Below are 55,898 nucleotides of genomic sequence, written 5' to 3' on the forward strand. Positions count from 1 at the left end.
TGGAGTGGAGTGACAAGTGTCCTGAATTTGACGACGACGCAGCCTGGCCTTGCGAATGGATTTGCATATAGCGCATGGCCTAATGCTAGCGACGAGCGAGCGCCATCCTAGCAATAACTGGATGATTGGTGAACTCAAGGTGCAGGAAGGATTTCAAGCGCTGGCAGCCCATTGCTTTCATCGAAAATACATCACCTCTACTTCAATTTTGAGCACATCCCCCTGTAGAATTTGTAAGGACAAAACTCAACAGAGCCAATATGGCCGCAGGGACAATGATGCTGTCTGGCTACAGCCAACGCCCCAACCCGGAGGATGCAGGAAACCCTCCGCAAATGTCGAGAATCACCATCTTGGCGGTCCGGGCACAGGCGCGCGCATGAACGGTTCCGTTAGCCAGCTCAACCTGGCGCTGAGCCGATTCTTTCGAATGGCCGTTGTGGCGGGAGTCGAAAGCGCTGTACGCATCCATATCGAACGTGGCGACGACCTCAACGCCCGCGATTCCGGGGGGCAGACGCCCCTTATGCTCGCCGCTGCCCGCAATAAGCCCCACATTTGCAAACTGCTTCTCGATGCCGGGGCCGACCCGCTCCTGAGCGACGCTGACGGGAATGACGCACACTCCATCGCCATGACCGCTGGCTTGGGCGAAATTGCGTTGCTATTCGAGCCTGCGTTTGCCCCAAAATTGCAAGCCATAGCCACGGACGACTCCATTCCAATGGACGACGAGCCCGCTAATGACGATGTGATTCGCATCGCGGAACCCATCCCAGAAGGGACTCTCCCACCCCAGACATCAAAGCTGGAAACCACCGCCGACATCGCGCCTTCGCCACTGCCTGAAACCGTTAAATTGGACGCAGCCCTAAACGAGCCTGCCCCGGACTACGAAGTTGAGAGCGTATGGCCTGCCGATCCGGTGGTCCATGTCGTCGAGCCAATGGACTTCGACGAGGGTGGAGCGACACTGGACCTGTCAATGTGGGAAGCCGAAGCTGAACTTTCCACGCCCAACGGCGACCCTACCGTGTTGGCCACCGCATCGGAAGTTCAAAATACGATTTCCGCGCATGCCCCCATCGACGTCTCCGCCGACTGGGATGACTTCGAGGCCTTCTTGCCCGAGCGCGCGTCGCCTCTGCCCAAAGCGGACGATGCGGAAGCCCGCGAGCGCCTGCGGGCTCTACTGCTTCGCGCGGCCCGCGAAGGCAGCGTGCCAAGCCAAGCCATCGAAGACCTGACGATAAACGATGACCAGACGCCCAACACCGATGCCGAGGCCTTGCTGTGCATGGTCGTCAACGATCTGGGGGCGGAGGCCGACGAGCGCCATGAATATTCCACGCACCAAGATAGCTTCGCGGTGCATGTCGACCCGCGCGAATCTCCTGACGAAGAGCAAGCCATCGACGAGGCTATTGCTTTCATCGAAGAACTGGAGTCGCGCCGCAACGACCCGTTGCGCCTTTACCTGCGAGATTTCCAACACGGCGCGCTGCTGACCGCCGATGAAGAAGTCATCCTTGGCAAGCGATGGAGCAAGGCATCGAGGCCGCGCTCGACGCACTGGCCGTCTCCATCACTGGAATCGAAGCCGTCGTCGAAGCCGCCCAATTGGTGAAAGTCAAAACAAAGCCACTTCGCTGGATGTCGTCAGGGACTCGGGAAGATCTCCCTGATGTGGGTGTTGACCAAGACGATGCAATCCCCACCAAGGCCGATGGCGCTGACGACGACTCAGAAGGCGACAAAGGATCGCAGGAAGATTCCGACGAGTGCTCGCCAGAAGATGAACTTTCCGAATTCGCAGCGAATGCGGAACGCCTTTGGGCCATCGCCCGATCGCTAGAAATACAACCCACGTCAACTAACAAAGCCATGCGCGAATCACTTGGCTCTCTGGGGTTGTCTGGTTCCTACCTTTTGGACCTGTCCGAATCGAGGCGAATCGCCGAGCATGAACCTGCCCGCGCGCTCAGTCGCGCGATGCAGACGGGGATTCAAGTTCTCGACGTACGCCACTTGGTGGATACGTCAGCAAGTGGGCCGATATGTCGCGGACAAAGGCAGGACCATCCGCGTTCCAGTCCACATTCACGAAAAGCTGCAACGGATTGAGCATGCCGCGCGCGACTTTGAAATCGACAACGGAAGAGCCCCCACCATCGCCGAAATTGCTGAACTCGTGGATTTGTCCCCGCGCAAGGTTGGCGCCTGCATGCAGATCGCAGCCGAGCCTCTGCCAATTCACGAACTCGACATCGACTCCATGATCGCCACGGACGCTCGCGATGAATACACTTCGCCGGACCCGATGGACATCGTCTCAGATCGCGATCTAGCCATAGTGGTCCACAAAATTCTCGGAACGCTCAAACTAAAAGATGAGAGCATTCTCCGGATGCGATTCGGCATTGGCGTGGCCGATGCCATGACATTGGACGAAATCGGAACCCGAATGGGCGTCACGCGCGAGCGCATCAGACAAATCGAGTTCAAAGCCATTCACCACCTAAAACGCCCTGGTCGCCTCGACGCTCTGCTGACTGCGCTCAATGGCCCCAACCCGCCCGAGCGCCCCAAGGACGACGAAGACGAGGATGGTGGCGCTTCAGACGACCCCGTAGACGAGGCGCAGGTCAAAGAACTGGCCGATGCCGTCGCCGCCAAACCGCCACGGAAAAACGCGCGCAAACCGCCTCCTGTTCCGGCAATAATTCCGAGCCTTGATGATGACCCAAATATACCCGCGACGCGCCCAAATTCCGTGTCGGTCCCGGTGCAAAAGCTTCTAGATGCAGCCACCGTGCTAGGAGCCTCGGTGAAGGTTGATCAAAAGGGCGCTGACAATAGCATTTGGATCGATTTCAGCAAAGCTCCCACGACTCCCCCGCGAGCGTTGATCCGCAAATTGGTCGACTCAGGATTTAAATTTTGGCCCGGCAAGGGGTACTGGCGATGACGCAAAAAACTCGCAACGCGCCGCCGCGCGCCGCCGCCATGCTCGAATCCCTTCGCGGGCTTGGCTACTCCACCGCCGCCGCGTTGGCTGACATTGTCGACAACAGCATTTCCGCGGGCGCGACCGAGGCCCGCGTCGAGTTCGTGTGGGATGGCGCGAATAGCCGCATCTCCATTCTTGACGATGGGCGCGGCATGGACGATGGCGAGCTTGAGAGTGCCCTGCGCCTTGGCGACAAAAATCCGCTCGACGCTCGCGACGCCCGCGATCTTGGCCGTTTCGGCATGGGACTTAAAACCGCGTCCTTCTCGCAGTGCCGCAGGCTCACGGTCGCTTCCACAAAGGACGGCGTGCAAAGCTGCCTGCGGTGGGACTTGGAAGAACTGGTCGCACGCCCCGATAGCGATTGGCTCCTTTTCGAGGGACCAGCCAAGGGCTCCAAGCCCTACTTGACCGCCTTGAAAGGCAAACGCTCGGGCACTCTGGTTTTGTGGGAGTCGATGGACCGCATCGTCTCCGACGGATACACCGCAGACAACTTCAACGATCTGGTCGACAACGTCGAATCCCATCTGGCCATGGTCTTCCATCGTCTGATCCAAGGCCCGCGCCCAAAATTCAAACTGCTCTTGAATAGCCAAGCCGTCGCGCCGTGGGACCCGTTCATGACCGGGCACCCCGCCAAGCCATGGTCTTCCCCTACCACCCATCACGTGACCGATTACGGCTCCGTCGCCGTCCAGTGCCATGTCCTGCCGCACCGGGACAAGCTGACTCCCGCCGAATTCGACGAAAACAGCGGTCCGGCCGGCTGGACCGCCCAGCAAGGCTTCTACGTCTATCGCAACGAGCGGCTCCTGGTGGCTGGCGGTTGGCTTGGTCTCGGTCGACCGCTCGCCCTCCCGTCTCACTGCGGCCATGGCTCATGGCCTTGGCTGAAAACACTCGCGAGAAGGCCCGCCGCGTATTCGCCTATCGCGGAACTCCCGCGCCCGCGCAAGGCAACATCCCGATCGAACAAGCTTGGCGTACCGAACGGGTGAAGGCAGGCATGCGATACCGGATCGAAGAGACGCACCCCTCGGTCGCCGCGGTGCTTGCCAACGCCGGAGCTCTTGGCCCGTTGGTCAAGTCCATGCTGCGCGTGATTGAAGAAACGGTGCCGGTGCAGCGGATCTGGCTCGACACCGCCGAAAACAAAGAAACGCCGCGCACCGGCTTCGAAGGCGAGCCCAACGAGGCCGTCGTCGAGGTGGCCAAGTGCTCTTCGACGACCTGATTGCGCGCAAGAGGCTGACCGCCGAAGAGGCCCGCAAGTCGTTGCTGCGCACCGAACCCTTCCAAAAATATCCCGCGCTCGTCGCGAAACTGGGACTGGACTCATGATCGAATCAGAAGCCGCAGCCGCGCAGGCCGAATTGCTCGAGAACGTGGTCGCCACCGCGCAACGGCTCATCAAGACCGAAAAGGATAAGTCCAAGATCACCCCGACCTTCATCGCCGAAAAGGTGAAGCGGGCCGCCGACATGTTCGCCGCCGAAAGCACACTCCCCCGTCGACCAGCAGCAGGCCGTCTCCATCTTGATCCAGCGGTTCAGCCATTGGATGGGCAAGGCCACCACCCTCAAAGACGACGTGGGCCACCTCGATTGGCTCAATGCGTCGCGAAAGCGCGACTGGCTTTATTGGCGCCGCTACCGCGACTTTCAGGAAGACAAGCTGTCCGATGTGGTCGTCGATGGCCTCGACGAGGCCACCGAAAGCATCTTGGAACTCTTGGAAGACCCCATGCGGTCGGGCGCATGGGATCGCCGCGGTCTGGTCGTCGGCCATGTGCAGTCCGGAAAAACCAGCAACTATTCGGGACTCATCTGCAAGGCCGCCGATGCGGGCTACAAAATCATCATAGTCTTGGCAGGCATGCACAACAATTTGCGCTCGCAAACTCAAATGCGCCTTGAAGAAGGCTTCTTGGGCTACGAGACTACCGACGACCGCGGCGCGGGGAAAGCGATTGGGGTCGCCCATTTCGGCGATGACTTGAAAACAAATTCCGCCACCACCCGCGCCGACAACGGCGATTTCAGCAAGGTCGCGGCCAAGCGCTTCCACGGCATCTCGCCAGAAGAGCGTCCATGGCTCTTCGTGGTCAAGAAGCAAAAGACGGTGCTCACCGCCCTGCTCAATTGGCTTCAAACACGCGTGGCCGACGCCACCGACATCGACGACGGGCGCAAGCTCATCACCAAGCTGCCGCTTCTGATGATCGACGACGAGGCCGACAACGCCTCGGTGGACACGGGCGAGCAGCTTTTCAACGAAGACGGCACCCCCGACGAAGAACACCAACCAAAAACGATCAACAGCCTGATCCGCCAAGTCTTGCACGCGTTCACCCGCAAGGCGTACGTGGGCTACACCGCCACGCCCTTCGCCAACATCTTCATCCACCACAAAGGCGCGACCGCCAAAGAAGGCCCGGACCTGTTCCCGCGCTCCTTCATCATCAACCTAGCCGCCCCGTCGAACTACGTCGGACCTGCACGCCTCTTTGGCCGCATGACCAAGGAGGGCCGCGTTGGCGCTCTGCCGCTGACCCGCGACATCGTCGATAACTACGATCCCCAAACCGAATCAGGGTGGATGCCGCCCAAGCACAACAAAAGCCACACACCTACATACAACGGGCAGGAGACCATTCCGCCGTCGCTTCGCGATGCGGTCTACTCCTTTGCCTTGGCGTGCGCAGCCCGCGAGCTTCGCGGCCAAGGCTCGCAGCACAGTTCCATGTTTATCCACACGACCCGGTTTGTGGCGGTTCAAAATTTGGTCCGGGAACAAGTGGAAGAAACCGTGCGGCGCATGCGACAGAAGATCACCCGCGGAATCGACGCGACGGAGCTTCTCGCCAGACTGCAGCGGCTATGGGAAGACGACTTCATTCCGACCCGGGACGAAGTCGCCAAGCTCTCGCCTCCCCACGAGCAACCGTCCGAAATGCCAAGCTGGGAAGAAATTTTGGCTGCCCTGCCGCTTGTCATGGGCGACATCGAAGTGCGCTCAATCAATGGCACCGCCAAAGACGCGCTTGACTACGCCGCTCCCGGCGCGGCGTTGAAGGTCATCGCCGTAGGTGGTGACAAACTCGCTCGGGGCCTGACCTCGAAGGGCTCTGCATCAGCTATTTCATCCGCACCACGAGGATGTACGACACCTTATGCAAATGGGCCGCTGGTTCGGCTATCGCCCTGGATACCTTGATCTCTGCCGTCTTTACACCTCGCCGGATTTGGTGAGCTGGTTCGGCCACATCGCCGACGCTTCCGAAGAGCTGCGCGAAGAATTCGACTTCATGGCTGAGGCGCGTCTCACGCCTGAGCAATACGGGCTGAAAGTCAAATCGCACGAAGTCCTGACGATCACCTCGCCACTGAAAATGCGCAATTCGCAAACGCTATCACTCACGTACAGTGGCACGCGCCCTCAAACCATCCTGTTCCACCGAGACGCAAGAGTCCAGGAAGCCAATCTCGCCGCCGCCGACGCGCTCCTAGCGTCCATGGGCGCGCCTACCGTGGTCGGCCCCGAATACGCGCGCGACGGCAGCGCGGACAAGTGGATGCGTTCAAGCCTCTGGAAGGATGTCGATGCGACAAAAGTCCTTTCGTTCTTGGGCTCCTATGCAACCCACCCCAACGCGACCAGCGCGAAAGGCCCTGTCCTGGCTGACTTCATCACCAAGATGGTTGAGATTGGCCAGTTGAAGCAATGGAGCGTCGCTCTTTTGGCTGAGGGCGACGGTATCGGCGAAACGCATGCATTCTCTGGCGGAATCAGCGTCGAGAAATTCCCCATGCGCACCCCCGACTCTCCCAAAAATTCCGATCACCCCGTTGACCAAGCCAAGTTCGCAATCGGCGTGCTCATCGACCCCTCGGACGAAGGCATAGACCTAGATGACGATGCTTGGCGCAAAGCCTTGGCGCTCACCCGCGCCGCGTGGAAGCCGGATCCCGCGCGAGGCCGCGTCTCGCCCCCATCCATCCCCAGCGGCAAAGGCATCCGCATGGCCCGCGCGCAGCTTGGCGGCCCCGCCGATCGCGGCTTGTTGCTCCTGTACCCACTCTCCCCCTACGCGGGCAAGGACAAGTTTCCCGAAAAGCTGATCGTGCCCGGCTGGGACAAACCCATCATGGCATTCGCCATCGCATTCCCGTCGAGCGACAGCGCTATACGGGTCGAATACGAAGTGAACCTCCTCTACTGGATGCAAGAATATGGCCCGTCCGAGTAAAGATTTCCTTTTGGCATGGTCGTCGCTCTCCGGCGACGATGCCGAATCCGGCTGGCGTTCGATCGCATTGCCTTCGTCCGGCCCTCTGGACGTGCGCGCGGGCCGACGCTCGCCCGACAACGCCGAAGCCGTGCTGGTCGGTTTCCCTACTGCAAAGATTCCCGCCGCCGACAAGCTCCCGAGGGGCAAGGATTTTCTGTTGAGCGCGCCGACCTCGAGGGTGCGGGAAAGCTTTGGATCGCCTTGTCCCGCAAGTCCGCTGGGAGCCCGGAGCTCTTCGCCGCCATGGCATGCGATGTCATCGGGGCATTGACGACGCGGTGGCCGCGGGTGCCGACGAGGCTCAGCTCGCGCGCGTCTGCATCGGTCGCGTGGGCGCATGGCAAGAGTTCATGCGCAAGGGCACGCAAGCGCTAAGCCCCGAAGCCGAAATTGGCCTAGTCGGCGAACTCGCTCTCTTGGGCGCGATCATCGACGTGGGAGTCGCTGCAGCCCAGGCCATCGAGTCATGGGTCGGCCCGCTCGACGGGATTCAGGACTTTGAGATTGGCACCGGGGCGTTGGAAGTTAAGGCCACCCTCTCAGCGAAGGGCTTCCCCGCCAAGATCGGCTCGCTGGAGCAACTCGACGATTCGGTCCGCCAGCCTTTGTTTCTGGCGGGTGCCCGGTTTCGCCAGGTCGAATCCGGGCAGAATCTTCCAGAATTCGTCGCGGCCATGCGCGCGGCAATCCAAGGCGACGCGGAGGCCACGCGACTGCTTTCCGAGCGGCTTCTTGCGGCGGGCTACATTGACTCCCATGAAGGCCGATATCCCCGCCGATTCGCTTTAAATGACATCCGGGTGGTCAAAGTCGGCGAGGGATTCCCCGGCTGACCTCGGGCACGGCGCCCGCGGGGATCACGCGGGCCATGTATGAAATCGACTTGGACAAAGCGCCGGGCGACAACGTGGGGGTCGATGCCGCCCTCAAACAACTGGGAGCGATTTGAATATGGATTTGTCTGAATTCCTGCGCGAGACGCAGAGCGCCGTCAAAGCGCAAATGCGCGACGGAGCCCTCTACGAAGAGCTCGTGTTCTGCGGCATCGTCATGGAGCACATGTCGGACATCGGCATGACCTTCGAGCCGGTGGAATGCCACTTCGAGGGCAAAGTGGGAAACGCAAACCTGCGCCTCAGCGGGTACTCAATTTCGGAAGAAAGCGATCAACTCGACCTCTTCGTAAGCCTGTACGCCAACGCCGAAGAGCCCACGGCCATTCCCGATGCAGAAACCAAAACGGCTGTCGAGCAATGCCTGCGATTCCTGACGCTGTGCGCCGAAGGCAAGATGGCTCCCAAGCTGGACCCATCCAGCGACGTGCGCTCGCTGGCCGAGACCCTGCAAGCCATCTACGACGACCTCGAGCAAATTCGCGTCTATGTAATCACCGACAGGGTCGCCAAGTCCAAGAGCTTCAAGACGCGCGACATAGGCGGCAAGGCTGTGCGGCTGGAAGTCATGGACATCCAGCGCCTTCACCGCCACTGGTCAGAGGGCAAGCCTCGCGACGAGCTGATCGTCGATTTCAAACTGGTATGCGGCGGCCCCTTGCCCTGCGTCTATGTACCCGGCGAAAGCGATTACGACTATGCGCTAACCGCGATTCCCGCCGAGGCGCTGCGGCTGTTGGACGAACAGTTCGGAGCCCGTTTACTGGAAGCCAACGTCCGCTCGTTTTTGAGCGTCAAAGGCAAGGGCGTGAACGCTGGAATTCAAAACACCCTGCGCACCGCCCCAGAGCGGTTCATGGCCTACAACAACGGCATCGTGATCGTCGCCGACAAGATGGAACTGGACAAGGCGGGCGGCGAAGGCTCCACCGGCATCCTGTGGCTCAAAGGCCTCCAAATCGTCAACGGCGGACAGACGACAGCGTCGATCTACTTCACCAAGAAGAAGTTTCCTGAAACCGACCTTAGCCGAGTGCGCGTTCCGGCCAAGATCATCGTCATGCGGGATGACGATTCCGCCAAAGAAGAGGCCCTGGTATCGGACATCTCCCGGTATGCCAACAGCCAAAACGCAGTGCGGCAATCCGACCTCTCGGCCAACAAGCCGTTCCATGTCGAGATCGAAAAGCTCTCGCGCTCGGTGTTCTGCCCCGACGGCGTAGGCCAATGGTTCTATGAGCGAGCCGCGGGCAGCTATAACACGCTTCTGACGCGCGAGGGGACCACGCCCGCAAGGCTCAAAGCATTGAAAGAGGCTATTCCCACCTCCAGGCGCATCACCAAGACCGACCTTGCGAAGTACATCACCGCATGGGACAAGAAGCCCGACATCGTCAGTCTTGGCTCGCAAAAAAACTTCGACCGCTTCATGGCTGGGCTCACCCCTGCCGACGGCGAAGAGGCTCCCTTGCCCACCGTCGCAGAGTACAAGGCCATGATCGCCAAGGCCAAGATATACCGCGACGCGCAAAAACTCTTGCGCCCAATGTTCCAAGCCTTCCAAGCGAACGTGGTGGCCTATACGGTGTCGCTGCTTTCCGAGAAGCTCGGCCATCGCATCGACCTCGAGCGCGTATGGAACAAGCAAGCAGCCTCCCCCGAACTTTTGGCCCAAATTGCCGTGTGGGCCAAAGAGGTCAACGAAGTGCTCCATGCATCAGCGGGCGGGAAGATGGTGTCCGAGTGGGCCAAACGCCCTGAGTGCAAGGACGCGGTCATGGGCGCGAGCTACTCCGTTGCAACCACCAATATCCCCGAAGTGAAGTAGGCCCGGCGGAAAGTAGATACCGCAGCGACTTATGGCCGATATCGTCCCGCCCGCTGAACGCAGCCGAATGATGTCCGGCATCAAGGCCAAAAATTCACGGCCCGAAGTATTGGTAAGACGCTTGCTGCATTCGGCGGGCTACCGCTTCAGATTGCATCACCGGGGTTTGCCGGGTACACCAGATATCGTCATGCCTGGTCGCAGGATCGCAATATTCGTCCACGGATGCTTCTGGCACATGCACGAAGGATGCCGCCTTTCAAAGCAGCCATCCACACGTGCGGAATTTTGGTCAGCCAAGCTGCTTGCCAATACCGTTCGTGACAAGATCGCCATCGAAAAACTCAATGCTGACGGTTGGCGTGTCCTGTGTGTTTGGGAGTGCGCGACGCGCAGTTCAAACGCCATGGACACCTTGATCCCAGTATTGAAAGCTGGATGAACAGCGATGCTATGTTCGGCGAAATTAGCTGCAATCTACAAACTATTGCGTTGTCTCCAAGCACGGGGCGCAAATCACCTTGAACGAGTGGTCTACCTTTGCGATTGTGCGGTACAGATTCTTCCACACCATCGATTGCGGTGGGTTATCAATCGGCATTGAATCCCGCGCCTTTGGCCGTATTCCAAGCGCGATCCCATAAGTCGCCCCAGCGATCCATTCCGCCTTCTTCTACAGGATTCATTCCGCATTTCATGAATACGTCGTAGAGAAACATGTTCGCGTCGCAAAAGTCGTGCGAGTGACAGATGCCGGGCGAAGTTTCGGCAAGGTTTCGCCGAACGACATCCACCATTTGCTCTTCGGTGAGGTAGTTGCGCAGACGTTGTGAGAATTCAAGTGCGAGTGTTTCGATGGTGGGTGTCATGGTGCTCCAATACGCCACGCCTACCAGAACAGACGTAGCGGAAAATTACTTTTGCAACGACGTATTGAGAAACTTAAAAATCACCTTGGCGATTTTCCGCGCGAGCAACGGCGGAACCGCGTTGCCCACTTGGCCGTACTGTTGCGTCCGATTGCCTTCAAAGAAGTAGTTGTCGGGAAAGGTCTGCAACCTTGCGGCCTCCCTCACCGTCAAACTGCGGCACTGAGCAGGATCATGATGGATGTAGTAGTGCCCGTCCTTCTGGATGTGCGCGACGACCGTGGATGCTGGAGCGTTCTTAATCTGCACGCGAAAGCGATCAACGAATGGGATCGATTCTGCATCGACGTTTAAATGGTCGGGCAATAACTTGGGTGGGAAGTTGCGCAGAGTCGGCGCGTAGTTAAGCGCCTGAGCAAAACTCGACGCAAACATGTAACGGTGTAAGTCGGAAAACATGTGGCTTCTGCTTTCATGCTGTATCACCCCTCCAACACGTTCGTCCAACAACCAGTTCTTTAGTTCCTTGGGCATGTTGGGCGCGACGATGACTTTCGTGGGAATGAACTTCGCGCCAGCCGACTCGTAGCTTTTGGCTGTTTCGATGGACGCTTTGACGATCGGCAAGATCGTCTTTCGAATCGGAACATGCCAGCGAACAAAGTTGGCCGTAGTCTTTCGCAACGCTGTCAACCACTTCTTGTGCGAGTCCTCTTCTTTGGAAATACGGCTACGAATCGGGGGCATCCCTGAAAGCGCAGTCTCCACGTCGATCTTTGGAAACGCCTTTCTCAACAAGAACATGCGCGGATTGTGAGTGAGTTGGGGGGTCTTCTTCACAACGTCGGACCGAATTCCAAACAAGATCACGCGATGGCGACATTGCGGAATGCCGAAGTTTTCTGACTGGATCACGTAGTCGCGTGGCTCAAGCTCGTCGCCATCGACCACCAAAGACCGGATTTCATACGTCAAGCCCTCTTTAGGCTCGCGAAGGTCGCCCATGATCCGCTCAAAAATACTGCTGCCGCCATGTGTCGAGTTGAGCATTCCTTTGACGTTTTCCATGACGAAGACGGATGGCTCGAACTGCTGGATGATCCGCAGATACTCCGTATAGAGAAAATGCCGCTTGTCGCTCTCAAAGGCTTTTAGGTCTTTGGGACTTTTGCCTCGCAGGCGCGAACGGCCCGCCAGCGAATACGCTTGGCAAGGCGGCCCGCCAATCAGCACCCAATTTTTCTGCTGACCCAGCGCTGCCCTGATCCATCCGTCCACCACCTCGGGAGGTGTCAAGCCCAGCTCCGCGCATCGGGCCTCTTGATCGGCTTCTTCAGCGGCTTCTTTGATTTCGGGGTGCGCCAAGAATTCTTCGCGCTTCACGCTGCCGCGGATGTACTCGTAATAGATGTCGGGAGCTTTGCCCTTTGGGAACTTACGAAAAAGGGCTCGCAGATGCAATGTACGGTGGGCAACAGGGTCTTTTTCAATGGAAACCTTTACGGAAAAACGCGAGTTCCCCTCATCGTCGTTGACCGATGAAAATCCCTCGCAAAGCCCCCCCGGTCCGGCGAAGAGGTCAATCACCGGAATCGCGTTCTGCACCGTCATTTATTCTTTTCAAAGTTGCGTAGACCCATAGTCCGACAGGATTACAAGCGCGCACGCCCAGAGTGACCGATCGGGGCTACTCTGGGCGCGAATATGAGAATTCTAGCCCAACGCAGTCTGCGCTCTGGCTATTGCATCCTGCTCAAATCACATTGTGGAGGGAGTTAACATTCGAAAAATAACGACCATCAGAACAGAGTAGAGAAAGCATTGAACTATCCCGCGGTCAAGACTTTGTTGACCGCAAGTCTGGCGCTATTCAGCGCCGCGTCGATAGAGAATTCAAGACCTGCCTCGAATTCATTTTCATTCTTACAAACGGACCATTCGTATCCGCCTCGATATGGATCGCGATTGGGCGCTATGTAGATTTCGTACTCACGAAATACCTCTTCATAACTGCCTGTAATTGACTCAATCTGTGGTTGTTTCATCTCACCTACTCCGTTGTCTCCATGCCCACGACAGTCCCCGCAGCAAACAAACTTGCGCCGCCAAAGTTCGCAAATAGTCCTCTGATTGCGCCATAGGGTGTAGGGGTCGACCTACCAAGACCACTCGTTGTCACTGACTGCGCGAATGTGACGTTCAGGCGGCAACCAATACCCCCAACGATGAGACATCAATATTGGGCAGTCCGAGTCCATTTACCATCCGCTCCGGCTAATCCGATTCCCTCCCCTTCGCGCACGAAAATCCTTAAGACCAATCATTCACTTTACGGAATGGCATCTGTACGATGGATCAAGTGAATGTACATTAGCCCGCCTCATCCATCAAGAACCCAAATTTAACGCCTACACCAGTGCCATGGGCGAGGCATTTGGTGTTTTACGCAGATTGGATCAAAGTATGCTCTGTATTTGCCGCTTCTGCACCGGGCGTACATAGCGATAAAGCATCTCCAAGGACTTGTGACCGGTCTGCCCCATGATCGCACTGGTCTGCATACCTACCATGGCCGCCTCGGTCACAAACCCCGCACGTAGCGAATGACCCGACACCAGCTTCGCAGCGTCCACCCCCTTGGACTTCCCAACCGCTGACTTTACGATCAGCGCCACGGACTGCGGCGTCAAAGCCTTTCCGTTGACCACCCGGTCGTGTCGATTGACCGGACGGAACAAAGGCCCCTCCCCTATGCCCGCCAGTTCCAGCCATCGATCCAAGGCCTTTACGGGACACCGTTCCTCTGACTTGGCCAGCGGCACAAATACGGTACGGCCTTCACCTTCCTGATCAGTCTTGGAACGACGAATCAACAGTTCAATGCCGTGGGCATGCGGCGTGATGTCCTCCATGCGTAGCGCAACCAGTTCCGACCGTCGAAAGGCACCGGCGAACCCCAGCAAGAGAAGCGCCTTGTCTCGGGCCGCTTTCAACGGCTTTTGCTTGGCCACCATCACCATCAGTTCCAATAGATCATCTTTGACCAGTGCCCTCGCCCGCTTCTGTGCCACTCGAAGGTGCGCCATATGCCTTGCATGGTTCGTTTAACGAGTCGGTCTTTGACGGGACTCTCAAACCCCTTGTCGGTGTGCGCCCGGTGGATGGTAATCAGTCGATGGGCCAGCGTCGCAACCGCCAGCACTCCGCCGAACTTTGCCATGTACTCCGCAACCATCTGCGGAGTAGCGGGAACTTTGCCGCCGTTGGCCTTGAAGTGGCGAACGTCTTGCGCATAGCTGCGCTTCGTTGAGGCGGACTGCGCTGCCAGGGTGTAGCTGTTGATTGGCTTGGACGGCATTGCTTTGGGTGTCTTGGTGCGGTTGGTAGGGGTAGTCACATTTCTTCCATTGGGCAAAAATGTGGCGGCGGTTGGCTACGCTTTTGAGCGCTTTTCGGCGGCAATGGCTACACAACACGGCGAAAGCGTCGATAACGCGGCCTGGCGCGTTTTGGTGGCTTTTTGAACCGGTTTTGTCGGTCGGTGCCGGTGACAAACGGCGGCTTCGGTACCGCAATCGCTGTTTCAGTCAACTTTGTGGGGGTTGACGGGGCATTTCCAGTGGCCAGGTTGGACGGCGGCGGTCAATGCAGAAGCGGCTTCCATCTTCCATGAGTCTGTGAATGCACGCCGTACCGATAACCTCCTGTTGGGTGATCACATCATCGAGCGTGGCATCCTCGCCCATCGCCTCCCCTACCACCTGATTCGACAAGGACGCCAAGTAATGGCACTCGCGCTCCAATTCCCTGACGCCTTGAAAAGCATTGGGATAGCGTCCAATCTCCCATCGGAACGGTGTAACCACAATTGCCAAGACCAGTGCACCGACTTCCTGCGCCATGCTTGCCAGAATGGGCGTGACGCCGCTTCCAGTTCCCCCACCAAGACCGGCCACCAGAATGACCACGTCTGCACTGTCAACCAAAGATCGCAGAGTATTTTCGTGCTTCCGGGCGGCGGCACGTGCCACGTTGACGTTACCCCCTGCTCCGTACTGTCCAAGTTGTACTGGTCTAATTCGTGCAATGTCTGGGTGAAGCCAGTTGGCCTCAACGACCGCCTCAATGCTTTGCCATCCCATGCTGACGCAGGCAAAACCCGCTCGGCAATGCGTTGCTCGAATCGGTTCACTCGACCATGCGGCCAAAGCAATATTGGAACCCGCATCGCCGACACCGATAACCCTGCAAGAAATTTCTTGGGGTTCACCGGGTTTGCTGCCAGCCTCCTCAGGCACTGTCAACTTTATCGGTACGTTTTCAGTGGGTTGATACGCCACTGCGGGAAAACTGACGCCCAGGGCGGCAGCACCAAGCCAATAGAGTGTGTTTCTTCGATCCATGATCGGTCTTCCAAATTCTATTGCTTCGAAGCAGGCAAGACTGTCTGGGCTTCGCGGGTTCGTATCACCAGAAGTCCTTCATGTATTCAGACATCAAGCAAATGCTCAGGTACTGGCACGGCATGACGGCATCCACGTCCAATACGTACTGTTGGTCCACTGGTACGTCTGCGGGATTGATCAGGTAGCACACGGGCAGCTTGCCATCTTGGAATGTTTGCCGATGAAACAATGCAAAGTGGTCCGGCTTTTCGACAACAAAATCAAGGCCAGATCGGGAAGATCGTTCACCGCATTGGCTGTCCTGTATCGCGATGCAGCCCACCAGTCGTAGTGATCGAACAGCTCTGGTATCAGTTTTCCCGTTACCGACCAACGACCATTGGCGGGCCGTTTGGATTGCTTGGCCGCAACAAGGCGCACCTCATCAATAGATTTGTTCGCGACGCTCGCAATGCAGGCAATGGAGCTATTCCATTGGTTGGTCTGCGCGACGCGGTGAAAAGTCGGCTCGAAATCAAAGGGATGACTTGCAGGTGATCTTGGGGGTATGTTCATGAACAGTCCTTGACCGGTGTGAATACGAGCTATCAGAGCAACTGAGGCTGATAGTCATGAATCTCACGTCGGCACTGTGCGGCAAGGACCACACAACCAGCACCTAAATCGCTGATTTCAGCTAGTAAAAATCCAATCGATTCGATGCAATCGGCAGAAATCGTGCCATCCTCGATGACGACCGCAGAGTGAGCCAGGAGGTGGCCAATTGCACCTACGCCATGGTGCAAGACGCTGACGGTGGTTTCGGCGTCGTCCGCAATTGCGACCAATAGCTTCGCGTCGGCACCCGCAAAGTCAATATCTTGTGTGGGCGTCAACGGCAACTTGGGCAGTCGCTGTAGTAAGTCACGCAGGGGGCGCTGTGCCTGTTCTCGCGTTGACATCTAGTAATCCTGCGGAAGCAAAATGCACGAACTCGACCGCGTGACGCCATCCTCACCAACGGCTTCCGTAATGATCCACACTCGCTCTCCCTTGACCACATACGCAGAGAGCAGCCGACTTCCATTCACCAAGGCCGCGTCATTCGCCACCCGGTCGTGCCTGGTAAGGTCACCCCAGTCTCCGCACTGGTGGCGATTCAGCAAGGTGACTGACGCCACCCCATGTTTCTCCAGCAAAGCCAATGCGGCGGGCGTTGCGACGACCCTCCCGAGCGGGAACAATGGCGGGCCACTGGGTTTGATGTTTTGGTTGTCCCGTGCTGACGCGGGAACGCTGTCTGCGCTCATGGCAATTCTCCTTTGAGTGATGGAAATCCAGAAGTGGAAAAGCACGCAGCCCGCGCCTGGGATGGGCGCAAACTACGTGCTTTGTGGGATTCGGCGGTAACGCCCTACTTGCCTTTGCCGCTGGGGCTCTTTCCGTTTGGGTTCGCCCGCTGGGTGATTTCCAAAACCATGCAGGCTGCATGTTGAGATGTCGCAAATCCGTCGACCTGATGCTTGGCATCGATCCAACCGGCTGGATCAATCACGTATGAGAATGATTGGCCATCTGGGGTGGGCGCCCGAACTCTATGAAAGAGAACATGCCTTGCCGCCTCATTCTCATCGTAGTCCAGGCACAGCACGCAAACGTCCGGCAGGGCCGCGCCGCTCACGAAGTCTTGGTACGGACTGCATGCTAACGGGGACAAATTAAACAAGACCTTGCGAAACAAGACCTCATCGAAATAGAAGGGTCCGTTCGCTCTCATGCCAAGAGTAACGGCCATCTTTTTACCTCAGCCAGCGTCTTGTTTGTTAACGTCGCTGCGACGGCCAGAAGGTCATCGTGGCTACCTTCCTGCTCTACACGGACGAACGGTGATTTGAACCCGGTTGGTAGCGCTCCATTGCCGGTTTTCGTAGCTGCTGATGCCATTGCTTTGTCTCCTTGGGATAGTGAAGTAAGTAAGTGGCGCATGCAGCGGCTCAGCCTGGGTTGGTTGACCCTGATGAGGTAAGCAAAGAAGGGAATCGGTTTGCGGAATCTGAGCGGAGTGCTCAGTTCGCTATCTTGCTGGCGCTGCACTGCGCCGTCGTGTCAAATCGGCTGTTCGGCTGGCGAACGCTCGATTTGGCATTTAAATCATATATCGAACCCACCATAAGGAGCAATGGCTAAATTACTTTGCAGTATGGCGACTTTCCGTGGTTTGCTCCCGTGGCAATCTAGATTTCCAGCAGACGGCAGATCACCTATCGGCTACCCGCTCATCCCGGTGTGCAATAGACCGTGTTATCAATTACATTCAAGTTAGGCAGGGGCCAACAAGGAACGACTGACACAGTTGCCATCTACTGGGCCAACCAAAAACATGCAAACAACTGTGTCAGGATCTGCCAAAAAAGCAAAAAGCCGCACAAGGCGGCCTTCTGGCTTTGGTGATTGACTTTGGTTTTTGGTGCCGCTTAACGGAATCGAACTGTTGACCTCATCCTTACGAAGGATTTGCTCTACCAACTGAGCTAAAGCGGCATAGCGTCAAATTTTAGCATCTTGACGGACGGATGCCAGCCAAAGGTACTCTGGTACTCTGTGGCACAGCCCTGGCACAATGGCGACGACATTCGCCAATTGTCATCGGCTTTCGTCTCCGATAAAATCGCTGTAACTCGTTGATTTATATTGTCGTCAAGTTACCCGGACTATCCCAAAAACCCTTAACTACTCATTCGTAATGAGAAGGTCGGGTGTTCGATTCATCTCTCCGGCACCAAAACTACAAACGAAAGTCCGCTATCTAAACCGTAGCGGATTTTTTTTGGACTAGCACCGGGCTAGCACTGGGATCAAAACTTTGAACTTTGATCCCTGAATATTAAACCGGTCTTGTTGCCCAAACACCACTCTGTAGCGGCGCGACTGCGCCGCTTATCCCACAGGTCACCCCCCTATGAGAGAAGCGCCTGCGGGTTGCCCCCTGTTTACTGCGCATTGGACAGAAAAAGCGCCTGCAAGTCGCTCAGAAAATCAAAGCCCCGTTGCGTGGGTCGCACACGTGCAAAGTCGCGCTCCACCAGGCCTTTCGCTTCCGCTTGCTGCAGCGCGGCTGCAATGGCGGTTAGCGGCAGGCCAGTGCGCTCGGAAAAATCCCGCAGCCCAAAGCCGTGGCGCAGGCGCAAAGCGTTGAGCATGAATTCAAAGGGCAATTCAGCGCGCGCCACTTCGTCGTCCTGCGCCAACGCGTGGCCGGCCAATGCGTTGTCCATGTACAGGCGCGGATCACGAAAGCGCACCTGGCGCACCACCCGGTGGGCAAAGCTGAGTTTGCTGTGCGCACCCGCACCCAAGCCCAAATAGTCGCCAAACTGCCAGTAGTTCAGATTGTGTTTGCAGCGGTGGCCACTCTTTGCGTAGGCTGAGACCTCGTAGCGGTCCAGCCCCGCCACACCAGTCAGTTCGGTGATGTGGTCCAGCATGGCATAGGCCGTGTCGTCCTCAGGAATGGCGGGCGGGTACTTGGCGAAATAGGTGTTGGGCTCGATGGTGAGGTGGTAGATGGAAATATGCGGCGGCGCAAATTGCAGGGCCGTAGCAATGTCTTGTCCCACCTGCTCTTGCGTCTGGCCCGGCAGGGCGTACATGATGTCCAGGTTGAAGGTATCAAAGGCCTGTGCGGCCTCTTCCACCGCTGCCAGTGCCTGGGCGCGGTCGTGCACACGGCCCAGGGCGGCCAGGTGGGTATCGTTAAAGCTTTGCACACCAATGGACAGGCGTGTCACACCTGCTTGGCGGTAAGCGCGGAAACGGTCTTTCTCAAAAGTTCCGGGGTTGGCTTCCAGCGTGATCTCGCAATCGGCCTCCAGGCGCAGGCGGGCGCGAATGTCACCCAGCAAGCGGTCAATGGCTTCTGGCGCAAACAGGCTGGGTGTGCCTCCGCCAATAAAAATGCTATGGATACCACGCCCCAGATCAGCGGCAGGGCGGCTTCCAGATCGGCCATCAGCGCATCCACATAGCGCTTCTCCGGGCAGTTCGCCGCCGGGTTTCTCGTGGGAGTTGAAATCGCAGTAGGGCACTTCTTGATGCACCACGGCAGGTGCACATACAACGACAACGGCGGCAGGGCCGCCAGTTGCAGCGTGCCAGGGCGCATGTAGTGGGTGATGTCCCGCTGGACCGCGGGCGCGCTGCCGGTTGCTTGGGAATCTGCGGGAACAATCGGAATCATGCTGCTAACCGGCAGCGGCCTGCCCCAGCCAGTGTTCGCGGATTAGCGCTGCCATGGCTTGGGACGACTTACCACGGTGGCTGTTGGCATTTTTGACTTCAATGGGCAACTGGGCAAAGGTCTGGCCAAAGCGGGAATCCACATAATGGGGTCAAACCCAAAACCATTAGTGCCCATCGGCTCGCGTGCAATCTCGCCCACCACGCGGCCCACCGCAATCAGCGGCTCGGGGTCGTCTGCCGAGCGCACGGCCACCAGGGTGCTCACCATGGCGGCACGTCGGTTGTCAACCCCCTGCAACTGCTCCAGCAGGGCGCGCACGTTGTTGGCATCGCCTTTTTTCGTAGCCGAACTGGGTGGCGTAGTAGGCGGTGTCCACGCCGGGCAGACCGCCAAATGCATCCACGCACAGGCCGGCATCATCCGCCAGCGCAGGCAAACCAGTGTGATGCGCGGCGTTGCGCGCCTTGGCCAGGGCATTTTCTACAAAGGTTCGGTGCGGTTCGGGCGCCTCGGGCACGTCCAAGCTACCTGCGTAATGAGCGTGCAACCCAGCGGTTGCAGCATGGCCTGCAGTTCTGCCAGCTTGCCCCGGTTGTTGGAGGCGAGAACAATACGCATTATTTTGACAGTGACTGCCGTTGCGGCACCATCAGCTCGGTGATGCCCTTTTCGGCCAGGCTCAGCAGCTTGTCCATCTCCGCGCGGGTAAAGGCAGCGCCCTCGGCCGTGCCCTGCACTTCCACAAAATGGCCGGCACCGGTCATCACCACGTTCATGTCGGTATCGCAAGCGGAGTCTTCGGTGTATTCCAGATCCAGCAACGGCGTGCCCTGCACAATGCCCACCGAAATCGCTGCCACTTGGGCGATGATGGGCGACTGGGTGATCTTGCCCGCCGCCAGCAAACCGTTGACCGCATCCTGCGCGGCCACAAAGGCGCCAGTGATGGCAGCGGTGCGGGTGCCACCGTCGGCCTGCAACACATCGCAGTCGAGCTGAATGGTGCGCTCACCCAACTTTTTCAGATCAAACACAGCGCGCAACGAACGCCCGATCAGACGCTGAATCTCTTGGGTGCGTCCGCTTTGCTTGCCACGCGCGGCCTCGCGGTCGCTGCGGGTGTGGGTAGCGCGGGGGAGCATGCCGTATTCGGCGGTCACCCAGCCTTCGCCACTGCCGCGCTTGTGGGGTGGCACTTTCTCTTCCACTGAAGCGGTGCACAGCACTTTGGTGGCCCCAAACTCGATCAGCACCGAGCCCTCAGCATGCACCGTGTAGCCACGGGTAATGCGCACCGGGCGCAGTTGGTTGGCGGCACGCGCGGATGTGCGAACAAATTCAGTCATGCAGATTCCTGGGTCAAGCAAACGATGAGGCGCGCCAAATTGCGCGAAAAATCAGCCCTTGCGGGAGGCCGTGCGGCGAATGGCTTCGTTGATCTCGGCGATGGAGCGCTCAATGGCTTCGTCATCCAGATCGTCCACACTGGAATCCAGCCAACCGGCCTGCACAGTAGACGCAAACACGCCATCGTCAATGTCGTCGGTGGAAATGGAACCCCGGGTGGATTCAAAGGTATCGGGCGTTTCCCATTCCATGGCGATCACGGTCACGTTGTCGCTATGGGCGCCCCCCTTCAGCAAGGCCCGCTCCACCAGCTCGGGCACGGCAGAGCCGACCTGCTTTGCCCCAACTGCAAGACAATTTCGGAGTCGTCCAGGCTGCCCCACAGGCCGTCGGAACACAACAGGATCTTGTCGCCTTGCTGCAAAGGTACCGGCCCAGTCACTTCAAATACCGGCTTGGTGGGTGAACCCAGGCAGGTGTAGAGCACGTTGCGGTTGAAGTTGGCTGGCAGTGGCACGTCCGGCTTGGCGTCTTGACGCTGCTCGATGTAGGAATGGTCCCGCGTGCGAACCAGCAACTCGCCATGGCGCACAAAGTACAAGCGCGAATCACCGCAATGCACCCAGTGGGCCACGTTGCCTTGCACAATGGCGGCTACCAGCGTGGTGCGCGGCGTGTCCATCAGGTGCTTTTCCGCTGCATAACGCAGGATTTGGCGGTGGGCCGTCATGATGGCCATGTTGAAGAACGCGCCTACATCCTCGATCTCCGGGGTGGCTTCCTTCTGGTAAAGGGCAGAAATGCTTTGCAGCACAATTTGCGCCGCTACTTCGCCTTGGGGGTGCCCACCCATGCCATCGGCCAGCAGGAAGAGGCCCGACGCCTTGGTGTAGCAATACCCCATGCGGTCTTCGTTCTTCTCGCGCCCGCCTTTGCGGCTGATCTGGAATACAGAAAATTTCATTCGGACCTCCGCCGAGCCGCCTCAAGGAGGTCGACGCCCCCTCGGGGGGCAGGGAACAATGTGACCATGGGGGCCGTCATTTTGGTTTGACACCCACATTGGATACGCCAAGAACGCTTCGTTTGGTGTCGGACACCATGGTGTCAAACTGCATACGCACTTTTTCCGTGACACTCAGTTTGGTGTAGCGTCGCTCGCCTTCGCGGCTCAGCTCTTTTTGCAGGGCAAAGACCGACTGTGGCCTGGACAACGGGTCCAGCGACATGCACCATTCCACCACTTCAATCAGATTGTCTGAATACACTCCGCGCAACCGTGCCAGGGCGACGGCAATGCGGTCCTTCTCCAGACGTTGCGGCGCCTCATTGGGCGGGTAGCCCTGCATGCAAGCGTAGATGCAGGCGCCAATGGCATAGATGTCGGTCCAGGGGCCCATGGATGCGTCCCGGCGGTACATCTCGGGCGCGGCAAAGCCGGGCGTGTACATGGGGCGAATGAAGTTGCCTTCTTTACTGAGCACTTCACGGGCAGCGCCAAAGTCAATCAGCACTGATTTGTTGTCGTCAGTGATAAAAATATTGGCAGGTTTGATGTCCAGGTGCAGCATCTTGTGTTGGTGCACGATGCGCAGGCCACGCAATATTTCGTCAAACAGCGAGCGGATAGTCGACTCCCGGAACACTTTGCTCTGTTTGAGGTCGCGAGCGGTCACGATGAAATCCTGCAGGGCGGCACCCTCCAGGTAGTTCATCACCATGTAAACGGTTTCGTTTTCGCGGAAGAAATTGAGCACGCTCACCACCGACGGATGAGAAATTTGCGCCAGCGAACGCCCTTCTTCGAAGAAACTCTTGAGGCCCAGGCGGTACAGCGACAGCTTTTCGGGCAGCACCTGCGGCAACATCTCGCCGGGTGCCCGAGAGGCCAACGAGCTAGGCAGATATTCCTTGACCGCTACCTGCTGGCCATCGGCGTCCAGCGCCAGATACACCAAACCAAATCCCCAGCCGCAACTTTGCGAATAATGCGATAGCCACCAATGGTGGTATCCGGAGGGAGGGGTGCTGGCTTGACCTTCGACATAAATTAAGAGTTGAACGCTCGTCTGATCCGTCTGAACCGGGTTATTCTCGGGCTCGTTTCACGAACCGGTATTACGCAATGTCAGTTTACAGCATGACAGGTTACGCCAGTGCACAGAACAGCACGGCTACGCCCTCACAAAACACAGAGGGGAAAACCCCTATTGGCCAGCTCGGTCTGGAGATCCGATCCGTCAACAGCCGCTTCCTGGACCTGTCTTTCCGACTGCCGGAAGACCTGCGCCAGTTTGAACCCGCCCTGCGCGACCTGCTGGTGGGCCGCCTGAAGCGCGGTAAGGTGGAAGTGCGCGCTTCCATTGAAAGCAATGCCGCAGGCAGTGTGGCCGACCCCTCCCCACGGATGCTGCAGCGTCTCAACGCCGTACAAGACAACGTGCGCGCCTGGCTGCCAGCGGCCACGCCGTTGAGTGTGGCCGATGTCGTGCGCCTGTGCGCGGCCGAGCAAACCGGCGCACACGACTGGAGCGCCGAGGTCATGCCTGTGGCAGAAAAGGCTTTGCAGGCCCTGCTGGGGGCACGTCAGCGTGAGGGCGCCCGTCTGGCTACCATGCTGCTGGAGCACATTGCCCAACTGCGCACCCTGGCCCAGCAGGCCGTGCCACTTATCCCGCAATTGGTGGAGCAAAACCGCCAGAAATTTCTGGCCCGCTGGAAGGAAGCCATGGCTCTGGCCGATGGCACCGCCCTGCCAGAGGCTGCCCAAGACCGCGCCCTGACCGAGGCCACGGCCTTTGCCATCCGCATCGACGTAGCAGAAGAAATCACCCGCCTGGGCTCGCACCTGGACGAATTGGAGCGTCTGATCAACAAGGGGGCGAAATTGGCAAGCGCCTGGACTTCCTGATTCAGGAACTGCACCGTGAAGCCAATACCTTGGGTTCAAAATCAGCCGCGCTGGAGTTGACCCACATTTCCGTAGACATGAAGGTTTTGATCGAGCAGATGCGCGAACAGGTGCAGAACATAGAATAAGGCATGGACTACCCCGGAAATCTTTTTGTCGTCGCCGCTCCCAGCGGGGCAGGAAAATCCAGCCTGGTCAAGGCCCTGCTCGAACTGGACTCCCACGTTCAGCCATCGGTTTCACACACTACGCGCTCACCACGGGGCCAGGAGAAGCATGGGCGCGAATATTTCTTTGTGTCAGAGCAGGAATTCGACGCCATGGTAACTGCGGGCGGTTTTTTGGAATGGGCCCATGTCCACAACCACCGCTACGGAACGTCCAAACGCGCCATTGAAGATCGTATGGCACAAGGAGCAGATGTAATTCTGGAAATCGACTACCAGGGTGCCATCCAGGTCAAGCGAATCTTCACCAACGCGATTTCCGTCTTCATTCTGCCCCCCTGCTGGGAAGAACTGCGTTCACGTTTGGAGCGCCGCGGCGAGGACACACCCGAGGTAATCGATGTACGCATGAAAAATGCCGCTATTGAGGTCGCACAGGCGGATAAATTCGACTTCGTTATAATTAACGAGTTGTTTGACCGTGCGCTTTTTGATCTGAAAGCCATTGTTCACTCCCAGCGGCTCAAATTTGCAGCACAGCGACGTGCCAGAGCCGAAACATTCAAAGCATTGCTCATCCCCTAGTCTTTCGGAGAACTCCATGGCCCGTATTACTGTAGAAGACTGCCCGGTGCAGATCCCCAACCGTTTCCAATTGGTGCTGGCAGCCACCTACCGCGCCCGCATGCTCAACCAGGGTCACACACCCAAGATCGAGAGCAAAAACAAGGCTGGCGTGACCGCACTGCGCGAAATTGCTGCCGGCAAAATTGGTCTGGAAATGCTGAAGAAAGTGCCTCTCTGATTTTTTCCGCTCACAAATAGCACCGTTCGCGGTGCTTTTTTTTGCCCATTCGCAGCCCTTTGCAGCCATTACTTTTTGCAGCGCGCTACATTTGAGCTATGGGCAACCTCTTTCAACAACCGCCACGCAAAGACGACCCGGCTGCAGCCTCCGGTCTGCACCCGGACGCCGTCAACGCGGCCGCCGCCAGCTTTGCCGCCCTGACCTACAAACTCGACTACCTGTCTCCCGAAGATCTGGAAAAAGTCCGCCAGGCCTACCGGTTTGCCGACGTAGCCCATCTAGGCCAGTTGCGCAACAACGGTGAGCCCTACATCACCCACCCGATTGCCGTTGCCGCCCAGTGCGCCGAATGGAAGATCGACGCCCAAGCGCTGATGGCCGCCTTGCTGCACGATGCATTGGAGGACTGCGGCGTTACCAAGGGCGAACTGATCGAGCGTTTCGGCTCGCCGGTGGCCGAGTTGGTGGACGGTCTAACCAAACTGGACAAGCTGCAGTTCAACACCCGCGAAGAAAACCAGGCCGAATCGTTCCGCAAAATGCTGCTGGCCATGGCGCGTGATGTGCGCGTCATCCTGATCAAGCTGGCAGACCGCTCCCACAATATGCGCACCCTGGGCGATGTGCCCCGCTCCAAATGGGCGCGCATTGCCTCGGAAACACTGGAAATTTACGCACCTATTGCGCACCGTTTGGGCTTGAACGAGACATACCGCGAGTTGCAGGACCTGTCATTTCGCTACCTGCACCCCTGGCGCTACACCACCCTGACCAAGGCGGTGACCAAAGCCCGAAGCCGGCGCCGCGACCTGATCCAGAAAGTGCGCAAAGAAGTGGAAGCGGCCTTTGCCGCAGCAGGCATCAACGTTCGTATCGCTGGGCGGGAAAAATCGCTGTACTCCATTTACAAGAAGATGAACATCAAGCATCTGAGCTTTGCCCAGGTGACTGACATATACGGCTTTCGGGTCATCGTGCCCACCGTCATCGAGTGCTACACCGCGCTGGGCGTGCTGCACCAGTTGTACAAACCGTTGCCGGGCAAATTCAAGGACCACATTGCCATTGCCAAGGTCAACGGCTACCAGTCGCTGCACACCACCCTGGTGGGCCCATCAAGCGTGAGCGTGGAGTTCCAGCTGCGCACCGAGGCCATGCATGTAGTGGCCGAATCCGGCGTGGCAGCGCATTGGTTGTACAAGGTCAATGCGCCCGGCACCGTTGCGGCCGAGCGCTTGGGCAGCCAGTGGCTGCAATCACTGCTCGATATCCAGGACGAAACGCGTGACGCTGCCGAGTTCTGGGACCACGTCAAGGTGGACCTGTTCCCCGATGCCGTTTACGTGTTCACACCCAAGAGCCAGATCATGGCCATGCCGCGCGGCGCCACGGTGGTGGACTTTGCCTATGCGATCCACAGCAATGTCGGCGATCGCACGGTATCTGCCCGCATCAACGGCGATCAGGTGCCATTGCGTACCGAGATCAAGAGTGGTGATGTGGTGGAGGTCATTACCGAACCAGATGCCACACCCAACCCCGCGTGGCTGGGCTTCGTGCGCACGGGCGGGCCCGCTCCAAAATCCGCCACCACCTCAAAACCATGGCCCATACCGAGTCCGAGGAGTTGGGCGAAAAACTACTGTCCCAGGCATTGCGCGCCGAGGGTATTGACCGTTTTCCAAAAAACGAACCTGCTTTTGATCCTATTTGGGACAAGTTGCTGCGTTTTACCGGCAGTAAAAGCCGCGAAGAGCTATTGACCGACATCGGCCTGGGTAAACGCATTGCCCATATCGTGGCCAAACGTCTTGTGCATATGTTGGCCGACAGTGGGCAAAACCGGATGCGCTGCTGCTAACCCGGGAGCGCTTCACCGCGCACGAATCCACTTCGCAGGGTTCCATCACCCTGGACGGCAGCGAGAACGCCTCCGTGCAGTTCGCCCGCTGTTGCCGCCCCATCCCGGGAGACGAGATTGTGGGTTACCTGGGGCGTGGCGAGGGTCTGGTGGTACACACCCGCGACTGCCCGGTGGCTAAAAAACTGCTCAACAAAGACGCCGAGCGTTTCATTACGGTCGAATGGTCAGACGAGCCGGTACGCAGCTTTGAGACCGGCGTGGTTGTCACCGCCAAGAACGGCAAGGGCGTGCTGGCCCAGGTCGCGGCGGCACTGGCTGCCACGGAGGCGGACATTGTGCATATCGACATGGGGCAGGAGGCTGCGCAGGACGATGTGGAATTCCGCTTCGTGATTGCCGTGCGCGATGTCGCCCACCTGACTGCCGCCCTGCGTAACCTAAACCGCTCGCCTTCGGTGATGCTGGCCGAGCGTCGCAAAGTTTCCTCGCCCGGTTAAGGTGCCGGGGGTTCGGGTTGTGGGGCCGGGTAGCTAACGGACAAAACCTCGATCTCTTCCACCTTACCGGGCATGATCAACTTGAGTAAATCGCCTGTGCGCGCCTTGAGCAAAGTGCGGGCAATGGGGGAAATCCAGCTTACCTCACCCTTGGCACTGTTGGCCTCGTCAATACCGGTGATAGTTACCGTGCGCTCGTGGCCGGCCTCATCGGCATAGGTTACGGTTGCGCCGAAGAAAATTTGGTCGTTGCCATGGTGCACGGCAGGGTTGGCAATCTCGGCAATCTCCATGCGCTGGGTGAGAAAGCGAATGCGCCGGTCAATCTCTCGCAAGCGCTTCTTGCCGTAAATGTAGTCGCCGTTTTCTGAGCGATCACCATTGCTGGCCGCCCAATGCACCACATCCACGATCTTTGGGCGCTCAACGTCAATCAGGTCCAGCAACTCGCCCCGCAGCGCGGCGTAGCCTTGGGGAGTCATGTAATTTTTGCCACCGACCGGAATGGGGGGCAATTGCAGATCGTCATCGTCTGCGTTGTCTGACTCTTTGGTGAAAGCCTTGTTCATGTGGCACCCGTGAAGACGGCCCCACTTTTGAGCCGAGATGAACAACACTGGATATGAAAAAGCCCTGAAACATCGCTGTTTCAGGGCTATCCATTTGGTGCGGCTGGCAGGAATTGAACCCACGACCCCTTGGTTCGTAGTCAATGCAAACAGCGTTCCAAAAGAAACAACTGCATCCGTGATATTTATTTTATTCATTACAAATCAACAACTTACGAAACTTTAGCGTCCTAATTCAACCTAAGATGTACAATGACAGCTAGCGAGAAACGGCAACTGAACGGCAACCAGCCGGGAGAAACGGCAACCGAACGGCAACTGGAAAGCAGGTCAATGGGCATCATCACAGACAAAGAAATGGCATCGAAACCGAACGGTGCTGACCAGTGGTTCACTGACCCAGCCCCACGCGGTGCTGGTCGGTTCTTGGGCCGGATCACACCGGGTGGTGAGCGATCATTCTATTTTCGTTATACCACCCGCACCGGCCAGCGCGACACCCTTGCGGTGGGTGCCTACGACCCCAAAGGCCGGGAAGGCTATCTGACCCTGGCGGCAGCCCGCGAAAAGGCGGCGGGCTGGTCAAAGCAATACAAAGATGGTGCCCGCGACCTGCGCCAGCACTTTGCCAAACTTGAGGCCGACCGCCTGCAAGCCAGCGAAGACGCGCGCCAGCAGGCGGACAAAGACAAACGCGCTGCGGCCACGGCAGAGCAGCAGGCCGAACTGGACCGGCAGCGGCGGCTGACCGTCAAACAGGTGTTCGAGCGCTGGGCCGCTACCGAGCTGGCTCCCCACATCGGCGGCGACGGCAAGCGCATCGGGCGCAAAGACGGCGGTCAGTATGTGCGCGAGCAGTTCGAGCGGCGAGTATTTGCCACGTTGGGCGACATCGCGGTCGTGGACGTGCGCAAGGCCGACATCCTTGCCATCCTGGATGCAGTGAAGGCCGAAGGCAAGCTGCGCACCGCCAACGTGCTGTTGGCCGACCTCAAACAAATGTTTCGCTTTGCCGCCGAGCGTGAAATCATCGAACACAGCCCGATTGAGTTGATCAGCAAACGCAAGGTCGGCGGCAAAGACATCAAGCGCGACCGGGTGCTGTCAAACGATGAGCTGGCCGCACTGGTCAAGCAACTGCGAACGGCCAACCTGAGCAGGCGCACCGTCCTTGGGCTGTGGCTGATTCTGGCAACCGGCTGCCGCATCGGTGAGCTGATGGGCGCGGTGTGGGCCGATGCCAAGCCCCAGCAGCAGGCATTACAGGCCACTGTAGACGCGCACAACACGGCGCAAAAGTCTGGCGCGGTGCAACTCGGGTTCGTTGATCTGCAAGCCCGCACCTGGTACTTGCCCACCACCAAGAACCAACGCGATCACCTGGTCCACCTGAGCGACTTCGCCGTGCAGCAGTTCACCGAGTTGGCCACCCTGCGCGAAGCGCATCGCGACACCAGCAAGCCAGTGGCCTGGGTCTTTCCCGATAGCCGGGCCACTGGGCCGGTGTGCGTCAAGTCATTTGGCAAACAACTGGCCGACCGCCAAAGCAGCGAAAGCGCGCGCCTGCAAAACAGAACCAAGTCCGTTGACGCGCTGGTGCTGGAAGGTGGCCGCTGGACTGCGCACGACCTGCGCCGCACCGCCTCTACGCTAATGAGTCAACTCGGTATCTCGAACGATGTGATCAACGAATGCGAGAACCACATCAAGCAGGGCATGAGCGGCGTCTACATCCAAGACAGGCGGGAGGCTGAGCAGGTCAAGGCGTTCGATGCCCTGGGCCAAAGGCTGGCTAACCTGATGGTGCAATCACCCCCATAAGCCAACACCAAAGGAGGGGGACAATTTGTCCCTCCCCTACGCCACCAGCTCCATCAGCTTCCCATACCCATCCACCACGTCGTACTTGACCTGGTCGGATGTGATCTTGGCAAAGAACTTGCGGGCGCATTCGATCTTGCTTTCCTCGATTTTCCGCAGGTCCATGCTGGACATGGAGCCCTTGGTTTCGGCAACAAAGTAGACGTGCTTGACCTTACCTTCCTGGAATGCAATGGCCCAGTCGGGGTTGTAGTTGCCAACCGGTGTGGGTATGAAAAAGCCACGCGGCAGTGGCATACACCACCACGGCAGTGCTGGTGTCCAGCTCGCGCACAAAGTCGCGTTCGTTCTTGGAGTCGGTGAACACGTAGTCGTAAATGTGGTGATCGGCCTTCACCGCCTTGCTGAAATCTTCCTTCGGCTTGTCCTGGGTGAAGATGTCCATGGTGTGCGTGTCACCCGTGGGGTCGTAAGCAATGTGCTCCACGATCACGGTCGCCTTCTGCTCATTCATCAGGCGTGCAGCCTTCTGCATAAAGTCTTCGGGGTTGGTGCGGTACTGACTGAACACGGCTTTGTTGATGCCCTGCAAGACACTGGCTACGGTCGCGCGCGTCAGTTGCGTCTCTCCTGCCAGTCGGCCAATCAGGTCATATTTGACGGCGGAATGGGCTGACGCACGGTGAAAATCCGTCGTGGACTCGGTCACTTTGAACGATCCGCCCGTCGGATACCGTCATAGGTGGCGGTGTCGGCCTGCTCCCCAGCCACCACGGTGTAACGCATGGGGCCAACTTTCAGCTCAGCTTCCAAGGCCTTCACGCACTTCGCTACCAGCTCGGGCGTTTCAAATTCAACCGTGTACGCCGCCTTGCGGTTGATGCGATTCCACAGCGCCTTGAACTCGACTTTCTCAAAATTGGCGTTCAGCGGATTGGTTTTGGCCTTGCGGTCGTCTTCCGGCAATGGCAACTTCGCATCGCTGAACACACTGTCGATCAGCGCATACACGGCATCGGCATGCGCCGCCAATTCGGGCGGCAACGCTGCAAGCGTGCCCTCTTTCTTGGCTTCGTGGTACGCATCGGCGATGCGGTCTTTGTCGTCGGTGTAGTCGTTTTTAAGCAGGTACTTGTATATCTGCTTGGCCAGTTGCGGGGTTACGTCCACGTCACCGGCTGTGGTTTTGAGCACCTTGCCGGTGAAATAAGACTCGTTGGCCTCTCGTGGCCGCTCCGACAATCCCTCACTGATATCACGCTGCAAGGCGGTCACAAAGTCCTTATAGCTCTCGCTGGCAACCACAGTCAGCACGTTGATCTGGTGCACCGTGGCCGCGTTGTCCATGCGGTCGCCATGCTGATTGACAGAGAGACGCAGCCCGCGCCCAACTTCCTGGCGGCGGCTTACCGTGTTGTCGCTGTGCTTCAAAGTGCAGATCACAAACACGTTGGGGTTGTCCCAGCCTTCCCGCAAAGCGGAGTGCGAGAAGATGAACCGCACTGGCTCTTCGAATGACAGCAGCCGTTCCTTATCCTTCAAGATCAGGTCATACGCATCCACGTCGTCGGCTTCCGTGGACTTTTTGCCCGTCTCCGGGTCCACCATTCGCTTGGTCTTCTTGTCGATGGAGAAGTAACCGTTGTGCGTTTGGGTGGTCGCAATGCCTTTGAGATACCGGTTGTAAGGCGTGTCTTCCAGCGTCTGCGCCTCGGCCAATTGCAGGTTGTATTCCTCCTCAAACATCTGGGCGTACTCGCCGGGCTGCTCGCCAGCATCGGTATAGCTGCGGTATTTGCTGACCGCGTCAATGAAAAACAGCGACAGCACCTTGATGCCCTGGGCAAACAGCGCCTGTTCTTTTTCAAAGTGGGCTTTGATCGCTTCGCGGATCTGGATGCGGCGCAAGGCCGATTCACTGACATCGCCCGTGGCCTCACCCGCCACCAGCTCATGCCCATTGGTGAAGGTCACCGTGTTGGTCAGCGCATTGATATCGGCCACCACAAAGCCCCGGTACTGCTCCAAATCGCCCGACAGGTCGAACAGGTTGTCATTGCGGGACAGCTTGCGCAGCACACGCTTGATGCCATTGTTCTGCTTGATTTCCAGCTCCACCCGCGCCACGGGCGCTGCGGTGGAAACCTCGATGGACTCCAAATACAGGTATGCATTGGTGCCAGTCAGGCCCCTTGACCGATATGCCGCGCACCCTAATTTTCTTGACCAGCTTCTGGTTGTACGCGTCCAGCGCGTCCAGCCGGTGAATCTTGTTGTGGGCCGTCTTGTGTGTGGCTGAGTAGCGAAGCACCGCCAGCGGCTTGAAGTTGGCCAGCGAATCCAGCGTTTTGCCGCCTTCCATCTTCTGCGGCTCGTCCAGAAACATGACGGGCCGGTTGGCGCTGATCACATCTATGGGCCTGCGGGACTGAAAGTCGTCCAGCTCTTCGTAAATGCGGCGTGCGTCCTTGCCCGTGGCATTGAAAGCCTGCACGTTGATGACCATGACATTAATGCCCGCGTCACTGGAAAAGCTCTCCAAGTTGTGCAACTGCTTAGAGTTGTAGATGAAGAACCGGGCGCGCTCTTGTACTCGTCAGAAAGTGCTCTGCGGTGATTCCCAGCGACTTGAACACCCCCTCACGGATGGCAATGCTGGGCACCACCACAATGAACTTGCTCCACCCGTAACGGGCGTTCAGCTCGAACATGCTTTTGACGTAGCAATACGTCTTGCCCGTACCCGTCTCCATTTCAACATCCAGATTGATGTCGCACACCTTGGTTTTGACCAGCGCGGCGGACAGGGGCAGGTTTTGCCTAAGCTGCACGGCGTGGATGTTTTCCAGCAATTGGCCCGGTGTTAACGCCAGATCGGCGTTCTTGAAACCCACGGTTTCCAGCGCGGCCACTGCTTGCCGCTGGCATCCACCGCACGGCCAGGGTCTACCCGGTAATTGAGCCCTTCGCGCTTGGGTTGCCCGGCAAAGCAATCTGCCACGGCGACCACTGCGTTGGTCTGGTACGCCTGCTTTTTGAATTTGAGCTTCATGGTCGTGTCGCTCAAATGGTTTTGACTTCGGTGCTGGGTGAGATCAGTTTGAAAAGTTGCTCCACATTGATCTTGACGCTGTCGGTTGCAAAACCGGCATCGCGGAACACCGCGCGCAGCGGTTCGCGCCAGCAGCTTTACAAACTCTTCGCTCACGCCCTCGTCGAAGCACGCGGCCAGGCATTGCCATCTACAAAGTACACGGACTTGCCTTCGATGGTTTCTTTGGCAATAGGCAGCGCCAGATCTACGCCCCAGTCCAGAAGCACTTGGAACAGCAGGTCTTCCGGCGTGCGGTCTTCTCAGGATATTGTTGACTTGATCAGACAGCAGGTCTTGGGATACGGAATCGGGGTGTAGAACACCTCTTTCATATTAGAAGTGTCGATTTTGAGCACCCGGAAACCTACGTCCAGCTTGTCGGTGCCCGCTTTTCCGGCGTTGTCTTTTCGAACTTTCTTGCCCGCTCTGCGGAGACGCTCTTTGGTTAACTCAGCCGTTGTCCTAGGCAATCCGAGCCCGTCACAGTAATCCGCCGCCGATTTTTGCTTTTCGTTTCCTGGGTCGAGTGGATCAGGGATTTGAACCAAAATAAACCGGCGCGTCCCAGCGTCTTTTGCATTTTGTTCCATCACTGCGTGAGCCATGGAGCCCGAACCAAAAAAGAAATCTAAGATCAGTGCGTCGTTCCCAATGTTCATCTGCACAAAGTAACTGAGAAGCTCAGTCGGCTTTGGATAGCCATCAAAATTGCCTAATTCAACCAACTGAGCAGTTGCCTTCTGAGTTCCACCAAACCCATTCAGCGTTGAAATGACATGGCTTTTGGTAGTCGTGCCGTTGTTTGACGGCTTCAATCGCACCGATTGGGTGAGCACAAAAAGTTGTGACTTGATCCTTGCTGTCTCGAATTGCCCGACATCCATTGGCAATAAACTCTTGGACCAACTCTTTGAGCTCCAACCACTTTCAACAACAACTGAGTTCGTCAATCGTGCGTTCGCAACTATCGCGTCAACTGAATATCGTGGCCAAGGACTTGTGCGCGCCGCGATACTTCCGCTTTCAAATGTCGCAGGGAAACCTACTGGCAACACTATTCCGCTAACCGGATTCTTCGGTCCGTTTTTTACAACGGTGTTTCGTATTTCGGGTTTGAATAGTTTGCTACCGGCGTCCGTACTCGGGTCAACGACGGGAGGGGAGGAAATTTTCGCAGATTTCGCGTAGAGAAGCACGTATTCGTGACAAATCTTTATCTTGGCTTGGTTATCGAAATTCCCATCACTGCGCCAACAGAATTGAACGAGAAAGTTGTCCTCGCCAAACACCTCGTCGCAAATCTTTTCCAAGTTTTCAGCTTCGTTGTCATCAATCGATACGAATATGACACCGTCCTCGCGCAGTAAATTGCGCGCCAGCTTCTAGCCTGGATAGATCATTTGACAACCAATCGGAGTGGAATCGACCGTTCGCTCCGCGTTTGCGACCATGCGATTCCCAGCCACATCACTCTGCTGCGAGCGTTGGAAATAGCTACTCCAGTCCTCCGAAAAGTCATCGTCGTACATAAAATCTTTGCCCGTGTTGTAAGGCGGGTCGATGTAAATCATCTTGACTTTGTTCAGGTAGGTCTCTTGCAGCAGCTTCAATGCATCAAGGTTGTCCCCTTCAATAAATAGATTCTTGGTGGTGTCAAACCCACGCTTTCATCGACCTCGTTACCTTTCTCGTTCTCGGGTACGACAAGGGCGTAGCGTCTTAGCGATAGGCGCATTGGCATTAAGTAGTGCTTCGCGTTTGCCCGGCCAATTGAGTTGGTAACGCTCCTGTGGCCCTTCCACAATAGAAGTGGACAGCTCTTGGCGCAATTGGTCAAAGTCGATGCTGCGTGTGATCACACCATCATCACCACGGGCCTCCGCAATGCAGCCTGGGAACAACTCCGCCACTTTTGCGATGTTGGCCTGCGTCAGGTCAGGGCTGTGCATTTTCAGTTTATTCATGGTCATTTTTTTTGGCTTCTAGCCCCCGTGGAATTTGCGGGAGCAGCTATCAAATACGTAGCAAATTGATTTACTTGGCCGCTGATCATGTCAGCGCTTCCAGCTCAGTGCGAATGGTACGCAACTGGGCGTTGATCTCGACCTTGCGGTTGAACTGTTTTTCAGCGTTCAGGCGCGCTTCCAGCTTGGCTGCTGCCGCCTGCTTGGCAGCCAATGCGGCCAGACGGTCCAACTGGTCACGCAACGTCTCGCCCGCATCCCTCAAACCGCAGGTTGAACAGAATGGGGCGCGGCATGGCTTTGTCGATGCAGCGCAGTACCGAATGACTGACATCAGGCAGCTTCAAGGCGACTTCAAACACCTCAATCTCTGGCACCGCCGGTTTGGCGGGCAAATTGATGGTCTCTGGCGCTAGCTTGTAGGCCCAGGTAATGCTTTCCACCTGCTCCACAAACAGCGCACGCAACGCCGGGGCTTGGCGTGGGCGTAGATTTTCGACTTGGCGACAACGCTACCTACCGCCGCCTGCAGACGGCCAGGCGAAAAGTGCTTGGGTGGTCATGGGGCCTGAATCCCCAAGAAGCTGATCAGCTCAAGTCTTCGAGCCCGGCAATCTCACCCACCAAGGCGCTGGTTTTGCCCGGCGAAAACAAGCTGTCCACGTCCTGCTCTTGCTGGCGCTCGATCATGGAGTGAATGGCCTGGTCCAGCAGGGTGGAGAAAGTGCGCATGTTGCGGCCATCGTCGGTCGCCTTGTTAAACGGCTCAAACGCGGCGGGTACGGGTTCGCTGCGGCCTTTGCAGGCATTGCGGGCCAGGTCCAGCAGTGCCTTGACCTCCATGTGGTCGGCAATGATGTTGCCGTCCATACCGATATAAACCAAGTAGTACGGGTGCAGCCGGTTCTTCTGCTGCACCACGGCACCGGTTGTACCGCTAAGCAACCGGTTGCGCAGCGTGAATATGACACCGGGCTTCAAACCCTTTTCTGGGTTGGCGGGCACCACGGCATGCAAACCATTGGGCAGGCGCGCCAGGTCGCCATGGGCTTTGACGTAGTTCAGCAAGTCCATGCGGAAGTCGTTCAGGCCCAGGTCGGTGATGGATACCCCGGTTTTTAGGTCTTCCATTTCGATGACTTTTCTTGCAAGCGGCGCATTCGCTCCTTGCGGTAGGCCACGTCATTGGATTGGGCGGACAGCACGTTGTCATCGCCCGTGGCGGTCACATCAGCAATCATCATGCGGCTCTCAACCCGCTCTTTCAGGCGGATGTACTCGTCCAGGCTGATATCGGGCCAGTAGTTGACCAACTGGATGCGCGCATTGGGGGAACCAATACGGTCCACCCGGCCAAAGCGCTGGATGATGCGCACGGGGTTCCAGTGGATGTCGTAGTTGATGACGGTGTCGCAGTCCTGCAAGTTCTGGCCTTCGGAGATGCAATCTGTGCCGATCATCACGTCGATTTCACCCGGCTCATGCGGCATGGTCAGTGCCTTCTCTTTGGCGCGCGGCGCAAACAGCGTGAGCATGGTCTGAAAATCCACGCCTTGGCGCGGGTTGGCAGCCAGGCGAAGTGTGGTTTTGGGCTCGGTGGAGCCAGTGACCTTGCCGGTATGAATGCCGTGCTTCTGGAACAGGCCCGGTGCCAAGTTGTCGTACAGGTAATTGGCCGTGTCCGCGAACGCGGTGAATATCAGCAGCTTGCGATTGCCGGGGTTGAAGGGGTGCGCCAGCTTCTGCTCGATTTGGGCTTTCAGGTGTTGGAGCTTGGCATCGTCAGCCGGGGTGATTTTGGCCATTTCAGCCAATAGCCCGTCAATGACAGCCAAGCCACCATACGTCGTGTTCCCACGATGGCAGGTCCATGTCACCCAGTTCGATTTGCACCTTGCCACCGGTCGAACTGCTTTCGCCGCCCCGGTCGTCATCCAGGTCTGGCAACAGCTCGTCGTCAAATCCGCGTCCTCGAAGTCCGACGTGTGGTCGGTGAACTTGGCGGCCTTGCCTGACTTTTGAAGGCGGTAATCTTGGCCAGCGCCTTCTGGTGGTTGCTTTGCAGGCTTTGCAGCGTGAGGCGGAACGATGCAACCGAACTTTCCAACCGTTTGAGCAGGTTGACAGTCATCAGCGCTTGCAAGCTCTTTTCACGGTCGGCCTGTTTGAGTTTGCCGCCTCCGCTGGCCACCTCGGTGTCGTACATGTCTTCGTACTTCTTGATGCGGCTGGGCAGGATGTAGCCCACGGGCGCATACACGGCCAGTTTCAACAGCGATAGCTGGTTGAAAATGTCGTTGAAACCTATGACATCGGTGCGCTGGGTCAGCGGGCAATGGAATGACAGCGGTTTGAGGCGTTCCGGGAAGCGGCCAATGTCCTTGGTGTCGTAAAACGTCTCGATGTGCTTGCGCGACCGGGCAATGGTGACGCTGTCGAGCAGCTCGAAAAAGTCGAAGTCCAACGCGGCCAGGATGGCACTGGCGGTGCGCTCCTCCGGCGGCAGCTTGTCCACATATTGAACGCGGTCTGCGCGCGGCGGAAGATCGTCGATGTCCTTCTCAGTGCGCAGTTGTCGCCCAGCAACCCGGCGTTGCCTTCATATGCCAGAGCCAATTGGTTGCGCAGATCATTGAAGCGGAGTTGTTGACCGGGGTGGCCGACAACATCAGCACCTTGGTTTTGACGCCCTGCTTGATGACCGTGTTCATCAGCTTCTGGTAGCGCGTCTCCTTGTCCTTGTAGACGTCGTTGTTGCGGAAGTTGTGCGACTCGTCGATCACCACCAGGTCGTAGTTGCCCCAGTTGACCCGATCCAGCGGCGTGCCAAAGGATTCGCCGCTGGTGCGCTGCAGGTCGGTATGGCACAGCACCTCGTAGTTGAACCGGTCCTTGGCGAAGATGTTGGTTTTGAGGTTGCGGTTGTAGGTGAGCCAGTTGTCGGCCAGCTTCTTGGGGCATAACACCAGCACTGAGCGGTTGCGCAGCTCGTAATACTTGATGACGGCCAGCGCCGTGAAGGGTTTTACCCAGGCCCACGCTGTCGGCCAGGATGCAGCCGTTATAGGTTTCCAGCTTGTTGATGAGGCCAGTGGCGGCATCGCGCTGGAAATTAAACAGCTTCGCCATACCAAGGTGTCCAGATAGCCGGTGCGGTCGTTGGGTAGCACATCTTCGTTGAGGTCTTCCAGGAACTCGTTGAAGATGTTGTAGAGCATCAGGAAGTAGATGCGCTCGGGCGAATTCTCTTGGTAGACTGACGCAATGTGTTCGCACACCAGGCTGGTGACGTCTTTGAGTTTGTCGGAATCAGCCCATATTTGGTCAAACAGGCTCAGAATACGCTGGTATTGGCGGGCTCGTCAAACTTGTTGACGATGTTGGACACCGCATTGCCGCGCTGGTAGCCCAAATCCACGGCAGTAAAGCCATGCAGCGGCATGTAAACCGCATTGGGCGCAGCGGGTCCAGCAGCCTGCACCGCTGCAAACTGCTGCATGGGTGCCACGCCACTGTTGGAACGAAACTTGGCTTTACGGCGCATCCAGTTGGCGCATTCGCGCGCGATAGCGCGCTGGGTCAACTTGTTTTTGCGCTGCACCTCGAACTCGGTGCCATAGAAGCCGCGTTCACTCTGCGTCTCAGAGGGTGACTTGGGGATGTGGAACTCGCGCCGCTCCTTCTTGGCGGCATCGGTTGCCTCGCCGGGCATGAACGTGGGAGACGTGAAGATGAACTCGAATGACTCCACCGATTCCAACTCACGCTTCAAGGCCCTATAGGCGTAGATGGAAAAGCATGATGCGGCGATTTTGAGCCGCGCACCCGGCTGGACTGACTGCTTGATGTCCTCGCCCAGCAGGTCGTTGATGTTGTCGATGAGTTTCATGCTCTTTTTCTGACGCTCCTTGGGTGAATTTTCCGAGCACGAGAGCGCCATCAGCCCGAGCGCAGTAAGGAGGCTATCGCTGCTCTCTGTACCGCGATGAAACCGTGTGCCTATACTCCAATGTACAGCAAAGTTCAGAGTCGTCCGGCAGCGTTTGCCATACGCTGAATTCAACGTCCAGCAGGGAGACAACATGACCCGTAATTACTCGACCAGGGCCTTTTTCCGGCAAATGCCCAACGCGCTGTTAGCAAGACAGCGACTCGCAGCATGAGTACATTTGACTCGCTGACTTGGGCGTTTGAAGACTGGTTTGACACCCCACTTTCCGGCCTACCTGACACATTGCGCCAGCGGGTTGAAAAGAATTAGCGCCCATGGCATGGGACAACCTGTCCGCTGGCCAGCGTCGCAGTGTGGCCTTGCAGTTGGACTACCAGCATGACCCAGCGACCGCGCAGGACCAAAATTCTGGTGATTTCTTTGAGCGGGTTGATGACCAGATAATCAGGTGGCAGCATGGGAAGTGGTTGCTACCCCGGCCGCCGCTGATCTGGCGCTCAAAGAAAGCCGGCTGGCAGAACTCAAACAGGAACTTGCCCGCATGGATGCGCAGAAGCGGCTGGCGCGCGGCGACTACTACCCAGAACGAAAACCAAGTCTGACCAAGGACGGCGCACCTTTGGCTGAACCAGCCCCTGCTACCCGGTATGTGGCGTACCCCAAAGCCATGCAGCAGTTGACAGCGCGCCTTGGCGCAACCCCCGAGGAACTGGCGGCTTGGATTTTTTATGGTCCGAAACTTGGCGGAATCACCGCGTATGTGAATGCCAATGAGCTGGACCCACCGCCACGCTTTTCGTATTCATACTTCGTCGGCACATCCGACTACATAGCTCCGCTCATGGCATGCTGGTTCAAGGTAGAGGACATTGATCAGTTTGCGCCTGCTGACAGATACATGACTGGCTCAGCGTTGATCGAACGTTGGGGCCAGCGCCCCGGTTTGAAGGCGGTGGCGTTCATTCAGGCCAAGATTGAAGAATCTCGTCTCGCGGATATTCACCCCATTTATGGGGGCACGCGGGGCACTTTTTCAGAACACGCCGATTGGCCACCGTTGGAAGCCGGGTTGTTTCCTTTGGCGCACGTCTTGCAGATTGAGGCTGAGGATTTTGATGGCGACTTTGAAGCCGCTGGTTTGGGAAAAACGGAAGTATTTGAGTCGGTTGGACAGCCAGACCAAGCCGTTGTGGGATCGGCCGAGTGGCGTTCTCAAAATGCTCAAATTGCTGCAAATGCACTCCATGACAAGCCCGGCGGAAGCCGTGACAAACAAAATCAAATTCGCACTATTTGGGCAAGTGGCAAGTATTCGTCAAGAAACGTTTGTGCTGAGCAGGAGTGCGCAGGGATTGAATATGTCCTACGACGCTGCACGGAAGGCGTTAACCAACATCCCAGACCCTAGTTGATGCTAAGCACAGCCTAGGCGCTGCTGAGCATAGGGGCTTAGCGGATGCGGGGTATCCCGGAAAGATCGGCGGCATGTCCAACAACACCCACTGAGGTGCCAACATGTCGCACGCCATCCTGCGTATCCCAGCCGCCAAAACCCAATCGGGCTACTCTCGCTCCACCATTTACCTGCGCATTGCGCAAGGCTTGTGGACCAAACCCGTCAGCCTGGGGCCGCGCGCCGTCGGATGGCCGTCCAACGAAATCGAAGCGCTGAATGCAGCGCGCATCTCGGGCAAGACCGATACCCAAATCCGCGAACTGGTCGAGACGCTGCACACCAAGCGCAAAGAGCTGATGGCAGCAGGGGCTGTAGCCATGAAAAACCACTCTTCACACCCTCGCCTATTGGCTGGTCCAATCCGCGCCGTATGCCGTTGCCATCCTTTTTGGGTGTTGCATTGAAAGGGTGTGTATGAACGACCTAACCGAAAATCTCGCAACTCCAGACAACTCTCACAACTGCGAAGAGCCACCCAAACTGCCATTGGCCTTCACCGTCATCACCGGCATCAAACCGGCCCGCCTGACCAAAATCATCGGCATGAACACCAATGGCGGCATGCGCAAGGAAACCTCGGCCATGCTGAGCCGAGGCCAAGCACAGAGTGTGGTCGTAGCTGACTTGCACGGCCTCAAGCACCATCTGGATACATTGACCAGTGCGCAGGCTGTCACCTGGGGGGTCACCAAAGACGACGCGGTGGCAGTCTGCACGCAAGGGGATACCGAGGCGCAGCAAGCTGGTGCCATCGCCCGCACCCGCGAGAACTTCAAGTTTCGGGCCGCACCGGGCGTGATGATGCTGGACCACGATGGTTTGCCCGACGGTGAGTTGTCGCCACTGCAGTTTCGGGACCGTTTGATTGCCGCTGCACCCGCACTGGCCGATGCCCCCATGCTCTGGAGGCCCAGTGCGTCGGCAGGTTGCGTATCGCCAGATGGCAGCATCTTGTCTGGCCTGACCCGGCACCGCCTGTACATCCCCGTGGTGGACGCCACACTGATTCCCGAAGCGGGCAAAGCCTTGGAGGCCCTGCTGTGGGCCACGCCGGGCGCGGGCTGGTGCGACATTGGCGTCGCCGGTCAACGCATGCCGCGTTGCCTGGTGGACGTGTCGGTATGGCAGCCCGAGCGGCTGGACTTTGCCGGGCCATCGGTGCTGGTGGACGGGGTTACCCGCGCCGGGGTTGACGGCGTGATTTACGGAGACGCAACGGCCCAATTCAATCTGCGCCTGCTGATCAACAGCGCCACGCCCTCCATCAAAAAGCAAGCCCAAGCCGGACTGAAAGCAGCACGCGCGGCGGTAGCCGAGAAGTGCGACACAGCCCGGCGTAACTGGGTGGCAGACAAGGCCCCCGCCCTCGCGCAGCGCCGTGGCATCAAACTGGCACAGGCCACCAATGTGCTGGAGCGCGCTGCGGTGCATCAGGTGCTCATGGGCGACTTTGAGTTGACGTGCGCCGATGGCCAGGTGGTGAAAGTGGAGCAGCTTCTGGATAACCCTCACCGTTGGCACAACACACGCTTTGCCGACCCGCTCGACCCGGATGCAGACAAGCGGGTGGCCGTGGCCCGCCTGCTCAACGGAACCCGCCCTGACCTGTTCTCACACCGGCACGGCGGTATGCGCTACGAATTGCGCCGCCAGTCGGCACGGGTTCAGTTGGGCCGGGGTATGCGGGTGGACGCCACCGATGCGGTGCTGCAAGTCTTGCGCGACCGTAGTGAGCTGTTTGACTTTGGCACCAATGCCATTGCGTTTGTTGCCGACGGCAAGGCCACGCCAGTCAGCCGCGACTGGCTGGTGGACCATGCAGGCCGGGTGGCCGAGTTCTACAGCGTCAAAACCGAACGCGATGACGACGGCAATGTCACCTCCACGCGAGAAATCCCCGAAGACGCACCCACCTACATTGCCAACGCCATCATTGCCAAACACGGCAGCCGCAACTTCCGCAAGCTGACAGCCGTCACCACAGCACCCACCTTGCGGCCCGATGGCAGCGCGCTGGACGAACCGGGCCATGACGCAGCGACCGGGCTGATGTACGTCACCACCGAAGCCTATCCGCTGGCCGTGCCGTCGGCACCCACCGTCGAGCAAGCCCTGGACGCATTGGCCAAGCTGTGGCACCCGATCCGCTTGTTTCCCTTTGCCGATGAAGTTGCCGTTGGCGTCACCCTGGCCGCCATGTTGGCCGCGTGTTTGCGCCCGGCATTGCCAACTTGCCCGGCCACCGGCTTTGATGCGCCAGCGGCGGGCACCGGCAAAACCCTGTTGGCCAAGTGCATAGGCGCACTGGCCACCGGCAGTGATGTCGCCGTACTGCCACCCACCAACGAAGAGGAAGAATGCCGCAAGCGCCTGTTTGCCGCCCTGCGTGGTGGCTCCAAGGTGCTGCTGTGGGACAACGTGCGCGAACCGCTGGGCAACTCGGTGATCGACTCGTTTTTGACATCGTCCTTGTTTGCCGACCGCGTGCTGGGCGTATCGGAGAACGTGGAGCTGCCCAACCGCGCCCTGTTTTTGGTTTCGGGCAACAACCTCGTTTTGACAGGCGACACCCACCGCCGGATATTGCTGGCGCGGCTCGATGCCCAGATTGAAACGCCCTTCAAACGCGAGTTCGAGTTTGACCCACTCACCGAGGTCTGCAGCAACCGCCAAGCCTTGGTGGTGGCCGCGCTGACCATTGTGCGGGCCTACATTGCCGCTGGCAGGCCCAAGGTTGCCAAGGGGCGTATTGCGTCGTTTGAGTTGTGGGATGACCTGGTGCGCCAGCCCTTGTGCTGGCTCAGGGAACGCATGTTGGAGTCGGGTCGGGACCTGAAGGACTTGCCCATGTTTGTTGACCCGGCGGACTCTATTGACCGCGCTGCGTCAGAGAACCCGGAAACGTCAAAGCTGGCGGCGCTGCTAAATGCCTGGATAGCCACCTTTGGCACCACCCCCACGTCACCGGCGCAGGCCATCACCAAAGCAACCGAACACTTTGGCGCGCAGTCCGTATTGTTCGATGCACTAGATGAAATCGCGGGTCAAAACGGCAAACTCAACGTGCGTATCTTGGGCCGCTGGCTTGAGCGCCACGCCGGCCAGCTTTGCACCGGCCTGCGCCTGGTGCTCGCCAACAAGACCAACGGCTTGAAGCGTTGGACGGTGGTGCGCACGGTAGAGCGTGCCGCAACAGAAAAGGCCACGCCAATAGTTGCGAGAGTTGCGCCAAGTTGCGAGATTCAGGACGTTGACGACACAGCGGGTGCAAGCCAGCTTGATGACGTGGAGATTTTTTGATGACAGCACAGTCCGTAGAAACTGTGGTGGCCCGACTTTCGCACGCTGGTCTGAACCTCTCCCTGGCCCCTGCCGGGGGGCTGGCAGTGGCACCGTCCAGCCATTTGACTGACGACCTGCGCGCCCTCATCCGAAGCAGCAAGGCGCTGTTGATTGACTGGCTGACGGCGGCAAACGATGCGGCCAGCCACGCACCTGATCCACCCGTCAATCCGCAGGACTGGAAAGAACTGGCAGCGGCCTATCACGCTCATCACTTCAATTGCCCGACCTGCATCGCCGCCGGGCGTGGCTCTGGCTACGGCCAACGCTGTGGCGCTGGCATGGCGCTGTGGCGGGCGTATTGCGATTGATCAGAACCCCAATATTGAAAGCCCACCATGAACACCACCTCCGACACCGCCAACACCGCACCCCTGATTCCCATGGCTGACCCCAACCCCCAACCCTACGAAGCCGTCCGTTTCAACGCCCTGAAGCACGGCATCCTGAGCCGCTACACCGTGCTCAGCCACGAGAGCCATGCTGATTACGAAAGCCTGGTCAACTCGCTGATGGACGAGCACCTGCCAGCCGGCGCGACAGAGCAGCACCTGATTGAAGAACTGGCCAGCGTGATCTGGCGCAAGCGCCGGGTGCTGCAAGCCGAGGGGGCCACCATCAACAAGGGCTTGAAGGAATCCTCTCGCAATGCCAAGACCGTCATTCCAGCGGCGGCACCGTTTGAGATGGGCCTGTCAGGCGAGAACACCGACATTCGCAACCTGATGGACTTGAAACCGGCAGACGTTGCGGAAAGCCAGCAATCTGCCCGGCACGACCTTGATGCGACCAACAAGGCCAGCGCCATCCTGCGCAAAGGTGGCGACCGTGCCTACGACAAAGCCTTGCGCGCCCTTCTGCCCGATACCCGTGAATGGTGGCAAAACTATGTGGACGATGAGGAATACCCCGCCGACGCCACGGGGCTGGCAGCCTTCATCACTGAGCACGTCACGCCCTTTGTCTACCAGCAAGAAAAAGAGTCCCGCCACCACGACGCCATCGTCAATCAAACCATTGGCGAAGGGCTGCAAGCCTACCGGCTGGAGAAGCTTTCCCGCTACGAAACGCACCTGGACCGCAAGTTTGAACGCACGTTGGCCATGCTGATCAAGCTGAAAGACCTCAGAAGTAGCCGCGCACGTAAAAACATGCGCAATTTCCAGCAACACGCAAAACGTCCAGAACCCAGCATCCATGCGGGTTATAGCTCGATTCATGGGTTTTAAGGTCATAAACCCTGCTCAACTTGCCAATTGATTTCGGCAAAAACCGGAGAATAAAAATGGGCGGACGCGGAAGTGGGCGGCGCAGCAGTTACAGCGGCAAAGCGGAAACCAGCGATTCCATGCCGCTGGACATTCGCAAGATCACGCGCAAGGGCTTGCTGGTGCCGGGCAGCAGCTTTAGCTGGCAATGGCTGGTGAACGACCGGCAGGTGGCGGGCATCAGCATCCAGGTGGACTTTGACCAAGGCATGGTGTTGTCCTACCGAATGAAGAGCACCGGCGAAGTGGTTGAACAACGGGTGCAGACGCAAACCTCAGCTTGCCACCTGGGCGGGCAGCGCCACTGGTTCACCTGCCCACGGTGCAGCAAGCGGGTGGCGGTGCTCTACGCGCCGGGCCGCTACTTCGCCTGCCGCCAGTGTGGCGGGCTGGGCTACGCCACGCAGAAAGAAGGCGCAGGCGACCGGGCATCCACCAAGGCCGACAAGCTGCGCAAACGCTTGGGCTGGGAGGCTGGCATCTTGAATGGTGACGGCGGCAAGCCCAAAGGTATGCACTGGAAGACCTACCAGCGGCTCAAAAGCCGCCACGATGCGTTGGTGCAAGTCAGCTTGCATGACATTGGCCGCAAGCTGGGTTTCCTGCACAAGTTGCTGGAGGGGTAAATCTGTTTCGCAAAATGGGCAGCTTGGGTCGTCGGAGCGTTCACTCGGGATCGTCAGGCCATTAGGGGAACTTGAACCACTCTTGCGACTAGACTCCCACGAGGCGCAAAGCCGACCACCGGGTGATCCTCTTCGCATCGGTGACATTTACATTCAGGGAGCGGCAAATTGGGACAAGCAAAAGCACGCGGGACACGCGAAGAAAGAATCAAGAAATTGCACGAAGAGTTTGGTGTACGGCCGATGTCGCGTGAAAGATTCAATGCGTTCGTGTCGTGGACTCGTTCACCCATTGCAACCGGAGTTTCAAAGGAACTGGAGTGGTTTGCAGACGAAAAGGAACAGGTCTTGGGGCTCGCGGCTCTGGATCGAACTGACCGAGATTTTGCATATGTTGTTTTGGGGCGAGACGAAAAAGGCCGCTTTCGCTGCATAGACGTGAACGTCAGCTATCAGTCTTTGAATGAAGCCCGTCGTCACCTGTTCAACTCAATGAAACAACAGGCCCAAGCTGGTAGTGCCGTTTTTCCACAAGGTGACGTGGACAAAGCCGGGGTTGACCTGTTTACTCCCATTGTTTCGGAGAACAAGCTGAATGATATTTTTAAGTTGGTCGCAACTGGAGATCATTGGTACTCGGCACGATCCATGTTGTCAGAAATGATGCGGCATTTTGTGGACATTGATGGCAATTTTGTTGAGCAGTTTCAAACAAGCGGATTCGATGCGCGCCTTGGGAGCTTTACCTTTATGCATTCCTGTTGGAAGAGGGTTTATTCGTTGAAGGCCAGAGCCTGCACCTGACTTTTCTGTAGGTACGGGAGGAAAAAGATCTTCATCGAAGCCGTTACTGTGAATCCAACTGACGGAGATATCCCCAAAGTCGCAACTCACAAAGGCCCTTTCTTTCGTGACCCCACAGAGGTCGCCGCATTGCTCAAAGGAAAAATGCCCATCAAGTTTGGGAGCGCCTTGTTCTCGAAACTCAATCGGAAAACACCCTATTGGAATCTTCCCCATGTCGCAGGGAGTCCATTGGTTTTTGCCATAGCGGATTTCCACGAGCCACAGTCCATGACATGGAGTTCGTCCGCGCTATTCCAGTACCTGCACGCGGTCAGTCATGATTTCTTCCACGACGAAAATGGGCAACTTGTCATAAGCACGCTGAACCTGGAAACGCATGAGCACAACGGAAAGAAAATTCCATCCGGCTTCTTCCTGCCCGATGCAGAAAACGTAAGCGCAGTGCTCTTCACAGCATCGGGAACGTTGTCAAAATTCAATCGGATGGGGAGACTCGCCGGATTTGGCGTGGCGAACAGCACCTTGATTCGGCACGGTGTCTGTCATGATCATAGCCACAACGCATCAATGCCCAGGCCATTTGTCAATCAAATCGAGCCCGGTTTATGTTCTGAAACCTGGGCTGAAGGCGGTGTCGATGTACCACAACCCAAATGCCAAACATCCAGTCCCTCCTGACGCGTTTCCTTCAATTGCCCATCATTGGTTCGAGGGTGGGTGAGATCAAAAGTGTCTTACCTAAATTTCACCCCTACAACTCCATGACTATGAATATAGTGGCAACCGACAAAAAGGGCCAGAGTAAGAAGTCTGTCGAATCAGTTGTGCGCCTACCATCTGTTTCGCAAAATGGGCACTGTCTGCGGCCAGCCCAATGGCAGTCCAAGCCCCTGCGCAGAACATCCATATGAAGAATAGGCCGCTAGCCCTCGTAGAACTTGCGCAAACAGCTATTAAATAGATAGCAAGTGCAACGACCATTGCCCTAGATAAAGTAAGCCAGCGGCCACGCTGGCTTACAGGCCGTTAGGCCTGTAGCCCCCGTATTCCGTGCGTGGCAGCTACTAAACTTGTAGCAAAAACCAACCAAGCAGGCGCGCGGGCTGAGGGAGCCCCCACGGGGGGCGGACGGGCAGACCAGCGCGCAGGGCTGATGCCGCGCAGCGGCGAAGCACAAGGGTGGGCGGGGGCACACACCACATGACTGGCCGCAGGCCACTGACCAAGCACACAGCGCGCAGCGCCTGACCAATGCCACGGTGCCACGACAACCACAAGGGCGCGCAGACGGCGGCGCGTAGGGCGTGCAAGCGACCGGGAAGCGCCGACGGCTGTGCGACCGACTCCAGCGAAGGCCACTTTGCATAACGCCTGTTGCCTTCACCCGAAGGGCGCGAAGCGGTGACCGGCACCAAGCGGAGCTTTAGCGCAGCGACTGGCGGGCACTGAGGGCAATGCGGCGTTATGTAAAAGCGAAGCGGGTGGCCGTAGCGGGCGTGCGCCACAACTGCCACGAACACGGCGACCAGGCCGAGCCGCAGGCGACGGCTGATCCAGCACGATGCGCCAGCGAGCCGAGGCCATATCTGCGCTCCAGCGCACTGACCAACACTTGCGAAGCACTGGCGATGTACCTCCCCGGCACCTGTGCGGGGCGCACCAGCGCCGCGCGCACTGACTGACACTACAGCGCTGGCAAAACGAAAGCGGTGATGCTGGGTGGACTGGCCCACAGCGCGCAGCGCAGCTCAATCAAAAAACAGGCCGCCCAGCATGACCGCGCTGCTCGCCAACGCCACGCGACAGCTTCGTGGTGCCTGGCCATTGCGGTACTCCGCATTGGCCACTGACCAAAGCTACAGAGTCCCGCAATAGGAAAGCGGTGATGTTGGGTGCGCTGCCACCAGCGCGCAGCGCCATTCAGCAGGCAGCGCGCCCGGCATGACCGCGCTGGTGGAGGTCACAGACACGCATCGAGCGCCGAAGGTTCGTCACTGTCTGCCGCCTTCGCGGTAGCTGATCAAGCCCTTGCGCAGCACTGTCTATATGCCAAATAGGCCTCTAGCCCTCGTACTCATTGCGCAAGCAGCTATCAACTTAATAGCAAGTCGTTAAGCATCCAACACGAGAAATACCGACATCATCCATGGCGTGCAGCCATTCGGAGTCAGTTCAGCCATCAATCCCGCAGGTCTGATATTCAAAGAAGGTTTCGAGAAACGGCAACCGAACGGCAACCAGAGCGATGTTGAAAGCCAGAAAGAAGAAAGGACTTAGTGTCTTTCGACGCTAAGTCCTTGATTCATATGGTGCGGCTGGCAGGAATTGAACCCACGACCCCTTGGTTCGTAGCCAAGTACTCTATCCAACTGAGCTACAGCCGCTAAGCCTCGTATTCTATCACCGCTTTTTGGCGAAATTGCCAGCTCAAACCAAAAAACGGGGTGGCCGGGGCCGGGCAAGGCGCTGTCCTAAGCGCGCAAGCCCAGCAGCTCGCGCGCCTCTTGCGGACTGGCCACCGCGCGCCCGGCATTGCGGGCGCATTGGGCCAGTGCCGTAATCAAGGCCCCGTTGCCACTGGCGCGCTCGCCACCTGGCAGGTAAAAAGTGTCCTCCAAACCAGTACGTAGCATGCCACCCAGTTCGGCCGTTTTTTGGTGCACCGGCCAGATTTCAGCGCGGCCGATCAAGGTGGCTTGCCAGATGCTGTTTGGGGCCATCCACTGCGGCAGCAAAGCCAGCAGGTCCGCGTCGCAGGGCATGCCAGATGCCACGCCCATCACCAGGTTGTATTCTGGGCGGCCCATGCCGGGTTTGAGCATGCCAGCCTTGATGTACATGCCCACCGAGCGCACGATGCCCACGTCAAAGCATTCAAACTCGGGGTGCGTGCCACACTCTTCCATCACATCCAAAAACTGCTGCACCTTGGTGATCGGGTTGTCGAACACCATGGGTGGCCAGGCCCATTGGCCGTCTTCCTTGATCTTGAGGTAATTCAAACTGCCTGCATTGCAGGCGGCAATCTCGGGTTTGACGCGGCGAATGCAGGCCAGCGGGCCAGAGATGTCCTTGCCGACCACGCCGGTAGTCAGGTTGATAATGACGCCCGGACAAGCTGCGCGAATGGCATTGACGACCGACTCCATCACGTCCGGGTCCCAGGATGGCAGATGGCCCATGCCCTCCTCCTGGCTGCGCACGTGAACATGCATGACAGAGGCGCCGGCGTTGAAGGCGTCGCGCGCCTCGGCTGCCATTTGCGCCGGGGTTACCGGAACTGGGTATTGTTTGGGGTTAGTCAGCACGCCGGTTAGCGCGCAGGTCAGTATGGCTTTTTCCATGTCGTCTCCTTGTTCGTAATTACCTATGCGGGGGACAATTCGAGTTCAACCAGAAGCGCGCCCGATTCCACCTGCTGCCCAGCCTGCGCGTGCACGGCTTGCACTACGCCCGCGCTTTCGGCGCACAGCCACATTTCCATCTTCATGGCCTCCACGCACACCAGTTGCTGGCCCGGTTGCACGGTGGCTCCGGGTTCCACGGCCACTTGGGTAACCTTGCCAGCCACGGGCGAGCGCGCTTTGCTGGCATCTTTGCGAGCATCGGCATTCGGGAAGGCTGAGACTTCGCTCACCACAAAGCTGTTTGCGTCCATGGCCAGGTGCACGTTGTTGCCGTCTTGCACCACGATAGCGGTGCGGGTCACGCCATCCACGGCGTAGCGCAACGTGCCGTCAGCAAACGACAGCACCGTGGCCTGTGTGTTGACGCCGTCCAACGTGAGCTCGACCCCAGCATGGTGATCGGGGCGCACGCGGATGGCACGCACCACCTCACCACACTGCAAGCGCATATCAAAAGCCGCCACGCTGTTGGCGCGCCAGTTGTGGCCATGCCATTGCTCCAACCCGCGCATGGACAGTGCCAACGCCGCCACCTGCCAGACGGCGTCGGTAGGAATAGCTGCCTGCAGCAAGGCTTCGCCCTGCTCCAGCCACCGGTCTATCAGGGTGGTTGTCATGCGGGCTTGGCGGAAGGCTGGGTGGTCCACCAAGTCACTGAGGAAGCGGCCATTGTTTTTGAGGCCCAGCAAAGGGGTGCTCGCCAATGCCCCACGCAGGCGGCGGATGGCATCGTCGCGGTCACGGCCATAGGCAATCACTTTGGCCACCATGGGATCGTAGAACGGAGAAATGACGCTATCCTGGGCAATGCCGTCATCTATCCGGACGCCGTAGGGTAGGCTGCTGCCTTGCCACCCCAATGTAGACCCCGTTGTGGTCAACGCGTTCTGTGGTTGCCACCACAACACGGTGCCGGTCTGCGGGGCAAAGCCGGTGTAGGGGTCTTCCACGTACAAACGGGCTTCGATCGCATGGCCAGTGAGTGTGATGTCGCTTTGCTGAGCGGGCAGCGGCTCGCCAGCGGCCACGCGCAGTTGCCACTCCACCAGGTCGTAGCCGGTGATCATTTCGGTCACCGGATGCTCTACCTGCAGGCGGGTGTTCATCTCCAGAAAGTAGTGGTGCATCTGGTCGTCCACAATGAACTCGACCGTGCCGGCCCCCTGGTAGCCCACGGCCAGCGCAGCGGCCACGGCGTCTTTGCCCATGGCTTCGCGCAGTGCCGGTGTGACCACAGGCGATGGCGCTTCCTCGATCACCTTCTGGCGGCGGCGCTGGGCCGTGCAGTCGCGCTCACCGATGTAGACGGCGTTGCCATGGCTGTCGGCGAAGACCTGAATTTCGATGTGGCGGCCGTTGTCAATCAGGCGTTCCAGCATCAGCGTGCCGTCACCAAAGGCGCTAGTGGCTTCGCGGCGCGCGCCTTCAATGCCCGGCTGCAGTTCGGCGTCTGACCGGACCAGCCGCATGCCGCGTCCGCCGCCGCCCGCCACCGCCTTGACCAACAACGGGTAGCCCAGCTTCTGGGCCTCTGCCATTAACGCAGCATCGTTTTGGTCCGCACCCAGATAGCCTGGCGCGCAGGGCACACCAGCCTCCAACATGCGGCGCTTGGCCAGTGCTTTGTCGCCCATGGCGGTAATGGCGCTGGCGGGCGGGCCAATGAAAACCAGGCCGGCATCCACACAGGCCTGGGCAAAGGCAGCGTTCTCGCTCAGAAAACCATAGCCCGGGTGCACGGCGTCGGCCCCGGTCTTGCGGGCGGCCTCCAGCACAGCGTCGATACGCAAATAGGATTCTGCGGCGGGTGAGGCGCCAATGTGCACCGCCTCATCGGCCAGCGCCACGTGGGGCGCGTCGCGATCGGCATCGCTGAACACGGCCACCGTGCGGTAGCCCAGGTGGCGGGCGGTGCGGATCACGCGGCAGGCAATTTCTCCGCGATTGGCGATCAGGATTTTCGAGAACGTCATGGCATGGCCCACTGTGGTTTGCGTTTCTGGATAAAGGCGGTCATACCCTCCAGGCCTTCAGGGCCTTGGGCGGCTTGGGAAAAAACGGCAGCGGCTTCGTGCACCAAATCTTGCGGCGCGCGCAGGCGGGCCTGGGCCATCAACGCCTTGGTCGCGCCCAAGGCGCCGGGCGCACAGGCCAGAATATCGGTCAGCACGGTTTCCAGCTCACGCTGTAAATCCGCCGTGGCCACAACGCTGTGGACCAGCCCCAGGCGCAGCGCTGCGGCGGCGTCCAACCGGCCCCCGGTGACGGCCAAGCGCTTGGCCTGTGAGTAGCCCAAGCGTTCCACCAAAAATGGGGCGATCTGGGCCGGTACCACACCCAGCGAAGTCTCGGGCAGGCGAAATTTGGCCGTTTCACTGGCGATGGCCACATCGGCCACACAGGCCAGACCAAAGCCCCCACCCATCACCGTACCTTCCAGCACCGCAACCACCGCCAGCGGCGTGCGGGCGTAGGCCACGCACAACTCGCCAAAGGCGGCGTTGACTTCGGCGATGGGGTCTTCTGCACCGCCGTCTTGTGCGGAACCTTGCATGGCGCGCATACGGGCCGCCGCCATGTCTTTCAAGTCGGCGCCGGCGCAAAAGTGGCCGCCGTCGCCGCGCAACACAATGATGCGCACCGCATCGCTTTGGCCTTTAGTGGCTTCAGCCTGCTCCAGCACCTGACGCAGCTCTGCCACCATTTGCAGTGACATGGCATTGCGTGACTCTGGTCTACTAAGCCAAATGTGCAGGGTAGCCCTCGTCAAATCTACACGGAGCGCTTCCAAATTCATAGCGCTTATCATCATGCCTTGCCAGGCAAGGTGCCTTCGTACTTGCAAATGATGCCCAGCATGATCTCGTCGGCGCCGCCGCCAATTGAAATCAAACGACTGTCGCGGTAGGCCTGCGAGATGGGGTTGTCCGCCGTGAAACCCATGCCGCCCCAGTACTGCAGGCAGCTGTCAGCCACTTCGCGGCTGAGGCGCCCGGCCTTGAGTTTGGCCATGGAAGCCAGCTTGGTGACGTCTTTGCCGCTCACATAGGATTCGACCGCGCGGTAGGTCAATGCGCGCAGGCATTCCACCTCGGTGCGGAGTTCGGCCAGGCGAAAGTGCACCACCTGGTTGTTCAAAATGGGCTGACCAAATGTCTTGCGTTCACGGGTGTACGCAATGGTCTGGTCAATTTGGTTATCCATCGAGAGCAGGCAGCCCGCAGCGCCATACAGACGTTCTTCCTGAAACTGCAACATCTGCAGCATGAAACCCATGCCCTCTTGCCCAACCAGGTTGCGCTGCGGAACACGCACGTTGTCAAAAAACAGCTGCGCCGTGTCACTGCTGTGCATGCCGATCTTCTCGATCTTCTGGCGCGTGATGCCAGGCGTGTTCATGGGCACGATGATGAGCGACTTGTTCTTGTGCGGCGCACCTTCGGAGGTATTGGCCAGCAGGCAACACCAGTCGGCCTGCATGCCGTTGGTGATCCACATTTTGGAGCCATTAATGATGTAGTCAGCGCCGTCTTTACGGGCAGTGGTTTTGAGGGCGGCGACGTCAGAGCCGCCACCCACCTCGCTCACGCCGATGCAACCCACCATGTCGCCGGCGATGGCGGGGGCCAGAAATTCGTGGCGCAGCGCGTCGCTACCAAAGCGGGCCAGGGCCGGGGTGCACATATCCGTCTGCACACCGATGGCCATGGGCACGCCGCCCACGTTGCAGTTGCCCAGCGCTTCGGCCATGACCATGGAGTAGCTAAAGTCCAGCCCCATGCCACCAAACTCGGTGGGGTACTTGATGCCCAAGAGGCCCAGGTCGCCCATCTTTTTGAACAATTCGCGTGCGGGGAAGATCCCTGCCTTTTCCCATTCGGCGGTGAACGGGTTGATCTCATTGGCTACAAATTTACGAACGGTGTCGGAGATTTGTTCGTGTTCGGGTGTGAATTTCATGGTGGTGCTCTTGGGTCAAAAAGGTGGTTTACATGCGGGCGACGCCGAAGGTATTGGGATGCAATGTGCGCTGCTCTGCCTCGCGCGCCAGAGCCAGACACAGGCCCAGAATGCGGCGCGTGTCACGCGGGTCGATGATGCCGTCGTCCCACAAGCGGGCGGTGCCAAACAGTGCTGCGGATTCTTTGTCCAAGCGCAGGCGCAGTCCGTCGGACATGGCTTTCAGGGCTTCTTCATTGGCTTCCATGCCACTGCGCTCAATCTTGGCGCGGTTGAGGATGTCCATCACCTTGGCCGCCTGGGCGCCGCCCATGACCGCTGTGCGGGCCGAGGGCCAGGCAAAGATAAACCGAGGATCAAAGCCGCGCCCGCACATGCCGTAGTTGCCAGCACCGTACGAGCCACCAATCACAAAGGTGAATTTGGGCACGCGTGCGTTGGCCACCGCCTGGATCATCTTGCTTCCGTGCTTGATGGCGCCGCCCCGCTCCGCTGCCGTACCCACCATGTAGCCGGTGGTGTTCTGCAAAAAAACCAGCGGCGTGCCAGTCTGGTCGCACAACTGGATGAACTGCGCCGCCTTGGTGGAACCGGTTGGCTGAATGGGGCCGTTGTTGCCCAAAATGCCCACCAGCTGGCCTTGCACGCGGGCGTGGCCGCACATCATCTCGGCGGCGTATTCGGCCTTGAACTCCAAAAAGTCGGAACCATCCACCAGACGGGCGATCACCTCGCGCACGTCATACGGCTCGCGTTCATCGGCAGGAACAATGCCCATCAGGTCCTGTTCGCCAAACAATGGCTCGGCGCAGGCCGCTGCGCTTGGTGCGCTGTCCCAGTTGAGCTTGTCCATCACCTCGCGCGCCATGGCAATGGCGTGGGCATCGTCTTCGGTCAGGTATTCGCCAAGGCCGGTAATCTGGGCGTGGGTTTCGGCGCCACCCAGTTCGTCATCGGTACAGTCCTCGCCAATGGCAGCCTTGACCAGCGGCGGGCCGGCCAGATAAATGCTGGAGCGCCCACGCACCAAAATCACATAGTCCGACAAGCCCGGCAGGTAGGCACCACCGGCCGTGCTGGAACCGTGAACCACCGCAATCTGTGGCAGCCCCATCGCCGACATGCGCGCCTGGTTGGCAAAAGTGCGTCCGCCGTCGATAAAAATTTCTGCCTGGTACATCAGGTTGGCGCCGCCACTTTCCACCAACGAAATGAGTGGCAACTTGTTCTCCTGCGCAATCTGCTGCACGCGCAGCCCTTTTTTGAGGCCCATGGGTGCCACGGTGCCACCCTTGACCGCGCTGTCGCTGGCAGAAATGATGCAACGCTTGCCTGCCACCACGCCAATGCCAACGATGGAGCCGCCGCCCATGACCGACTTCTTGCCGTCGTCGTCATGCATGTTCAGACCGGCCAGGCGGCTGATCTCCAGAAACGGCGTGCCCCGGTCCAGCAGGCGCGCAACACGTTCACGGGGCAACAGTTGCCCGCGTTTCTCGAACTTGTCGCGCTTGGATTCGGATTCGGCTATGACCAGGCCTTCCAGGCGCTGGACTTCAGCCAGCAAACCCTGCATGCGCTGGGCATTGGCAGCAAATGCAGCCGACAGTGGATTGATCTTGGAACGAATGACGGGCATCAGGAAACGTCCTTGCGATTGAGTTAACGCATTAGAAGCCATGGTGACGTTAACGTCAACTTAATATCGTATAGGTGTTTATACTGATGTTTGCGGCATGCTGGGCTGATAGCATCCCATCCGTTTGAACCACCACCATAAGGACACACCATGGACATCCAAGCCTGCACCGAAGCCATCCGTACCAAAGTAGGCGCTGACAGCGGCCTGGCCGCCACGCTGAAATTTGACTGCGGCGAAGACGGCGTGATCCGCATCGACGGATCGTCCACCCCCAACACCGTGAGCAACGACAACGTTGATTCCGACTGCACCGTGGGCATCACGCTGGAAAACCTCAACGCCTTGTTGAGCGGCGATCTGGAGCCCACCACCGGCTTTATGGCCGGCAAGCTCAAGGTCAGCGGCGACATGGGCGTGGCCATGCGCCTGCAGCGCGTGATTTGAGTTGGACCGCATGGCCGAATCCAGTGCGCAAGCCTTTGTCGACTCGCACCGCGACGAAGGAACCACCGAACTCTTTGGCATCACCGAGTTGTGCCGGGAGTTTGGCATCACCCTGCGGGCGCTACGTTTCTACGAGGACAAGGGACTGCTCTCGCCCCGGCGCATCAACGGGGCACGGGTCTACACCCGACGCGACAGGGCTCGCCTGGCCCTGATCCTGCGCGCCAAGGCGATCGGCTCGCCGCTGTCAGAAATCAAGCGCTACCTGGATTTGTATGGCGTGCAGGGTGAAGGGCGCGCGCAGCAACTGAGCTACGTGATCGAACGCACCGACCAGGAAATTGTCGATCTGGAGAAAAAACGCGCCCAGATCGACGAAACCCTGGCCGAGCTGCGGGTGATTAACACCTACTCGCGCAACCAGCTGCAAGAG

59 protein-coding genes, 2 tRNA genes and 6 pseudogenes (1 of these 67 running past the window's edge) are annotated in these 55,898 nt (G+C 58.4%); 25 read left to right on the forward strand and 42 right to left on the reverse strand.

What is annotated here, in order from left to right; translation table 11 throughout:
* The first annotated feature begins 121 nt into the window (after nucleotides 1–121).
* The 5 genes from IPI80_RS00280 to IPI80_RS00300 all read left to right on the forward strand — a co-directional run bounded on the left by IPI80_RS00280 (nucleotide 122) and on the right by IPI80_RS00300 (nucleotide 4,354).
* Entirely contained in the window at nucleotides 122–1,627 is a 1,506-nt protein-coding gene (locus tag IPI80_RS00280) for an ankyrin repeat domain-containing protein (RefSeq protein ID WP_413856035.1), read from the forward strand.
* A 336-nt stretch (nucleotides 1,628–1,963) separates the two neighbouring features.
* Entirely contained in the window at nucleotides 1,964–2,968 is a 1,005-nt protein-coding gene (locus IPI80_RS00285; RefSeq protein ID WP_413856037.1) for an RNA polymerase sigma factor RpoD/SigA, read from the forward strand.
* A complete protein-coding gene (locus IPI80_RS00290; RefSeq protein WP_413856039.1) occupies nucleotides 2,965–4,011 on the forward strand; it encodes an ATP-binding protein in 1,047 nt (348 codons plus the stop codon). Before IPI80_RS00285 ends, IPI80_RS00290 begins: the two co-directional genes overlap by 4 nt.
* An 8-nt stretch (nucleotides 4,012–4,019) precedes the next feature.
* Nucleotides 4,020–4,247, forward strand: a complete 228-nt coding sequence (locus tag IPI80_RS00295) for a hypothetical protein (protein WP_413856041.1) — start codon at nucleotides 4,020–4,022, stop codon at nucleotides 4,245–4,247.
* A complete protein-coding gene (locus IPI80_RS00300) occupies nucleotides 4,229–4,354 on the forward strand; it encodes a hypothetical protein (protein ID WP_413856043.1) in 126 nt (41 codons plus the stop codon). Before IPI80_RS00295 ends, IPI80_RS00300 begins: the two co-directional genes overlap by 19 nt.
* A gap of 5 nt (nucleotides 4,355–4,359) precedes the next feature.
* On the opposite strand, the gene IPI80_RS00305 is transcribed toward IPI80_RS00300, so the two are convergent.
* Nucleotides 4,360–4,581 carry a hypothetical protein gene (locus tag IPI80_RS00305; protein WP_413856045.1) on the reverse strand — a complete coding sequence of 74 codons (222 nt, stop codon included), beginning with the start codon at nucleotides 4,579–4,581 and terminating at the stop codon, nucleotides 4,360–4,362.
* Nucleotides 4,582–5,611: 1,030 nt separating this feature from the next.
* Here IPI80_RS00305 and IPI80_RS00310 point away from each other — a divergent pair.
* From IPI80_RS00310 to IPI80_RS00325, 4 genes and pseudogenes are all read left to right on the forward strand, one after another.
* Nucleotides 5,612–7,262, forward strand: a pseudogene (locus tag IPI80_RS00310) (Z1 domain-containing protein).
* A 320-nt stretch (nucleotides 7,263–7,582) separates the two neighbouring features.
* A complete protein-coding gene (locus tag IPI80_RS00315) occupies nucleotides 7,583–8,137 on the forward strand; it encodes a PD-(D/E)XK motif protein (RefSeq protein ID WP_413856047.1) in 555 nt (184 codons plus the stop codon).
* A 118-nt stretch (nucleotides 8,138–8,255) separates the two neighbouring features.
* On the forward strand, nucleotides 8,256–10,025 hold the full coding sequence (locus IPI80_RS00320) for an AIPR family protein (protein ID WP_413856049.1): 1,770 nt from the start codon (nucleotides 8,256–8,258) through the stop codon (nucleotides 10,023–10,025).
* A 31-nt stretch (nucleotides 10,026–10,056) separates the two neighbouring features.
* Nucleotides 10,057–10,467 (forward strand): very short patch repair endonuclease, encoded by a 411-nt coding sequence (locus IPI80_RS00325; protein ID WP_413856051.1) that lies wholly within the window; start codon nucleotides 10,057–10,059, stop codon nucleotides 10,465–10,467.
* A gap of 148 nt (nucleotides 10,468–10,615) precedes the next feature.
* On the opposite strand, the gene IPI80_RS00330 is transcribed toward IPI80_RS00325, so the two are convergent.
* The 17 genes and pseudogenes from IPI80_RS00330 to IPI80_RS00410 form a co-directional block, all read right to left on the reverse strand.
* On the reverse strand, nucleotides 10,616–10,894 hold the full coding sequence (locus IPI80_RS00330) for a hypothetical protein (RefSeq protein WP_413856053.1): 279 nt from the start codon (nucleotides 10,892–10,894) through the stop codon (nucleotides 10,616–10,618).
* A 45-nt stretch (nucleotides 10,895–10,939) separates the two neighbouring features.
* The gene (locus IPI80_RS00335) at nucleotides 10,940–12,505 is read right to left on the reverse strand and encodes a DNA cytosine methyltransferase (protein WP_413856055.1); all 1,566 of its coding nucleotides are present in this window, start codon (nucleotides 12,503–12,505) and stop codon (nucleotides 10,940–10,942) included.
* A 215-nt stretch (nucleotides 12,506–12,720) separates the two neighbouring features.
* Complete coding sequence (locus tag IPI80_RS00340) at nucleotides 12,721–12,939, reverse strand: hypothetical protein (protein ID WP_413856057.1); 219 nt, start codon at nucleotides 12,937–12,939, stop codon at nucleotides 12,721–12,723.
* 411 nt (nucleotides 12,940–13,350) lie between these two features.
* Entirely contained in the window at nucleotides 13,351–13,914 is a 564-nt protein-coding gene (locus IPI80_RS00345) for a site-specific integrase (RefSeq protein ID WP_413857545.1), read from the reverse strand.
* Nucleotides 13,914–14,291, reverse strand: a complete 378-nt coding sequence (locus tag IPI80_RS00350; protein WP_413856059.1) for a hypothetical protein — start codon at nucleotides 14,289–14,291, stop codon at nucleotides 13,914–13,916. Before IPI80_RS00350 ends, IPI80_RS00345 begins: the two co-directional genes overlap by 1 nt.
* Nucleotides 14,292–14,481: 190 nt before the next feature.
* A complete protein-coding gene (locus IPI80_RS00355; protein WP_413856061.1) occupies nucleotides 14,482–15,297 on the reverse strand; it encodes a hypothetical protein in 816 nt (271 codons plus the stop codon).
* Between the two features lie 64 nt (nucleotides 15,298–15,361).
* Nucleotides 15,362–15,490 (reverse strand): hypothetical protein, encoded by a 129-nt coding sequence (locus IPI80_RS00360; protein WP_413856063.1) that lies wholly within the window; start codon nucleotides 15,488–15,490, stop codon nucleotides 15,362–15,364.
* The gene (locus IPI80_RS00365) at nucleotides 15,478–15,855 is read right to left on the reverse strand and encodes a hypothetical protein (protein ID WP_413856065.1); all 378 of its coding nucleotides are present in this window, start codon (nucleotides 15,853–15,855) and stop codon (nucleotides 15,478–15,480) included. The genes IPI80_RS00360 and IPI80_RS00365 overlap by 13 nt, the downstream gene beginning before the upstream one ends.
* A gap of 32 nt (nucleotides 15,856–15,887) precedes the next feature.
* Complete coding sequence (locus IPI80_RS00370) at nucleotides 15,888–16,175, reverse strand: hypothetical protein (RefSeq protein WP_413856067.1); 288 nt, start codon at nucleotides 16,173–16,175, stop codon at nucleotides 15,888–15,890.
* Between the two features lie 66 nt (nucleotides 16,176–16,241).
* On the reverse strand, nucleotides 16,242–16,589 hold the full coding sequence (locus tag IPI80_RS00375) for a type I restriction endonuclease subunit M (RefSeq protein WP_413856069.1): 348 nt from the start codon (nucleotides 16,587–16,589) through the stop codon (nucleotides 16,242–16,244).
* Between the two features lie 104 nt (nucleotides 16,590–16,693).
* The gene (locus IPI80_RS00380) at nucleotides 16,694–17,074 is read right to left on the reverse strand and encodes a hypothetical protein (RefSeq protein WP_413856071.1); all 381 of its coding nucleotides are present in this window, start codon (nucleotides 17,072–17,074) and stop codon (nucleotides 16,694–16,696) included.
* Nucleotides 17,075–17,744: 670 nt separating this feature from the next.
* Nucleotides 17,745–17,820, reverse strand: a tRNA-Thr gene (locus tag IPI80_RS00385).
* 449 nt (nucleotides 17,821–18,269) lie between these two features.
* A complete protein-coding gene (gene hemW / locus IPI80_RS00390) occupies nucleotides 18,270–19,379 on the reverse strand; it encodes a radical SAM family heme chaperone HemW (RefSeq protein ID WP_413856073.1) in 1,110 nt (369 codons plus the stop codon).
* A gap of 141 nt (nucleotides 19,380–19,520) precedes the next feature.
* Nucleotides 19,521–20,137 (reverse strand): annotated as a pseudogene (gene rdgB, locus IPI80_RS00395) (RdgB/HAM1 family non-canonical purine NTP pyrophosphatase).
* Nucleotides 20,137–20,865, reverse strand: a complete 729-nt coding sequence (gene rph / locus IPI80_RS00400; RefSeq protein ID WP_413856075.1) for a ribonuclease PH — start codon at nucleotides 20,863–20,865, stop codon at nucleotides 20,137–20,139. Before rph ends, rdgB begins: the two are co-directional and overlap by 1 nt.
* 51 nt (nucleotides 20,866–20,916) lie before the next feature.
* Nucleotides 20,917–21,830, reverse strand: a pseudogene (locus IPI80_RS00405) (PP2C family protein-serine/threonine phosphatase).
* Between the two features lie 76 nt (nucleotides 21,831–21,906).
* Nucleotides 21,907–22,913 (reverse strand): annotated as a pseudogene (locus IPI80_RS00410) (serine/threonine protein kinase).
* Between the two features lie 78 nt (nucleotides 22,914–22,991).
* On the opposite strand from IPI80_RS00410, the pseudogene IPI80_RS00415 reads away from it, so the two are divergent.
* From IPI80_RS00415 to IPI80_RS00430, 4 genes and pseudogenes are all read left to right on the forward strand, one after another.
* Nucleotides 22,992–23,905 (forward strand): annotated as a pseudogene (locus tag IPI80_RS00415) (YicC/YloC family endoribonuclease).
* A gap of 3 nt (nucleotides 23,906–23,908) precedes the next feature.
* Nucleotides 23,909–24,529 (forward strand): guanylate kinase, encoded by a 621-nt coding sequence (gmk, locus tag IPI80_RS00420; protein ID WP_413856077.1) that lies wholly within the window; start codon nucleotides 23,909–23,911, stop codon nucleotides 24,527–24,529.
* A gap of 16 nt (nucleotides 24,530–24,545) precedes the next feature.
* The gene (rpoZ, locus tag IPI80_RS00425) at nucleotides 24,546–24,749 is read left to right on the forward strand and encodes a DNA-directed RNA polymerase subunit omega (protein WP_413856079.1); all 204 of its coding nucleotides are present in this window, start codon (nucleotides 24,546–24,548) and stop codon (nucleotides 24,747–24,749) included.
* 98 nt (nucleotides 24,750–24,847) lie between these two features.
* Nucleotides 24,848–27,113: pseudogene (locus IPI80_RS00430) on the forward strand (RelA/SpoT family protein).
* On the opposite strand, the gene greB reads toward IPI80_RS00430, so the two are convergent.
* Entirely contained in the window at nucleotides 27,110–27,682 is a 573-nt protein-coding gene (gene greB / locus IPI80_RS00435; RefSeq protein WP_413856081.1) for a transcription elongation factor GreB, read from the reverse strand. The pseudogene IPI80_RS00430 and the gene greB overlap by 4 nt on opposite strands.
* Nucleotides 27,683–28,015: 333 nt before the next feature.
* On the opposite strand from greB, the gene IPI80_RS00440 reads away from it, so the two are divergent.
* A complete protein-coding gene (locus IPI80_RS00440) occupies nucleotides 28,016–29,503 on the forward strand; it encodes a tyrosine-type recombinase/integrase (RefSeq protein ID WP_413856083.1) in 1,488 nt (495 codons plus the stop codon).
* Nucleotides 29,504–29,539: 36 nt separating this feature from the next.
* Here IPI80_RS00440 and IPI80_RS00445 read toward each other — a convergent pair whose 3' ends face one another.
* The 17 genes from IPI80_RS00445 to IPI80_RS00525 all read right to left on the reverse strand — a co-directional run bounded on the left by IPI80_RS00445 (nucleotide 29,540) and on the right by IPI80_RS00525 (nucleotide 38,971).
* Complete coding sequence (locus tag IPI80_RS00445) at nucleotides 29,540–29,800, reverse strand: hypothetical protein (protein ID WP_413856085.1); 261 nt, start codon at nucleotides 29,798–29,800, stop codon at nucleotides 29,540–29,542.
* Nucleotides 29,718–30,212 carry a hypothetical protein gene (locus tag IPI80_RS00450; protein WP_413856087.1) on the reverse strand — a complete coding sequence of 165 codons (495 nt, stop codon included), beginning with the start codon at nucleotides 30,210–30,212 and terminating at the stop codon, nucleotides 29,718–29,720. Before IPI80_RS00450 ends, IPI80_RS00445 begins: the two co-directional genes overlap by 83 nt.
* A complete protein-coding gene (locus tag IPI80_RS00455; protein WP_413856089.1) occupies nucleotides 30,209–31,663 on the reverse strand; it encodes a hypothetical protein in 1,455 nt (484 codons plus the stop codon). The genes IPI80_RS00450 and IPI80_RS00455 overlap by 4 nt, the downstream gene beginning before the upstream one ends.
* Nucleotides 31,557–32,045, reverse strand: a complete 489-nt coding sequence (locus IPI80_RS00460; protein ID WP_413856091.1) for a hypothetical protein — start codon at nucleotides 32,043–32,045, stop codon at nucleotides 31,557–31,559. The genes IPI80_RS00455 and IPI80_RS00460 overlap by 107 nt, the downstream gene beginning before the upstream one ends.
* A 13-nt stretch (nucleotides 32,046–32,058) precedes the next feature.
* The gene (locus IPI80_RS00465; protein ID WP_413856093.1) at nucleotides 32,059–32,415 is read right to left on the reverse strand and encodes a DEAD/DEAH box helicase family protein; all 357 of its coding nucleotides are present in this window, start codon (nucleotides 32,413–32,415) and stop codon (nucleotides 32,059–32,061) included.
* Nucleotides 32,367–32,555 carry a hypothetical protein gene (locus IPI80_RS00470; protein WP_413856095.1) on the reverse strand — a complete coding sequence of 63 codons (189 nt, stop codon included), beginning with the start codon at nucleotides 32,553–32,555 and terminating at the stop codon, nucleotides 32,367–32,369. Before IPI80_RS00470 ends, IPI80_RS00465 begins: the two co-directional genes overlap by 49 nt.
* A 302-nt stretch (nucleotides 32,556–32,857) precedes the next feature.
* Nucleotides 32,858–33,976, reverse strand: coding sequence for a DNA methyltransferase (locus IPI80_RS00475; protein ID WP_413857547.1), 1,119 nt, complete (start codon nucleotides 33,974–33,976; stop codon nucleotides 32,858–32,860).
* A 3-nt stretch (nucleotides 33,977–33,979) separates the two neighbouring features.
* Nucleotides 33,980–34,207, reverse strand: a complete 228-nt coding sequence (locus IPI80_RS00480) for a hypothetical protein (protein WP_413856097.1) — start codon at nucleotides 34,205–34,207, stop codon at nucleotides 33,980–33,982.
* A 69-nt stretch (nucleotides 34,208–34,276) separates the two neighbouring features.
* Nucleotides 34,277–34,561 (reverse strand): hypothetical protein, encoded by a 285-nt coding sequence (locus tag IPI80_RS00485; RefSeq protein WP_413856099.1) that lies wholly within the window; start codon nucleotides 34,559–34,561, stop codon nucleotides 34,277–34,279.
* A gap of 85 nt (nucleotides 34,562–34,646) precedes the next feature.
* A complete protein-coding gene (locus IPI80_RS00490; protein ID WP_413856101.1) occupies nucleotides 34,647–34,805 on the reverse strand; it encodes a DUF4391 domain-containing protein in 159 nt (52 codons plus the stop codon).
* On the reverse strand, nucleotides 34,798–35,028 hold the full coding sequence (locus tag IPI80_RS00495) for a DUF4391 domain-containing protein (protein WP_413856103.1): 231 nt from the start codon (nucleotides 35,026–35,028) through the stop codon (nucleotides 34,798–34,800). The genes IPI80_RS00490 and IPI80_RS00495 overlap by 8 nt, the downstream gene beginning before the upstream one ends.
* 121 nt (nucleotides 35,029–35,149) lie before the next feature.
* Nucleotides 35,150–35,692, reverse strand: coding sequence for a hypothetical protein (locus tag IPI80_RS00500; protein WP_413856105.1), 543 nt, complete (start codon nucleotides 35,690–35,692; stop codon nucleotides 35,150–35,152).
* Entirely contained in the window at nucleotides 35,680–36,366 is a 687-nt protein-coding gene (locus tag IPI80_RS00505; RefSeq protein ID WP_413856107.1) for a C-terminal helicase domain-containing protein, read from the reverse strand. Before IPI80_RS00505 ends, IPI80_RS00500 begins: the two co-directional genes overlap by 13 nt.
* 152 nt (nucleotides 36,367–36,518) lie before the next feature.
* Nucleotides 36,519–37,076: a hypothetical protein gene (locus IPI80_RS00510; protein WP_413856109.1), complete on the reverse strand. Its 558-nt coding sequence runs from the start codon at nucleotides 37,074–37,076 to the stop codon at nucleotides 36,519–36,521.
* 46 nt (nucleotides 37,077–37,122) lie between these two features.
* On the reverse strand, nucleotides 37,123–37,839 hold the full coding sequence (locus IPI80_RS00515; RefSeq protein ID WP_413856111.1) for a hypothetical protein: 717 nt from the start codon (nucleotides 37,837–37,839) through the stop codon (nucleotides 37,123–37,125).
* Nucleotides 37,840–37,895: 56 nt separating this feature from the next.
* Complete coding sequence (locus IPI80_RS00520; RefSeq protein WP_413856113.1) at nucleotides 37,896–38,450, reverse strand: hypothetical protein; 555 nt, start codon at nucleotides 38,448–38,450, stop codon at nucleotides 37,896–37,898.
* A gap of 368 nt (nucleotides 38,451–38,818) precedes the next feature.
* Nucleotides 38,819–38,971 (reverse strand): hypothetical protein, encoded by a 153-nt coding sequence (locus IPI80_RS00525; RefSeq protein WP_413856115.1) that lies wholly within the window; start codon nucleotides 38,969–38,971, stop codon nucleotides 38,819–38,821.
* Nucleotides 38,972–38,976: 5 nt separating this feature from the next.
* Here IPI80_RS00525 and IPI80_RS00530 point away from each other — a divergent pair, with 5 nt between their 5' ends.
* The 9 genes from IPI80_RS00530 to IPI80_RS00570 all read left to right on the forward strand — a co-directional run bounded on the left by IPI80_RS00530 (nucleotide 38,977) and on the right by IPI80_RS00570 (nucleotide 47,694).
* Nucleotides 38,977–39,921 (forward strand): hypothetical protein, encoded by a 945-nt coding sequence (locus IPI80_RS00530; RefSeq protein WP_413856117.1) that lies wholly within the window; start codon nucleotides 38,977–38,979, stop codon nucleotides 39,919–39,921.
* A 107-nt stretch (nucleotides 39,922–40,028) separates the two neighbouring features.
* Nucleotides 40,029–40,373 carry a helix-turn-helix transcriptional regulator gene (locus IPI80_RS00535; protein ID WP_413856119.1) on the forward strand — a complete coding sequence of 115 codons (345 nt, stop codon included), beginning with the start codon at nucleotides 40,029–40,031 and terminating at the stop codon, nucleotides 40,371–40,373.
* Between the two features lie 10 nt (nucleotides 40,374–40,383).
* Nucleotides 40,384–43,269 (forward strand): hypothetical protein, encoded by a 2,886-nt coding sequence (locus tag IPI80_RS00540; protein WP_413856121.1) that lies wholly within the window; start codon nucleotides 40,384–40,386, stop codon nucleotides 43,267–43,269.
* On the forward strand, nucleotides 43,269–43,622 hold the full coding sequence (locus IPI80_RS00545) for a hypothetical protein (protein ID WP_413856123.1): 354 nt from the start codon (nucleotides 43,269–43,271) through the stop codon (nucleotides 43,620–43,622). The genes IPI80_RS00540 and IPI80_RS00545 overlap by 1 nt, the downstream gene beginning before the upstream one ends.
* Nucleotides 43,623–43,649: 27 nt before the next feature.
* Nucleotides 43,650–44,540, forward strand: a complete 891-nt coding sequence (locus IPI80_RS00550; protein ID WP_413856125.1) for a hypothetical protein — start codon at nucleotides 43,650–43,652, stop codon at nucleotides 44,538–44,540.
* Nucleotides 44,541–44,596: 56 nt separating this feature from the next.
* Complete coding sequence (locus IPI80_RS00555; RefSeq protein WP_413856127.1) at nucleotides 44,597–45,205, forward strand: hypothetical protein; 609 nt, start codon at nucleotides 44,597–44,599, stop codon at nucleotides 45,203–45,205.
* 168 nt (nucleotides 45,206–45,373) lie between these two features.
* The gene (locus tag IPI80_RS00560) at nucleotides 45,374–46,009 is read left to right on the forward strand and encodes a hypothetical protein (protein ID WP_413856129.1); all 636 of its coding nucleotides are present in this window, start codon (nucleotides 45,374–45,376) and stop codon (nucleotides 46,007–46,009) included.
* 48 nt (nucleotides 46,010–46,057) lie between these two features.
* Entirely contained in the window at nucleotides 46,058–46,690 is a 633-nt protein-coding gene (locus IPI80_RS00565; protein ID WP_413856131.1) for a hypothetical protein, read from the forward strand.
* A gap of 776 nt (nucleotides 46,691–47,466) precedes the next feature.
* The gene (locus IPI80_RS00570; protein WP_413856133.1) at nucleotides 47,467–47,694 is read left to right on the forward strand and encodes a hypothetical protein; all 228 of its coding nucleotides are present in this window, start codon (nucleotides 47,467–47,469) and stop codon (nucleotides 47,692–47,694) included.
* A 625-nt stretch (nucleotides 47,695–48,319) separates the two neighbouring features.
* Here the strand turns inward: IPI80_RS00570 and IPI80_RS00575 are convergent.
* The 6 genes from IPI80_RS00575 to IPI80_RS00600 all read right to left on the reverse strand — a co-directional run bounded on the left by IPI80_RS00575 (nucleotide 48,320) and on the right by IPI80_RS00600 (nucleotide 55,018).
* A tRNA-Arg gene (locus tag IPI80_RS00575) sits at nucleotides 48,320–48,396 on the reverse strand.
* Between the two features lie 87 nt (nucleotides 48,397–48,483).
* Nucleotides 48,484–49,356 (reverse strand): 3-keto-5-aminohexanoate cleavage protein, encoded by an 873-nt coding sequence (locus IPI80_RS00580; protein WP_413856135.1) that lies wholly within the window; start codon nucleotides 49,354–49,356, stop codon nucleotides 48,484–48,486.
* A 23-nt stretch (nucleotides 49,357–49,379) separates the two neighbouring features.
* Nucleotides 49,380–51,392 carry a biotin carboxylase N-terminal domain-containing protein gene (locus IPI80_RS00585; protein ID WP_413856137.1) on the reverse strand — a complete coding sequence of 671 codons (2,013 nt, stop codon included), beginning with the start codon at nucleotides 51,390–51,392 and terminating at the stop codon, nucleotides 49,380–49,382.
* Nucleotides 51,389–52,216 (reverse strand): enoyl-CoA hydratase/isomerase family protein, encoded by an 828-nt coding sequence (locus IPI80_RS00590; protein WP_413856139.1) that lies wholly within the window; start codon nucleotides 52,214–52,216, stop codon nucleotides 51,389–51,391. The genes IPI80_RS00585 and IPI80_RS00590 overlap by 4 nt, the downstream gene beginning before the upstream one ends.
* Before the next feature lie 11 nt (nucleotides 52,217–52,227).
* Complete coding sequence (locus tag IPI80_RS00595) at nucleotides 52,228–53,379, reverse strand: acyl-CoA dehydrogenase family protein (protein ID WP_413856141.1); 1,152 nt, start codon at nucleotides 53,377–53,379, stop codon at nucleotides 52,228–52,230.
* 28 nt (nucleotides 53,380–53,407) lie between these two features.
* Complete coding sequence (locus IPI80_RS00600; RefSeq protein ID WP_413856143.1) at nucleotides 53,408–55,018, reverse strand: acyl-CoA carboxylase subunit beta; 1,611 nt, start codon at nucleotides 55,016–55,018, stop codon at nucleotides 53,408–53,410.
* Between the two features lie 150 nt (nucleotides 55,019–55,168).
* Here IPI80_RS00600 and IPI80_RS00605 point away from each other — a divergent pair, with 150 nt between their 5' ends.
* On the forward strand, nucleotides 55,169–55,465 hold the full coding sequence (locus IPI80_RS00605; protein WP_413856145.1) for an SCP2 sterol-binding domain-containing protein: 297 nt from the start codon (nucleotides 55,169–55,171) through the stop codon (nucleotides 55,463–55,465).
* A gap of 10 nt (nucleotides 55,466–55,475) precedes the next feature.
* Nucleotides 55,476–55,898 carry the 5' portion of a MerR family transcriptional regulator gene (locus tag IPI80_RS00610; RefSeq protein WP_413856147.1) on the forward strand. It continues 9 nt past the right edge of the window, so only the first 423 of its 432 coding nucleotides appear in the window; the start codon lies at nucleotides 55,476–55,478; the stop codon falls past the right edge of the window.

The sequence above is a fragment of the Candidatus Aalborgicola defluviihabitans genome (assembly GCF_016705985.1).
Classification (GTDB): domain Bacteria; phylum Pseudomonadota; class Gammaproteobacteria; order Burkholderiales; family Burkholderiaceae_C; genus Allorhodoferax; species Allorhodoferax defluviihabitans.

Excerpts from the sequence above, each read along its gene's own strand:
- IPI80_RS00535 (WP_413856119.1), top strand. The coding sequence starts at position 40,029 with ATGTCGCACGCCATCCTGCGTATCCCAGCCGCCAAAACCCAATCGGGC.
- IPI80_RS00440 (WP_413856083.1), top strand. The coding sequence starts at position 28,016 with ATGGGCATCATCACAGACAAAGAAATGGCATCGAAACCGAACGGTGCT.
- IPI80_RS00365 (WP_413856065.1), bottom strand. The coding sequence starts at position 15,855 with ATGAACATACCCCCAAGATCACCTGCAAGTCATCCCTTTGATTTCGAG.
- IPI80_RS00285 (WP_413856037.1), top strand. The coding sequence starts at position 1,964 with ATGAACCTGCCCGCGCGCTCAGTCGCGCGATGCAGACGGGGATTCAAG.
- IPI80_RS00445 (WP_413856085.1), bottom strand. The coding sequence starts at position 29,800 with ATGCCACTGCCGCGTGGCTTTTTCATACCCACACCGGTTGGCAACTAC.
- IPI80_RS00335 (WP_413856055.1), bottom strand. The coding sequence starts at position 12,505 with ATGACGGTGCAGAACGCGATTCCGGTGATTGACCTCTTCGCCGGACCG.
- IPI80_RS00355 (WP_413856061.1), bottom strand. The coding sequence starts at position 15,297 with ATGGATCGAAGAAACACACTCTATTGGCTTGGTGCTGCCGCCCTGGGC.
- IPI80_RS00605 (WP_413856145.1), top strand. The coding sequence starts at position 55,169 with ATGGACATCCAAGCCTGCACCGAAGCCATCCGTACCAAAGTAGGCGCT.
- IPI80_RS00295 (WP_413856041.1), top strand. The coding sequence starts at position 4,020 with ATGCGATACCGGATCGAAGAGACGCACCCCTCGGTCGCCGCGGTGCTT.
- IPI80_RS00375 (WP_413856069.1), bottom strand. The coding sequence starts at position 16,589 with ATGAGCGCAGACAGCGTTCCCGCGTCAGCACGGGACAACCAAAACATC.
- IPI80_RS00555 (WP_413856127.1), top strand. The coding sequence starts at position 44,597 with ATGGGCGGACGCGGAAGTGGGCGGCGCAGCAGTTACAGCGGCAAAGCG.
- IPI80_RS00485 (WP_413856099.1), bottom strand. The coding sequence starts at position 34,561 with ATGAATAAACTGAAAATGCACAGCCCTGACCTGACGCAGGCCAACATC.
- IPI80_RS00525 (WP_413856115.1), bottom strand. The coding sequence starts at position 38,971 with ATGCTGCCACCTGATTATCTGGTCATCAACCCGCTCAAAGAAATCACC.
- IPI80_RS00520 (WP_413856113.1), bottom strand. The coding sequence starts at position 38,450 with ATGAAACTCATCGACAACATCAACGACCTGCTGGGCGAGGACATCAAG.
- IPI80_RS00280 (WP_413856035.1), top strand. The coding sequence starts at position 122 with ATGATTGGTGAACTCAAGGTGCAGGAAGGATTTCAAGCGCTGGCAGCC.
- IPI80_RS00340 (WP_413856057.1), bottom strand. The coding sequence starts at position 12,939 with ATGAAACAACCACAGATTGAGTCAATTACAGGCAGTTATGAAGAGGTA.
- rpoZ (WP_413856079.1), top strand. The coding sequence starts at position 24,546 with ATGGCCCGTATTACTGTAGAAGACTGCCCGGTGCAGATCCCCAACCGT.
- greB (WP_413856081.1), bottom strand. The coding sequence starts at position 27,682 with ATGAACAAGGCTTTCACCAAAGAGTCAGACAACGCAGACGATGACGAT.
- IPI80_RS00540 (WP_413856121.1), top strand. The coding sequence starts at position 40,384 with ATGAACGACCTAACCGAAAATCTCGCAACTCCAGACAACTCTCACAAC.
- IPI80_RS00585 (WP_413856137.1), bottom strand. The coding sequence starts at position 51,392 with ATGACGTTCTCGAAAATCCTGATCGCCAATCGCGGAGAAATTGCCTGC.
- rph (WP_413856075.1), bottom strand. The coding sequence starts at position 20,865 with ATGACTGAATTTGTTCGCACATCCGCGCGTGCCGCCAACCAACTGCGC.
- IPI80_RS00500 (WP_413856105.1), bottom strand. The coding sequence starts at position 35,692 with ATGGAAGACCTAAAAACCGGGGTATCCATCACCGACCTGGGCCTGAAC.
- IPI80_RS00600 (WP_413856143.1), bottom strand. The coding sequence starts at position 55,018 with ATGCCCGTCATTCGTTCCAAGATCAATCCACTGTCGGCTGCATTTGCT.
- IPI80_RS00345 (WP_413857545.1), bottom strand. The coding sequence starts at position 13,914 with ATGGTGATGGTGGCCAAGCAAAAGCCGTTGAAAGCGGCCCGAGACAAG.
- IPI80_RS00290 (WP_413856039.1), top strand. The coding sequence starts at position 2,965 with ATGACGCAAAAAACTCGCAACGCGCCGCCGCGCGCCGCCGCCATGCTC.
- IPI80_RS00330 (WP_413856053.1), bottom strand. The coding sequence starts at position 10,894 with ATGACACCCACCATCGAAACACTCGCACTTGAATTCTCACAACGTCTG.
- IPI80_RS00590 (WP_413856139.1), bottom strand. The coding sequence starts at position 52,216 with ATGAATTTGGAAGCGCTCCGTGTAGATTTGACGAGGGCTACCCTGCAC.
- IPI80_RS00595 (WP_413856141.1), bottom strand. The coding sequence starts at position 53,379 with ATGAAATTCACACCCGAACACGAACAAATCTCCGACACCGTTCGTAAA.
- IPI80_RS00580 (WP_413856135.1), bottom strand. The coding sequence starts at position 49,356 with ATGGAAAAAGCCATACTGACCTGCGCGCTAACCGGCGTGCTGACTAAC.
- IPI80_RS00545 (WP_413856123.1), top strand. The coding sequence starts at position 43,269 with ATGACAGCACAGTCCGTAGAAACTGTGGTGGCCCGACTTTCGCACGCT.
- gmk (WP_413856077.1), top strand. The coding sequence starts at position 23,909 with ATGGACTACCCCGGAAATCTTTTTGTCGTCGCCGCTCCCAGCGGGGCA.
- IPI80_RS00505 (WP_413856107.1), bottom strand. The coding sequence starts at position 36,366 with ATGGCCAAAATCACCCCGGCTGACGATGCCAAGCTCCAACACCTGAAA.
- IPI80_RS00380 (WP_413856071.1), bottom strand. The coding sequence starts at position 17,074 with ATGGCCGTTACTCTTGGCATGAGAGCGAACGGACCCTTCTATTTCGAT.
- IPI80_RS00570 (WP_413856133.1), top strand. The coding sequence starts at position 47,467 with ATGCGGCGTTATGTAAAAGCGAAGCGGGTGGCCGTAGCGGGCGTGCGC.
- IPI80_RS00470 (WP_413856095.1), bottom strand. The coding sequence starts at position 32,555 with ATGAAGCTCAAATTCAAAAAGCAGGCGTACCAGACCAACGCAGTGGTC.
- IPI80_RS00325 (WP_413856051.1), top strand. The coding sequence starts at position 10,057 with ATGGCCGATATCGTCCCGCCCGCTGAACGCAGCCGAATGATGTCCGGC.
- IPI80_RS00550 (WP_413856125.1), top strand. The coding sequence starts at position 43,650 with ATGAACACCACCTCCGACACCGCCAACACCGCACCCCTGATTCCCATG.
- IPI80_RS00320 (WP_413856049.1), top strand. The coding sequence starts at position 8,256 with ATGGATTTGTCTGAATTCCTGCGCGAGACGCAGAGCGCCGTCAAAGCG.